This is a genomic window from Hydrogenophaga electricum, assembly GCF_030160815.1.
In the GTDB taxonomy this organism is placed as follows: domain Bacteria; phylum Pseudomonadota; class Gammaproteobacteria; order Burkholderiales; family Burkholderiaceae_C; genus Hydrogenophaga; species Hydrogenophaga electricum.
Genome location: NZ_BSPB01000020.1, coordinates 1 through 54,530, shown reverse-complemented (window position 1 = coordinate 54,530; position 54,530 = coordinate 1). Strand labels below are relative to the sequence as shown.

General features: G+C 67.6%; 58 protein-coding genes (1 of these 58 running past the window's edge). 25 read left to right on the top strand and 33 right to left on the bottom strand.

Features of this window, described 5'->3' with window-relative positions:
* Positions 1–192 carry the 5' portion of a cation:proton antiporter gene (locus QQK43_RS13110; protein WP_234264089.1) on the bottom strand. Its footprint begins 999 nt before the window's first position, so 192 of the gene's 1,191 nt are visible here — the first part of the coding sequence; it begins with the start codon at positions 190–192; the stop codon falls past the left edge of the window.
* A 149-nt stretch (positions 193–341) separates the two neighbouring features.
* Here QQK43_RS13110 and QQK43_RS13105 point away from each other — a divergent pair, with 149 nt between their 5' ends.
* On the top strand, positions 342–989 hold the full coding sequence (locus QQK43_RS13105) for a DUF2059 domain-containing protein (RefSeq protein WP_284308134.1): 648 nt from the start codon (positions 342–344) through the stop codon (positions 987–989).
* A gap of 9 nt (positions 990–998) precedes the next feature.
* Here the strand turns inward: QQK43_RS13105 and QQK43_RS13100 are convergent, their stop codons facing one another.
* On the bottom strand, positions 999–1,874 hold the full coding sequence (locus QQK43_RS13100) for a class I SAM-dependent methyltransferase (RefSeq protein WP_284308133.1): 876 nt from the start codon (positions 1,872–1,874) through the stop codon (positions 999–1,001).
* Positions 1,875–1,928: 54 nt separating this feature from the next.
* Here QQK43_RS13100 and QQK43_RS13095 point away from each other — a divergent pair, with 54 nt between their 5' ends.
* From QQK43_RS13095 to QQK43_RS13080, 4 genes are all read left to right on the top strand, one after another.
* Positions 1,929–2,987, top strand: a complete 1,059-nt coding sequence (locus QQK43_RS13095; protein WP_284308132.1) for a serine/threonine protein kinase — start codon at positions 1,929–1,931, stop codon at positions 2,985–2,987.
* Positions 2,988–3,185: 198 nt separating this feature from the next.
* Positions 3,186–5,630: a methyl-accepting chemotaxis protein gene (locus QQK43_RS13090; protein WP_234264093.1), complete on the top strand. Its 2,445-nt coding sequence runs from the start codon at positions 3,186–3,188 to the stop codon at positions 5,628–5,630.
* Between the two features lie 111 nt (positions 5,631–5,741).
* On the top strand, positions 5,742–6,191 hold the full coding sequence (locus tag QQK43_RS13085) for a MarR family winged helix-turn-helix transcriptional regulator (protein ID WP_234264094.1): 450 nt from the start codon (positions 5,742–5,744) through the stop codon (positions 6,189–6,191).
* A 58-nt stretch (positions 6,192–6,249) separates the two neighbouring features.
* Positions 6,250–6,666, top strand: coding sequence for an organic hydroperoxide resistance protein (locus QQK43_RS13080; protein ID WP_234264095.1), 417 nt, complete (start codon positions 6,250–6,252; stop codon positions 6,664–6,666).
* An 82-nt stretch (positions 6,667–6,748) separates the two neighbouring features.
* Here QQK43_RS13080 and htpG read toward each other — a convergent pair whose 3' ends face one another.
* From htpG to QQK43_RS13060, 4 genes are all read right to left on the bottom strand, one after another.
* Positions 6,749–8,698: a molecular chaperone HtpG gene (gene htpG / locus QQK43_RS13075; protein WP_234264096.1), complete on the bottom strand. Its 1,950-nt coding sequence runs from the start codon at positions 8,696–8,698 to the stop codon at positions 6,749–6,751.
* Positions 8,699–8,832: 134 nt separating this feature from the next.
* On the bottom strand, positions 8,833–9,171 hold the full coding sequence (locus QQK43_RS13070) for an ankyrin repeat domain-containing protein (RefSeq protein ID WP_059400350.1): 339 nt from the start codon (positions 9,169–9,171) through the stop codon (positions 8,833–8,835).
* Between the two features lie 39 nt (positions 9,172–9,210).
* Entirely contained in the window at positions 9,211–10,452 is a 1,242-nt protein-coding gene (locus QQK43_RS23470; RefSeq protein ID WP_370465272.1) for a pseudouridine synthase, read from the bottom strand.
* Between the two features lie 44 nt (positions 10,453–10,496).
* A complete protein-coding gene (locus QQK43_RS13060; protein WP_234264098.1) occupies positions 10,497–11,222 on the bottom strand; it encodes a Crp/Fnr family transcriptional regulator in 726 nt (241 codons plus the stop codon).
* Between the two features lie 190 nt (positions 11,223–11,412).
* Here QQK43_RS13060 and QQK43_RS13055 point away from each other — a divergent pair, with 190 nt between their 5' ends.
* From QQK43_RS13055 to QQK43_RS13020, 8 genes are all read left to right on the top strand, one after another.
* The gene (locus QQK43_RS13055) at positions 11,413–13,359 is read left to right on the top strand and encodes an AMP-dependent synthetase/ligase (RefSeq protein WP_284308131.1); all 1,947 of its coding nucleotides are present in this window, start codon (positions 11,413–11,415) and stop codon (positions 13,357–13,359) included.
* 33 nt (positions 13,360–13,392) lie between these two features.
* A complete protein-coding gene (locus QQK43_RS13050; protein WP_234264100.1) occupies positions 13,393–14,178 on the top strand; it encodes an ABC transporter ATP-binding protein in 786 nt (261 codons plus the stop codon).
* A 183-nt stretch (positions 14,179–14,361) separates the two neighbouring features.
* Positions 14,362–15,291, top strand: a complete 930-nt coding sequence (locus tag QQK43_RS13045) for a branched-chain amino acid ABC transporter permease (RefSeq protein WP_234264101.1) — start codon at positions 14,362–14,364, stop codon at positions 15,289–15,291.
* A 150-nt stretch (positions 15,292–15,441) separates the two neighbouring features.
* Positions 15,442–16,518, top strand: coding sequence for a branched-chain amino acid ABC transporter permease (locus QQK43_RS13040; RefSeq protein ID WP_284308130.1), 1,077 nt, complete (start codon positions 15,442–15,444; stop codon positions 16,516–16,518).
* Positions 16,519–16,561: 43 nt separating this feature from the next.
* Positions 16,562–17,896, top strand: a complete 1,335-nt coding sequence (locus QQK43_RS13035) for an ABC transporter substrate-binding protein (RefSeq protein ID WP_234264103.1) — start codon at positions 16,562–16,564, stop codon at positions 17,894–17,896.
* A 116-nt stretch (positions 17,897–18,012) separates the two neighbouring features.
* The gene (locus QQK43_RS13030) at positions 18,013–18,825 is read left to right on the top strand and encodes an ABC transporter ATP-binding protein (protein WP_234264104.1); all 813 of its coding nucleotides are present in this window, start codon (positions 18,013–18,015) and stop codon (positions 18,823–18,825) included.
* Positions 18,826–18,973: 148 nt separating this feature from the next.
* Positions 18,974–20,227: a phenylacetate--CoA ligase family protein gene (locus QQK43_RS13025; protein ID WP_284308129.1), complete on the top strand. Its 1,254-nt coding sequence runs from the start codon at positions 18,974–18,976 to the stop codon at positions 20,225–20,227.
* Between the two features lie 105 nt (positions 20,228–20,332).
* Positions 20,333–21,316: a tripartite tricarboxylate transporter substrate-binding protein gene (locus QQK43_RS13020; RefSeq protein ID WP_284308128.1), complete on the top strand. Its 984-nt coding sequence runs from the start codon at positions 20,333–20,335 to the stop codon at positions 21,314–21,316.
* 93 nt (positions 21,317–21,409) lie between these two features.
* Here QQK43_RS13020 and QQK43_RS13015 read toward each other — a convergent pair whose 3' ends face one another.
* On the bottom strand, positions 21,410–21,736 hold the full coding sequence (locus QQK43_RS13015) for a DUF1840 domain-containing protein (protein ID WP_284308127.1): 327 nt from the start codon (positions 21,734–21,736) through the stop codon (positions 21,410–21,412).
* 139 nt (positions 21,737–21,875) lie between these two features.
* Between QQK43_RS13015 and QQK43_RS13010 the strand changes: the two genes are divergently transcribed.
* The 6 genes from QQK43_RS13010 to QQK43_RS12985 all read left to right on the top strand — a co-directional run bounded on the left by QQK43_RS13010 (position 21,876) and on the right by QQK43_RS12985 (position 29,158).
* Positions 21,876–24,332, top strand: coding sequence for a bifunctional salicylyl-CoA 5-hydroxylase/oxidoreductase (locus QQK43_RS13010; RefSeq protein ID WP_284308126.1), 2,457 nt, complete (start codon positions 21,876–21,878; stop codon positions 24,330–24,332).
* Positions 24,329–24,814 carry a MarR family winged helix-turn-helix transcriptional regulator gene (locus tag QQK43_RS13005; protein ID WP_284308125.1) on the top strand — a complete coding sequence of 162 codons (486 nt, stop codon included), beginning with the start codon at positions 24,329–24,331 and terminating at the stop codon, positions 24,812–24,814. Before QQK43_RS13010 ends, QQK43_RS13005 begins: the two co-directional genes overlap by 4 nt.
* The gene (locus QQK43_RS13000) at positions 24,811–25,665 is read left to right on the top strand and encodes an enoyl-CoA hydratase family protein (RefSeq protein WP_284308124.1); all 855 of its coding nucleotides are present in this window, start codon (positions 24,811–24,813) and stop codon (positions 25,663–25,665) included. The genes QQK43_RS13005 and QQK43_RS13000 overlap by 4 nt, the downstream gene beginning before the upstream one ends.
* Before the next feature lie 11 nt (positions 25,666–25,676).
* Positions 25,677–26,879, top strand: coding sequence for an acyl-CoA dehydrogenase family protein (locus QQK43_RS12995; protein ID WP_284308123.1), 1,203 nt, complete (start codon positions 25,677–25,679; stop codon positions 26,877–26,879).
* Positions 26,880–27,027: 148 nt separating this feature from the next.
* Positions 27,028–28,761 (top strand): AMP-binding protein, encoded by a 1,734-nt coding sequence (locus QQK43_RS12990; RefSeq protein WP_284308122.1) that lies wholly within the window; start codon positions 27,028–27,030, stop codon positions 28,759–28,761.
* Positions 28,762–28,765: 4 nt separating this feature from the next.
* Positions 28,766–29,158: a RidA family protein gene (locus QQK43_RS12985; RefSeq protein ID WP_234264113.1), complete on the top strand. Its 393-nt coding sequence runs from the start codon at positions 28,766–28,768 to the stop codon at positions 29,156–29,158.
* A gap of 88 nt (positions 29,159–29,246) precedes the next feature.
* Here the strand turns inward: QQK43_RS12985 and pntB are convergent, their stop codons facing one another.
* From pntB to QQK43_RS12970, 3 genes are all read right to left on the bottom strand, one after another.
* On the bottom strand, positions 29,247–30,665 hold the full coding sequence (pntB, locus tag QQK43_RS12980; RefSeq protein WP_284308120.1) for a Re/Si-specific NAD(P)(+) transhydrogenase subunit beta: 1,419 nt from the start codon (positions 30,663–30,665) through the stop codon (positions 29,247–29,249).
* A 36-nt stretch (positions 30,666–30,701) separates the two neighbouring features.
* On the bottom strand, positions 30,702–32,336 hold the full coding sequence (locus QQK43_RS12975) for a Re/Si-specific NAD(P)(+) transhydrogenase subunit alpha (RefSeq protein ID WP_234264115.1): 1,635 nt from the start codon (positions 32,334–32,336) through the stop codon (positions 30,702–30,704).
* A gap of 63 nt (positions 32,337–32,399) precedes the next feature.
* A complete protein-coding gene (locus QQK43_RS12970; RefSeq protein ID WP_284308119.1) occupies positions 32,400–33,158 on the bottom strand; it encodes a hypothetical protein in 759 nt (252 codons plus the stop codon).
* Positions 33,159–33,371: 213 nt separating this feature from the next.
* On the opposite strand from QQK43_RS12970, the gene QQK43_RS12965 reads away from it, so the two are divergent.
* Entirely contained in the window at positions 33,372–33,854 is a 483-nt protein-coding gene (locus QQK43_RS12965) for an NUDIX hydrolase (protein ID WP_234264117.1), read from the top strand.
* Positions 33,855–33,882: 28 nt separating this feature from the next.
* Here the strand turns inward: QQK43_RS12965 and arfB are convergent, their stop codons facing one another.
* From arfB to QQK43_RS12940, 5 genes are all read right to left on the bottom strand, one after another.
* Positions 33,883–34,296, bottom strand: coding sequence for an alternative ribosome rescue aminoacyl-tRNA hydrolase ArfB (arfB, locus tag QQK43_RS12960; RefSeq protein ID WP_284308118.1), 414 nt, complete (start codon positions 34,294–34,296; stop codon positions 33,883–33,885).
* An 18-nt stretch (positions 34,297–34,314) separates the two neighbouring features.
* Complete coding sequence (locus QQK43_RS12955; RefSeq protein WP_284308117.1) at positions 34,315–34,773, bottom strand: hypothetical protein; 459 nt, start codon at positions 34,771–34,773, stop codon at positions 34,315–34,317.
* Positions 34,773–35,426 (bottom strand): esterase, encoded by a 654-nt coding sequence (ypfH, locus tag QQK43_RS12950; RefSeq protein WP_284308116.1) that lies wholly within the window; start codon positions 35,424–35,426, stop codon positions 34,773–34,775. Before ypfH ends, QQK43_RS12955 begins: the two co-directional genes overlap by 1 nt.
* Before the next feature lie 11 nt (positions 35,427–35,437).
* Positions 35,438–36,262: a dioxygenase family protein gene (locus QQK43_RS12945; protein WP_284308115.1), complete on the bottom strand. Its 825-nt coding sequence runs from the start codon at positions 36,260–36,262 to the stop codon at positions 35,438–35,440.
* A gap of 67 nt (positions 36,263–36,329) precedes the next feature.
* The gene (locus QQK43_RS12940; protein ID WP_284308114.1) at positions 36,330–36,962 is read right to left on the bottom strand and encodes an NADPH-dependent F420 reductase; all 633 of its coding nucleotides are present in this window, start codon (positions 36,960–36,962) and stop codon (positions 36,330–36,332) included.
* A gap of 129 nt (positions 36,963–37,091) precedes the next feature.
* Between QQK43_RS12940 and QQK43_RS12935 the strand changes: the two genes are divergently transcribed.
* A complete protein-coding gene (locus tag QQK43_RS12935; RefSeq protein ID WP_284308113.1) occupies positions 37,092–37,991 on the top strand; it encodes a LysR family transcriptional regulator in 900 nt (299 codons plus the stop codon).
* A 43-nt stretch (positions 37,992–38,034) separates the two neighbouring features.
* Here the strand turns inward: QQK43_RS12935 and QQK43_RS12930 are convergent, their stop codons facing one another.
* The 3 genes from QQK43_RS12930 to QQK43_RS12920 form a co-directional block, all read right to left on the bottom strand.
* The gene (locus tag QQK43_RS12930) at positions 38,035–38,580 is read right to left on the bottom strand and encodes a cytochrome b/b6 domain-containing protein (protein WP_284308112.1); all 546 of its coding nucleotides are present in this window, start codon (positions 38,578–38,580) and stop codon (positions 38,035–38,037) included.
* Entirely contained in the window at positions 38,577–38,846 is a 270-nt protein-coding gene (locus QQK43_RS12925) for a PepSY domain-containing protein (protein ID WP_284308111.1), read from the bottom strand. The genes QQK43_RS12930 and QQK43_RS12925 overlap by 4 nt, the downstream gene beginning before the upstream one ends.
* An 88-nt stretch (positions 38,847–38,934) precedes the next feature.
* Positions 38,935–39,429 carry a MarR family winged helix-turn-helix transcriptional regulator gene (locus QQK43_RS12920; protein WP_284308110.1) on the bottom strand — a complete coding sequence of 165 codons (495 nt, stop codon included), beginning with the start codon at positions 39,427–39,429 and terminating at the stop codon, positions 38,935–38,937.
* A gap of 106 nt (positions 39,430–39,535) precedes the next feature.
* Here QQK43_RS12920 and QQK43_RS12915 point away from each other — a divergent pair, with 106 nt between their 5' ends.
* Together QQK43_RS12915 and QQK43_RS12910 are read left to right on the top strand one after the other, a co-directional pair.
* Positions 39,536–40,501 carry a Bug family tripartite tricarboxylate transporter substrate binding protein gene (locus QQK43_RS12915; protein WP_284308109.1) on the top strand — a complete coding sequence of 322 codons (966 nt, stop codon included), beginning with the start codon at positions 39,536–39,538 and terminating at the stop codon, positions 40,499–40,501.
* Position 40,502: 1 nt separating this feature from the next.
* The gene (locus tag QQK43_RS12910) at positions 40,503–41,831 is read left to right on the top strand and encodes a sulfatase family protein (RefSeq protein WP_284308108.1); all 1,329 of its coding nucleotides are present in this window, start codon (positions 40,503–40,505) and stop codon (positions 41,829–41,831) included.
* 12 nt (positions 41,832–41,843) lie between these two features.
* On the opposite strand, the gene QQK43_RS12905 is transcribed toward QQK43_RS12910, so the two are convergent.
* The 15 genes from QQK43_RS12905 to nifH all read right to left on the bottom strand — a co-directional run bounded on the left by QQK43_RS12905 (position 41,844) and on the right by nifH (position 53,027).
* Entirely contained in the window at positions 41,844–42,269 is a 426-nt protein-coding gene (locus tag QQK43_RS12905; protein ID WP_234267503.1) for a nitrogen fixation protein NifQ, read from the bottom strand.
* 11 nt (positions 42,270–42,280) lie between these two features.
* Positions 42,281–42,586, bottom strand: coding sequence for a ferredoxin III, nif-specific (fdxB, locus tag QQK43_RS12900; protein WP_284308106.1), 306 nt, complete (start codon positions 42,584–42,586; stop codon positions 42,281–42,283).
* Entirely contained in the window at positions 42,583–42,789 is a 207-nt protein-coding gene (locus tag QQK43_RS12895; protein WP_284308105.1) for a CCE_0567 family metalloprotein, read from the bottom strand. The genes fdxB and QQK43_RS12895 overlap by 4 nt, the downstream gene beginning before the upstream one ends.
* 25 nt (positions 42,790–42,814) lie before the next feature.
* Positions 42,815–43,303, bottom strand: a complete 489-nt coding sequence (locus QQK43_RS12890) for a NifX-associated nitrogen fixation protein (RefSeq protein WP_234267500.1) — start codon at positions 43,301–43,303, stop codon at positions 42,815–42,817.
* Entirely contained in the window at positions 43,296–43,709 is a 414-nt protein-coding gene (nifX, locus tag QQK43_RS12885) for a nitrogen fixation protein NifX (protein WP_234267499.1), read from the bottom strand. The genes QQK43_RS12890 and nifX overlap by 8 nt, the downstream gene beginning before the upstream one ends.
* A gap of 119 nt (positions 43,710–43,828) precedes the next feature.
* Positions 43,829–45,229 (bottom strand): nitrogenase iron-molybdenum cofactor biosynthesis protein NifN, encoded by a 1,401-nt coding sequence (gene nifN, locus QQK43_RS12880; protein WP_284308104.1) that lies wholly within the window; start codon positions 45,227–45,229, stop codon positions 43,829–43,831.
* Positions 45,230–45,241: 12 nt separating this feature from the next.
* Complete coding sequence (gene nifE / locus QQK43_RS12875; RefSeq protein WP_284308103.1) at positions 45,242–46,735, bottom strand: nitrogenase iron-molybdenum cofactor biosynthesis protein NifE; 1,494 nt, start codon at positions 46,733–46,735, stop codon at positions 45,242–45,244.
* 289 nt (positions 46,736–47,024) lie between these two features.
* The gene (locus QQK43_RS12870) at positions 47,025–47,504 is read right to left on the bottom strand and encodes a ferritin-like domain-containing protein (RefSeq protein ID WP_284308102.1); all 480 of its coding nucleotides are present in this window, start codon (positions 47,502–47,504) and stop codon (positions 47,025–47,027) included.
* Positions 47,505–47,584: 80 nt separating this feature from the next.
* Entirely contained in the window at positions 47,585–47,941 is a 357-nt protein-coding gene (locus tag QQK43_RS12865) for a hypothetical protein (protein WP_234267495.1), read from the bottom strand.
* Between the two features lie 13 nt (positions 47,942–47,954).
* Positions 47,955–48,443: a hypothetical protein gene (locus tag QQK43_RS12860; RefSeq protein WP_284308101.1), complete on the bottom strand. Its 489-nt coding sequence runs from the start codon at positions 48,441–48,443 to the stop codon at positions 47,955–47,957.
* A 25-nt stretch (positions 48,444–48,468) separates the two neighbouring features.
* Positions 48,469–48,786 (bottom strand): hypothetical protein, encoded by a 318-nt coding sequence (locus tag QQK43_RS12855; RefSeq protein ID WP_284308100.1) that lies wholly within the window; start codon positions 48,784–48,786, stop codon positions 48,469–48,471.
* Positions 48,768–48,899: a hypothetical protein gene (locus tag QQK43_RS12850; protein ID WP_267966561.1), complete on the bottom strand. Its 132-nt coding sequence runs from the start codon at positions 48,897–48,899 to the stop codon at positions 48,768–48,770. Before QQK43_RS12850 ends, QQK43_RS12855 begins: the two co-directional genes overlap by 19 nt.
* Before the next feature lie 119 nt (positions 48,900–49,018).
* Positions 49,019–50,578: a nitrogenase molybdenum-iron protein subunit beta gene (gene nifK / locus QQK43_RS12845; protein WP_284308099.1), complete on the bottom strand. Its 1,560-nt coding sequence runs from the start codon at positions 50,576–50,578 to the stop codon at positions 49,019–49,021.
* A 27-nt stretch (positions 50,579–50,605) separates the two neighbouring features.
* Positions 50,606–52,063, bottom strand: a complete 1,458-nt coding sequence (gene nifD, locus QQK43_RS12840) for a nitrogenase molybdenum-iron protein alpha chain (protein WP_234267491.1) — start codon at positions 52,061–52,063, stop codon at positions 50,606–50,608.
* Positions 52,064–52,142: 79 nt separating this feature from the next.
* Positions 52,143–53,027, bottom strand: coding sequence for a nitrogenase iron protein (gene nifH, locus QQK43_RS12835; protein ID WP_284308098.1), 885 nt, complete (start codon positions 53,025–53,027; stop codon positions 52,143–52,145).
* 425 nt (positions 53,028–53,452) lie between these two features.
* On the opposite strand from nifH, the gene QQK43_RS12830 reads away from it, so the two are divergent.
* Positions 53,453–54,061 (top strand): hypothetical protein, encoded by a 609-nt coding sequence (locus QQK43_RS12830; protein WP_284308097.1) that lies wholly within the window; start codon positions 53,453–53,455, stop codon positions 54,059–54,061.
* Between the two features lie 17 nt (positions 54,062–54,078).
* On the top strand, positions 54,079–54,530 hold a 452-nt coding region (locus tag QQK43_RS12825), incomplete at its 3' end, for an NAD(+)--dinitrogen-reductase ADP-D-ribosyltransferase (RefSeq protein ID WP_284308096.1).

The window sequence follows — 54,530 nt, the reverse complement described above, 5'->3', positions numbered from 1 at the left end:
GAACGGCAAGCCCGGCACGGACTCGGTCACCCCGGGCAGGTTGAACAGGCTGGCCACCAGCCCCACCGCCACGTAACTGCTGACCCGGGGAATGCCCGCCGACTCGTTCAGACGTTCCCCCAGGAACCAGGCCACCAGCAACACCAGCGGCCAGGTCACGGCCTGCAACAGAAAGGTCATGTCTTCGGGCATCGGCGCGGGCCTCCTGGGGTTGTGGTCGGTCTGGAGGGCGGATCGTAACCGCGACGGCAGCCCCTGACCATCGGGCCAAGCCGGCAGAAATGCACACCCGGACACCGACCGGTTACAAACCCGACATGGGCTTGTGGTCCACTACGAATATGAAGCTCCAACAAATGTTCCCGCTGGCCCGCCTGCGCCCGCATCTGCCACGCCACGCCCCGGCCGTGTTCCTGCTGTGTGCCTGCGCCACCCTGGCCCACGCCCAGGCGCCCGAGCCCGCCAGCCCCGCCAAAAAGGAGCTGGTGAGCAAACTGGTTCGCCTGCAGCAGCCCGGCATCGAGAACCTGGCCCGCTCCCTGGTCGAGGAACCGGCCGCCATCCTGCTCGAACGGGCGAGCCAGGTGGTCGCTGCCCGCGTGCCGGCCGACAAACAGGACGCCCTGGGCAAAGATGTGCAGGGCGACGTACAGAAATACCTGAACGACACCGTGCCCCAGGTGCGCAGCCGCGCGGTCGCGCTGGCGCCGTCCACCGTCGGCAGCCTGCTGGAGCAGAAGTTCACCGAGGACGAGCTGCGCCAGGTCATCGCCGTGCTCGAATCCCCCGCGTTCGCCAAGTACCAGCAACTCAGCAGCGAGATGCAACAGGCGCTGCAGTCGAAGCTGGTGGCCGAAACCCGCAGCACGGTGGGCCCGCGGGTGCAGGCCCTGGAAAAGTCCATCGGCGACCGCCTCGCGGCCGCCCAGGGCCCCGCCAGCGGCAATGCGCCCGCGACCAAGCCGCCGGCGAAAGCACCCGGCAAATAAACGCCCTGGTCAGGCGCTGAAGCGCCCGGCCAGCGGCTGCAGACCGCATTCGTCCAGCAAGGCCCGCAGGCGTTCGCCCGCGCGGGCCTGCAGAGCAGCCTGCGGAGACGGCCGCCGGCGCGCCACGATCAGCTCGTTCTTCATGGAGTGCTCCCAGCCCACGAGTTCGGTCACCGTGACCTCGTAGCCCTGCGCCTCCAGTTGCAGGCAGCGCAGCACGTTGGTGATCTGGCTGCCGAACTCGCGTGTGTGCAGCGGGTGCCGCCAGAGTTCGGCCAGCGGCGTGCGCGACAGGTTCAGTGCCTTGTGCTGGCGCATCACCGACGCCACTTCGGCCTGGCAGCAAGGCACCAGCACCATGAAACGCGCCTGGCGCGCCAGGCCGAAGGCGATGGCGTCGTCGGTGGCGGTGTCGCAGGCGTGCAGTGCCGTCACCACGTCGATCTGCGGCGGCAGGTCCGGGTGGTCCATGGCCTGCTGCACGGTGGTGGCCAGAAACTTCATGCGCTGAAACCCGAGGCGCTGCGCCAGCGCCACCGATTTCTCGACCAGCTCGCTGCGCGCCTCCACGCCGTACACCCAGCCGGTGGCCTTGGCCTTGAAGAACAGGTCGTAGAGGATGAACCCCAGGTAGGATTTGCCGGCGCCGTGGTCGGCCAGTGTCACGTCGCCACGCTCGTCCAGCACCTGCTGCAGCAGCGGCTCGATGAATTGCACCAGGTGGTAGACCTGCTTGAGTTTGCGCCGCGTATCCTGGTTGAGCTTGCCCTCGCGCGTGAGGATGTGCAGCTCCTGCAGCAGTTCGACGGACTGGCCCTCGCGCAACTCGGGCAGTTGCTGCTGCAGCGTGGGTGCGGCGCGGTGGCGTGAAGACGGTTTCGGCATGGGGCGATCATAAGGACGCGCCGCCACCACTGCCGGCACAGCGACAATCGCCCGATGCCCACGAACGATTCCACCCACGCGCCCCCCACCCCGCCTGCCGGTCACGCTTACGCCCGGCTCACGCCGGACCGGGTGCTCGACGCGCTGGCCAGCGTCGGCCTCTGGGGCGACGGCCGGCTGGACACCCTGGGCAGCTATGAGAACCGGGTCTACCAGGCCGCGCTCGAATCGCCCGTGGACGGGCACAGCCAGGTGGTGGTGAAATTCTACCGACCCGGACGCTGGAGCGACGCCCAGATTCAGGAGGAACACGACTTCGCGGCCGAACTGGTGGCCGCCGAAGTGCCCGTTGTCGCCCCGCTGCCACTGAACGGCCGCACGCTGCACCATTTCGACGGCTTTGCCTTTGCCGTCAGCCCGCGCCGCGGCGGCCGCCGCCCGGAACTGGACGACTTCGACGTGCTGGAGTGGATCGGCCGCTTCCTCGCCCGCCTGCACAGCGTGGGCGCTGCCCGGCCTTTCCAGCACCGGCCGGCGCTGGACAGCCAGACCTTCCTGCACGAGCCGCGCGACTGGCTGCTGGCGCACGAAGCCATCGCGCCCGAAGTGCGCAGCGCCTGGACGCGGCATTGCGAGGAAGCGCTCACACTCATTGAATCCCATTGGCTGCTGCAACCCCAGCCGCTGTCCGCCGACCACCGCAGCCTGCGCCTGCACGGCGATTGCCATCCGGGCAACATCCTCTGGACCCCGGACGGTCAGCCCGGCGCCGGCCCGCACTTCGTCGACCTGGACGATGCCCGCACCGGCCCGGCCGTGCAGGACCTGTGGATGCTGCTCTCGGGCGAGCGCGCCCAGCGCAACCAGCAGCTCGGCGCCCTGCTCGACGGCTACGAACAGGTGCGCGACTTCGACCGGCGCGAACTCGCCCTGATCGAGCCGCTGCGCACATTGCGCCTGATCCACTACAGCGCCTGGATCGCCCGCCGCTGGGACGACCCCACCTTCCCGATCAATTTCCCCTGGTTCGGCAGCCGCGATTACTGGCAAGGCCAGGTGGACATGCTGGTCGAACAGATCGAAGACATGCAGGCGCCGCCGCTGGTGGCCTGAGCCGGGCGCCATCAGCGCTGGCCGGCGCGCCCGGCAGGCAAAGGGCATAGCCGTTTTCCCACGCCTGGCAACGCCACGGTTCAAAAGCCCCTGACCGCCACAGGTGCATGTTCAAGAACGCGCTCGCCCCGACGATGACTTCAGGACGCGCTGCGCGCAAAACCGCCGCGCCCTTCGATCTTCGTCAGTCAGGACCCCATGACCGCCTACTCCCGCCTTGAGACCCGCTTCGCTGCCGAAACCGACCACCTGGCGCAGCAAGCCATGCTGGAGACCATCGATCAGGCCCACGCCATTGCCGAGTACGCGGCCGACGGCACCCTGCTTCGCGCCAACGAGCGCTTCGTCCAGATGCTCGGCTACACCACGGAGTCCCTCGTTGGCCGGCACTATCTGGAACTGTGCCTGCCGGGCGACGAGGCGCACGAAATTGCCTGGGAACACCTGGCGCAGGGCCAGGGCGTGACCGGTGAATTCCAGAACCTCGCGCGCGACGGCCGCCACCTCTGGCTCCTCTCGCACTTCCATCCGACGGTCGACAGCGAAGGCGTGGTCCTGCGGGTGCTGCACCTGGCCAGCGACCTCACCGACAGCAAGGATTTCCACGCCGACGTGGCCGCGCGCCTGGCCGCGATCGACCGGGTCCAGGCCGTCATCGAGTTCGACCTCGGCGGCCATGTCCTGCACGCGAACGACATCTTTCTGGACCTGATGGGCTACCGCCTCGAAGACATCCAGGGCCAACACCACCGCATGTTCTGCACCCCGGGCCACAGCCAGACTGCCGAATACACCGCGTTCTGGGACCACCTTGCTTCCGGCCAGGTCCACAGCGGGGAGTTCAAGCGGCTGGGCAAGGACGGGCGCGAAGTCTGGATCCAGGCCAGCTACAACCCGGTGCTGGACTCGGAGGGGCAACCCGTCCGCGTGATCAAGTTCGCCACCGACATCACCGAACGCAAACAGCAGGGCGCCGAGGTGCAGGCCCTGATCGACGCGATCGACCGTGTGCAGGCGGTCATCGAGTTCGACCTCAGCGGGCACGTGCTGCACGCCAACGACAACTTCCTGCGGCTCATGGGCTATTCCCTGAGCGAGATCCGGGGCCAGCACCACCGCCTGTTCTGCGAACCCGCCTACGCGCAGAGCCGCGCCTACGATGCTTTCTGGGACCAGCTCGCCTCTGGCCGGGTGCACAGCGGCGAGTTCCGGCGTCTGCGCAGCGACGGCCAGCCGGTCTGGATCCAGGCCAGCTACAACCCGGTGTTCGACCCCGAAGGCTACCCGGTGAAGGTGGTCAAGTTCGCCACCGACATCACCGACATCAAGCGCCGCACCGCCGACAACGAAAGCCTGACCCGCGCCATCGACCGCGTCCAGGGCGTGGTCGAATTCGATCTGAGCGGGCACGTGCTGCACGCCAACGACAACTTCCTCGAAACGCTGGGCTACACACTTGACGAAGTCGTGGGCCAGCATCACCGCATGTTCTGCACCGAAGACCGCGCGCGCTCCCCCGAATACCAGGAGCGCTGGGCCCAGCTGGCCCGCGGCGAGCTGCTCGCCGGCGTATTCCACCGGGTCGACAAACAGGGCAACGATGTCTGGGTGCGCGCCAGCTACAACCCGGTTTTCGACACCGCGGGCCGGGTCCTCAAGGTGGTGGAGTTCAGCACCGACATCACCGAGGCCAAGCGCCTCGCCGCCGAAGCCACCAGCAAGATCGACGCGCTCTCGCGCTCGCAGGCGGTGGTCGAATTCGACCTCGAAGGCCGTGTGCTCTCGGCCAACGCCAACTTCCTGCGGGCACTGGGCTACGCCGAGCACGAAGTGCTGGGGCAGCACCACAGTCTCTTCTGCCCGCCCGATGTGCTGGCGTCGCCCACGTACCGGCACTTCTGGGCCGACCTGGCACAGGGCCGTTTTCAGAGTGGCCGTTTCTGCCGCCTGAGCAAACAGGGCACCGAGGTCTGGATCCAGGCCACCTACAACCCCGTCCTCGACCACCAGGGCAGGCCCTGGAAAATCGTCAAGTTCGCCATGGACGTGACCGAGCAGGTACAGCGCGAACAGCGGTTCGGCCGCCAGATCGATGCCCTGTCGGAGACGCTCAACGCGATGCAGGGTGGCCTCGGACACCTGGACGACCAGGTCCGCCAGTCGCGCCGCCTGGGCAACGACACCCAGCATCAGGCGGAAGAGAGCGGCCGCTGCCTGACCCGCATCCAGGCCACTGCGGACGCACTCTGCCAGACCAGCGACAGCGTGCACCAGGTTCTCGGGCTGATCGGCGAGATCGCCGGACAGTCTCACCAGACGGCCCTGAACGGGGCGGTCGAGGCCGCGCGCGCCGGTGAACAGGGCCTCGTGGTCGTCACCGAGGAGATGCGCCGGCTGGCCGACCGCTCTTCCGAAGCCACCCGGGAACTCGCCCGGCACCTGAGCCAGACCGGGCGCCAGGCCGAAGAAGGCCGGCGTCTGTCCGGCGACACCGAAACCTGCCTGCGTCACCTGCTCCACGCCCTGAACCAGACCCGGCAGGCGCTGGACGAGATCCAGGCCGCCACCCAGCAGCAGGCCCTCCACACCCAGCGCGCCTCGCAACTGCTCGCCGAACTCCAGCAGGTGACCACGGCCCGGTAAGGGCCACGGACCCGAAGCCCCCACCCGTTCCGGGCCTTATCCTGGGTCGACACTAGGGTCTTTCGAACAATTACATTGCACACAATTTAATTGTTCGAAATAATACGACCCATGGCCTCCCCGATGACCGACAACGACCCGTCCCTGCTGCTGGACAACCAACTGTGCTTCGCGCTGTATTCCGCATCGCTGGCCATGACCAAGCTCTACAAACCGATGCTGGACGAACTCGGGCTGACCTATCCGCAGTACCTGGCTTTGCTGGCGCTGTGGGAGCGCGATGGCCTGACCGTCTCCGAACTCGGCGAGCGCCTGTTCCTCGATTCGGGCACGCTGACCCCGCTGCTCAAGCGCCTCGAAGCCGCCGGCCATGTGAGCCGTTTGCGCGACACCGCGGACGAGCGCCGCGTGCTGGTGCGCCTGACCCCCAGCGGCCGGCAACTGAAGGCGCGCGCCCTGCGCATTCCGGCCTGCATCCGGCAGGCCACGCAGTGCGAGCTGGACGAGATCCGCGCCATGACCCGGCAGTTGCAGGGGCTGCGGTCCCGCCTCCACACCTGATCCCTTTTTCCGTTCACCACCCCGCTTGCCCCGCAAGCCCACTTCAAGGAAGACCACCATGGCATCGCTCGATAAAGTCCTCTACACCGCCCACGCCCACACCACCGGTGGCCGCGACGGCGCCTCGCGCACCGACGACGGCCGCCTGGACGTGAAGCTCTCGCCGCCCGGCACGTCGGGCACCGGCACCAACCCCGAACAGCTGTTCGCCGCCGGCTACTCCGCCTGCTTCATCGGCGCCATCAAGGCCGTGGCCGCCAAGCAGAAGATCAGCGTGCCGGCCGATGTGGCCATCGATGCCGAGGTGGACCTGGGCCCGGTCGGCCAGGCCTACGGCATCGCCGCACGCCTGACGGTGCACCTGCCCGGCATGGACCGCGCGGCCGCGCAAGCCCTGGTCGACACCGCCCACCAGGTCTGCCCCTACTCCAACGCCACGCGCGGCAACATCGACGTCACCATCACCCTGGCCTGAGTGCCGGGCGGCCGGGGCCAACGCCCCGCGCTGCAGAAAAAAAGGGCGCCCTGGGGCGCCCTTTTTCGCGAGGTTGGCAGGCTCAGGCCAACAGCGCGTTCACACGCCGCACGTAGGCCGCAGGATCGTCCGGCAGACCGCCTTCGGCCAGCAGCGCCTGGTCGAACAGGATGTGCGCCAGATCGTCAAAGTGGCTGGAGCCGTCAAGTTTCTTCACCAGCGGGTGTTCCGCGTTGACTTCGAGGATGGGCTGCACCTCGGGCGCCTTCTGGCCGGCCGACTTGAGCAGCCGTGCCAGCTGGGTGGAATAGTCGCCGTCTTCCACCACCAGGCAGGCCGGGGAATCGACCAGGCGCGTGGTCACGCGCACGTCCTTGGCCTTGTCCTTGAGCGACGCCTTGAGCTTCTCCAGCACCGGCTTGAAGCTCTCGGCCGCCTGCTCGGCCGCCTTCTTCTCGTCCTCGTCCTGCAGTTCGCCCAGATCGACCGCGCCTTTGGCCACGCTCTGCAGCGGCGTGCCGTCGAACTCCGGCAGGAACGACAGCGCCCACTCATCGACGCGGTCGGTCATCAGCAGCACCTCGATGCCCTTCTTGCGGAAGAGTTCGAGCTGCGGGCTGTTCTTGGCCGCCGCCAGCGTGTCGGCGGTGATGTAGTAAATGGCTTTCTGGCCATCCTTCATGCGCGCCTTGTAGTCGGCGAAGGACACGCTCACCGCATCGCTCTGCGTGGAGGCGAAACGCAGCAGCTTGGCCAGCTTCTCGCGGTTGGCGAAATCCTCGCCCAGGCCTTCCTTGAGCGCGGCGCCGAACTCGGCGTAGAAGGCGGTGTACTTGCCCGCGTCCTGGGCCTGTTCGGCCTTGTCTTCTTCGCTGACCACGTCGGTCACGCCGTCCTGGCCCTCGGCGGTCTCGGGCGCCTTGTCCTTCCGGGCCAGGTCTTCCAGCATGGCCAGCACGCGGCGGGTGTTGCCTTCGCGGATGGCCTTCACATCGCGGCTTTCCTGCAGCAGTTCGCGGCTCACGTTGAGCGGCAGGTCGGCCGAGTCGACCACGCCCTTGACCCAGCGCAGGTAGGCCGGCATCAGCGCGTCGGCCTCGTCCATGATGAACACGCGCTTGACGTACAGCTTGATGCCGGCCTTGCGGTCGCGGTTCCAGAGATCGGCCGGCGCCTTGGCCGGGATGTACAGCAGTTGCGTGTATTCGGTGCTGCCTTCGACGCGGTTGTGGCTCCAGGCCAGCGGGGCTTCCTGGTCGTAGCTGATGACCTTGTAGAACTCGACGTACTGCTCGCCGCTGATGTCCTTCTTGGGCCGGGTCCACAGGGCCGACGCCGAGTTGACGGCTTCCCATTCGTCCTGGGTGACGTACTCGCTCTTCTCGGCGTCCCAGGTCTCCTTCTGCATCAGGATGGGCAGGCTGATGTGGTCGGAGTACTTGCCGATGATCTGCTGGAGCTTCCAGTGGCTCAGGTACTCGGTGGCGTCCTCGCGCAGGTGCAGGATCACGCTGGTGCCGCGGGCCGCGCGCTCGATGGTCTCGACCTCGAAGTCGCCCGTGCCGGCGCTGACCCAGCGCACGCCTTCGGCAGCAGGCAGGCCGGCACGGCGGCTTTCCACCGTGATGCGGTCGGCCACGATGAAGCCCGAATAGAAGCCGACGCCGAACTGGCCGATGAGCTGCGCGTCCTTCTTCTGGTCGCCGCTGAGGCGTCCCATGAAGTCCTTGGTGCCGCTCTTGGCGATGGTGCCCAGGTGCTCCACCGCCTCGGCCTGGCTCATGCCGATGCCGTTGTCGGTGATGGTGAGCGTGCGGGCGTCCTTGTCGAAGGCCACGCGCACTTCGAGGTTCGGGGCGTCCTCGTACAGCGAGGCCTGGTCCAGCGCCTCGAAACGCAGCTTGTCGCAGGCGTCCGACGCGTTGGAAATCAGTTCGCGCAGGAAGATTTCCTTGTTGGAGTACAGCGAGTGGGTGACGAGGTGCAGCAGCTGGGCCACTTCGGCCTGGAAGTTCAGGGTCTGTTTGCTCATGCTCGGATCAAAAAGAGTGACAAAGGAAACCGCTGCCCGTGCCCCGGGCTGGCGACAGCCGGCGGGCAGGCAGCACGCGCAAGGGCGAAATTATGGGCGCAGGGCAGGGTTTCAAGCCCTGCCGGGACCGGCGATCACACCGGCAGCCAGCGCCACCAGAACGGCTTGGGCCGGCGCGGCTCAGCGCCCAGCGCCTTCAGGCGCTTGACGAAGGGCGCCCGCCCATGGCGGGTCGCGGCCTCCAGGGGCGTGAGGTCGTCGAAGTCGGAGCGGAGGTTGGGGTCGGCACCGTGTTCGAGCAGCAGTTGGGCCACGGCGTCGTGCCCGTGGACCAGGCTCGCCACCAGCGGCGTGCACATCACCTCCGGGTGCTGGTAGTTGGGGTCCACCCCGGCACTGAGGTGGTAGCGCGCCAGCGCCTCGTCCCCGGTGCAGGCCGCGTCGTACAGTTCTTTCCAGTCACCACCAGACATGGGCTTCCTCGCTTCGGGTGGGGCCGTCCAGGCCCCGGTTCAGAAACGCTCGTCCGGCCGCAGGTAGCGCCACTGGCCCACCGGCAGTTGGCCCAGCACGATGCGGCCCATGCGGATGCGCTTGAGCCCCACCACGTGCAAACCGACCTGTTCGCACATGCGGCGAATCTGGCGCTTCTTGCCTTCGGTGAGCACAAAGCGCAGCTGCTCGGGGTTCTGCCAGTCGACCTGTGCCGGCTTGAGCGGCTGGTCATCCAGGCTGAGGCCGTGGCGCAGCAAGGCCAGACTTTCGGCGGGAAACACAGCCTGCACATCCTGCGTGACCACGTCCGCACCCTTGGGTCCGTTGGGCGCCCAGTGCACCCGCACCAGGTATTCCTTCTCGATGCCGGAATCCTCGCCGATCAGGGTGCGGGCGACGCGGCCGTCCTGCGTGAGCACCAGCAGGCCGGTGGAGTCGATGTCGAGCCGGCCGGCCGGCGCCAGGCCGCGCGCGTGCTGCGGCTGCCAGCTCGGCCCGCGCCGGATGAGCGGGTCGCTGCGCCACTGGTTGCGGGGCTGCACCAGTACGGCGGCGCTTTCGTGGCCGTCTTCGGCCTGCGCACTCACGTAGCCCACGGGCTTGTGCAGCAGGATGGTCACGCGGCTGTCCTGCCGGTGCTGGGCGGCGGGCAGCACGTCGATGCGGTCGGCCTCGGTCACGGCCTGGCCCATCTGCGCCGTCTGGCCGTTGACTTCCACCCAGCCGCGCTCGATCCATTCGTCGGCCTCGCGCCGCGAACACAGGCCCAGATCGGCCAGCCGCTTGTTGAGGCGGATACTGTCGCCCGGCGAGCGCTCCGCAGCCAGCGGGCGCGGTGCTCGGGCCGCCGGATTGGTTCGCCCCGGTGGCCGCTCACCACGCTCGGTGCGTTCGTTTCGGGGGCCGCGATCACCACGATCACCACGATCACCACGATCACCACGATCACCACGATCACCACGATCACCACGATCACCACGATCACCACGATCACCACGATCACCGCGTTCACCGCGCTCGCTGCCCTGGCGCCCAGCCGGTGCCCCCCCCGGGCGCGCCGGCCCCCGGGGGGCGCTGCGTTCGCCCGGCGGGTTCCACGCTTCGCGGGCCGCTTCGTAGGCCGCCCGCTCGGCCTGAACCTCCGACAGCGGACGGGCACGCGCCGGTCCCCGGGGCCGCACAGGCGGCCGCGGGGCGGTGGGTTTGCCGGTGGCCGCCTGGGGTTTGAGTTGCAGCGTCTTGGTGGTTTTTTCGGTCATGTGCGAATCATCCCACGGTCCTGCCCCGCCGTGACGGTCGGCGCCTACAGCTCGCCCGTGCGCAAGGCCTGCAGGTCGAGCATGCGCAGGCCGCCGTATTCAACCCGGATCCAGCCTTTGGCCGACAGGGCGGCGAGGGCCTCGTTCACCCGCTGGCGCGACAGCCCCACCAGGTAGGCCAGTTCCTGCTGGGTGATGCGCAGCACGCCGCCCACGTTGGGCGAAAGCAGCGGATGGAACAACGCCGCCAGGTTGCGCGCCACGCGCAGGTCGGGGTTGTTGATGCGGTCGATCTCGCGCGCGGCGATGAACTGCCCCAGGCGCTCGTTCAGTTGGTTCATCACGAAGCGGTTGAACCCGATCGAGTGGTCGAGCAGCCAGTGGAAGGTGTCGACCGGCAAACCGGCCACGCGGCTGCGCCGCAGGGCCAGCACGTTGTAGCGATAGGCCTCGCGCTTGAGCGCCGTGCCCTCCCCGAACCAGCCCCCTGGGGCAATCCCGGTGAAAGTGATGAGAAAACCCTGCGAGTCGTCGTTGCTCATCTTGAGCAGACCATCGAGCAGGCCGAACCAGTAGGTCACGGTGCGGCCGTACCGGCAGATGGTGTCGCCGGCCTGGATCTCGCCCACGATCAGCGCCTCCTCCGCGCGCAGCCGCTCTTCGCCGGAAAGGGCCCGCACCCAGGGAATTTCGTCCAGCTCGGCGCGTTGGGGAGGACGGGCGGTCTCGCGCAGGACCGAACCAGGGCGGGAGGGGCGAAAGGCACTCATGCGGCAAGTCCGGGACACATTGGCTAGGGAAAGTCCTAGGAGGGTTGACCCTTCGATTGTCGTCGTACCGACAACACGACGTCAAACATCGTGCCTACCATGCAGGCCAGTTGGTACGGATCGGTGGCCGGTGGTCGCCCATCCGCTCCACCCCGCCGCCCCGATTGCGCGGCACAAGGAGACAAGCACCATGCAAACGACCTTCCCCCAGCTGCTGCTGGAACACGCCAGGCAACGGCCCGAAGCGCCGGCCATGCGCGAGAAGGAATACGGGATCTGGCAGACCACCTCGTGGGGCGAGATGGCCAAGCTGGTCGAAAGCATCGCCTGTGGGCTGCACCAGGCCGGCCTGCAGCGCGGCGAGCACCTCATCGTCGTCGGCGCCAACCGTCCGCGCCTTTACGCCGCCATGATGGCCGCCCAGGCGCTGGGCGCCATTCCCGTGCCGTTGTACCAGGACGCGGTGGCTGCCGAATGCGTGTTCCCGATCAACAACGCCGAGGTGCGCTTCGCGGTGGTGGAAGACCAGGAGCAGGTCGACAAGATGCTGGAGATCCAGCCGCAGTGCCCGCAGCTGCAGCACCTGTACTACGACGATCCGCGCGGCCTGCGCAACTACGACCAGCCCGGCCTGGCGGGCCTGGACGAACTGATCGGCGCCGGCCAGGCCCACGCCAAGGCCCACCCCGACCTGTTCCGCGAGGAGATCGCCAAGGCCCGGCCTGAGGACGTGGCCGCCATGTTCTTCACCTCGGGCACCACCGGCAACCCCAAGGGCGTGGTGCACACCCACCGCACCCTGATCGACCGCGCCACCGTCGGCAGCAAGTTCGACCGGCTGACCCCCCAGGACGAGGTGCTGGCCTACCTGCCGCCGGCCTGGATCGGGCAGAACATCTTCAGCTACGCGCAATGGCTGGTCACCGGCTACGTGGTGAACTGCCCCGAGTCGGGTGCCACGGTCAGCATCGATCTGAAGGAGGTGGGCCCGACCTACTACTTCGCCCCGCCGCGCGTGTTCGAAGGCCTGCTCACCAGCGTGATGATCCGCATGGAAGACGCGGGCGCGCTCAAGCGCAAGATGTTCCACACCTTCATGGACGTGGCCCGCCGTGTCGGCCCCGACCGGATGGACGGCAAGCCGGTCGGCTTCCTGGACGGTCTGAAGTACGCCCTGGGCAACCTGCTGGTCTACGGCCCGCTGCGCAACAACCTGGGGCTGTCGCGGGTGCGCGTGGCCTACACCGCGGGCGAAGCCATCGGCCCCGACCTGTTCAGCTTCTACCGCAGCATCGGCATCAACCTCAAGCAGCTCTACGGCTCCACCGAAACCGCCGTGTTCGTGTGCCTGCAGCCCGACCACGAGGCGCGCGCCGACACCGTGGGCGTGCCCTGCGAAGGCGTGGAAATCAAGCTGTCGGACACCGGGGAAATCCTGGTCCGATCGCCGGGCCTGCTCAAGGAGTACTACAAGAATCCCAAGGCCACCGAAGAGGTGCTCGGCGCCGACGGCTGGTACCACACCAGCGACGCGGGCTTCATCGACAAGGACGGCCACCTGAAGATCATCGACCGCGTCAAGGACGTCGGCCGGCTGCTCGGCGGCGCGCACGACGGCGCCATGTTCGCGCCCAAGTACGTGGAGAACAAGCTCAAGTTCTTCTCGCACATCAAGGAAGCGGTGGCCTTCGGCGACGGGCGCGAGAAGGTCTGCGTGATGATCAACATCGACTTCGAGGCCGTGGGCAACTGGGCCGAGCGGCGCAACCTGCCGTACGCGGGCTACACCGACCTGGCCGCCAAGCCCGAGGTGTACGAACTCATCAAGGACTGTGTGGAAAAGGTCAACGCCGACCTCAGCCGCGACGAGCTGCTGGCCGGCAGCCAGATCAGCCGCTTCCTGGTGCTGCACAAGGAACTGGATGCCGACGACGGCGAGCTGACCCGCACCAACAAGGTCCGGCGCGGCTTCATCGGCGACAAGTACGGCGTGCTGGTCGACGCGCTCTACGGCGGCAAGGCCGAGCAGTACATCGAAACCCAGGTCAAGTTCGAGGACGGGCGCAGCGGCAGCGTGAGTGCCACGCTGCGCATCTCGGACGCCAAGACCTTCCAGCCGGTCAAGGCCGCGGCCTGAGGCCGCAGCGCGCACCCCGAGGGAAACACCCGCATGAGCACCAAGAAGATCGGCGACGTCATCCTCGACGTCCAGAACATCAGCCTGCGATTTGGCGGCGTCAAGGCGCTGACCGACATCTCCTTCAATGTGAAGGAGCACGAGATCCGCGCCATCATCGGCCCCAACGGCGCCGGCAAGAGCTCCATGCTCAATTGCATCAACGGCGTGTACCAGCCGCAGGAAGGCGCCATCACCTTCCGCGGCCGCACCTTCAAGGGCATGAACAGCCGGCAGGTGGCCGAGATGGGCATCGGCCGCACCTTCCAGAACCTGGCGCTGTTCAAGGGCATGAGCGTGATCGACAACATCATGACCGGCCGCAACCTGCGCATGAAGAGCCACATCCTGCTGCAGGCGCTGCGCATCGGGCCGGCGCAGAAAGAAGAAGAGCAGCACCGCGAGTTCGTCGAACACATCATCGACTTTCTCGAAATCCAGGCCTACCGCAAGACGCCCGTGGGCACCCTGCCCTACGGCCTGCAGAAACGCGTGGACCTGGGCCGTGCGCTGGCCATGGAGCCCAAGGTGCTGCTGCTGGACGAACCGATGGCGGGCATGAACGTCGAGGAGAAGCAGGACATGTGCCGCTTCATCCTGGACGTGAACGACGAGTTCGGCACCACCATCGTGCTGATCGAACACGACATGGGCGTGGTGATGGACATCTCCGACCGCGTGGTGGTGCTGGACTACGGCAAAAAGATCGGCGACGGCACCCCGGACGAGGTGCGCAACAACGAAGAAGTCATCAGCGCCTACCTCGGCACGAGTCATTGAGATGCACCCCCTGCGCCGCTTCGCGTCTTCCCCCTCTCTCGCCTGTGGCGGGAGGGGCACGCACCCTGCGGCCCGGCAAAGCCGGTTCCACGGGTGCCCTGGGCTGGGTTCCCCTTCGTTGGTCTGCTGCATTGGCGCTCACGTTTTCGCCGCTGCGTGTTGGTGAATCACTGAGGATTTGAAATGGGATTTTTTCTTGAAACACTGATCGGCGGCCTGATGGCGGGCATGCTGTATTCGCTGGTCGCCCTGGGCTTCGTACTGATCTTCAAGGCCTCGGGCGTCTTCAACTTCGCCCAGGGCGCGATGGTGCTGTTCGCGGCGCTGGCGATGGCGCGCTTTTCTGAATGGATTCCGCAGTGGCTGGGGCTGGAGAGCAAGCTGCTGGCCAACCTGATCGCCTTCGCCATCGCCACCGCCTGCATGTTCGCGCTGGCTTGGCTGATCGAACGCCTGGTGCTGCGCTACCTGGTCAACCAGGAAGGTGCCACGCTGCTGATGGCCACGCTGGGCATCTCGTACTTTCTGGACGGCCTGGGCCAGTCGCTGTTCGGCTCCAACGTCTACCAGATCGACATCGGCATGCCCAAGGACCCGCTGTTCCTGTTCGAAAGCATGTTCGAAGGCGGTGTGCTGATCAACCAGGAAGACATCGTCGCGGCCATCATCGCGGCCTGTCTGGTGGCCCTGCTCAGCCTGTTCTTCCAGAAGACCAGCACCGGGCGCGCGCTGCGTGCCGTGGCCGACGACCACCAGGCGGCGCAGTCCATTGGCATCCCGCTCAACCGCATCTGGGTCATCGTCTGGTGCGTGGCCGGCATCACCGCGCTGGTGGCCGGGATCATCTGGGGCTCCAAGCTGGGCGTGCAGTTCTCGCTGACCACGGTGGCGCTGCGCGCGCTGCCGGTGGTGATCCTGGGCGGGCTGACTTCGGTACCCGGCGCCATCATCGGCGGCCTGATCATCGGCGTGGGCGAAAAGCTCTCGGAGATCTACATCGGTCCACTGGTCGGCGGCGGCATCGAAATCTGGTTCGCCTATGTGCTGGCGCTGGTGTTCCTGCTGTTTCGGCCGCAAGGGCTGTTCGGCGAAAAAATCATCGACCGGGTATGACATGAAACACCCCCTGCGCCGCTTCGCGTCTTCCCCCTCTCTCGCCTTCGGCGGGAGGGGGACGCTCCCTGAGGCCCGGCAAAGCCGGTTCCTCGGGAGCGCTGGGTCAGGCATTTCTCACCGAAGAGGCTGAGACAAAAGGAAAAGAACATGTTCTACAGAGAAAACGGCCAGTTCAAGACTTCCTACCGCGCCGACCAGCAGATCTTCCCGATCGCGCAGGACCGCTGGGCCATCCTGGCGCTGCTGGCCCTGGCCTTCGTCGCGGTGCCGATGCTGGCCAGCGACTACCTGATGCGGGCCATCCTGATCCCGTTCCTGATCTTCTCGCTCGCCGCCGTGGGCGTGAACATCCTGGTCGGCTATTGCGGCCAGATCTCGCTGGGCTCGGGCGCCTTCATGGCGGTGGGCGCCTACGGGGCCTACAACTTCTTCGTGCGCGTGCCGGGCATGCCGCTGATCCCGGCGCTGATCCTGGGGGGTGTCTGCGCGATGCTGTTCGGCATCCTGTTCGGCCTGCCCAGCCTGCGCGTGCGCGGTCTGTACCTGGCGGTGGCCACGCTGGCAGCGCAGTTCTTTGCCGACTGGATGTTCCTGCGCATCAAGTGGTTCACGCTGGACACGCCCTCGGGTTCGGTGGCTGTGTCGAACCTGCAGGTGTTCGGCCTGCACCTGGAAAGCGCGGTCAGCAAGTACCTGTTCTGCCTGAGCATCCTGGCGATCATCGCGCTGCTGGCCAAGAACCTGGTGCGTTCGGCCATCGGCCGCGAGTGGATGGCCATCCGCGACATGGACGTGGCCGCCGCGGTGATCGGCATCCGCCCGATGTACGCCAAGCTCAGCGCGTTTGCGGTCAGCAGTTTCATCATCGGCGTGGCCGGTGCGCTGTGGGCCTTCGTCTACCTGGGTGCCTGGGAGCCCTCGGCCTTCTCGGTCGACTACTCCTTCCGCCTGCTGTTCATGGTGATCATCGGCGGCCTGGGCTCCATCATGGGCAGCATGTTCGGCGCCGCCTTCATCACGGTGCTGCCCATTGCGCTGAACCAGTTGCTGCCCTTCGTGGCCGGCCTGTTCGGCATGACCGTTTCCACCACCGCCGTCGCCCACGCCGAATTCATGATCTTCGGCGGGCTGATCGTGTGGTTCCTCATCGTCGAGCCACACGGGCTGGCACGGCTGTGGTCCATCGGCAAGCAGAAGCTGCGCCTCTGGCCTTTCCCCCACTGAGTTTTTTCCCGCTCGCTTTCACCACCCACCCCAGGAGACATCCATGAAGCTTCGCAAGATCGTTCTCGCAGCCGCCCTCACCGCCGCCGGCGCCGGTGCGCTGCTCACGGCCCCTGCCGCCATGGCGCAGGAACAGTACCTGCCCGTGCTCTCCTACCGCACCGGCCCGTACGCGCCCAACGGCACGCCCACGGCCAACGGCATCGTCGACTACTACAAGCTGGTCAACGAGCGCGGCGGCATCAACGGGGTGAAGATCCTGGTCGAAGAATGCGAAACCGGCTACGACACCGCGCGCTCGGTGGAGTGCTACGAACGCCTCAAGGGCAAGAACGGCGGCGCGGCCCTGATCCATCCATGGTCCACCGGCGCCACCTTCGCGCTGACCGAAAAGGCCCCCGTCGACAAGATTCCGCTGATCACCACCGGCTATGGCCGCAGCGAAAGTGCCGATGGCATGGTCTTCAAATGGAACTTCCCGCTGCTGGGCACCTACTGGGTGGCCGCCGACGTGATCGTGCAGGCCATCGGCAAGAAGGAAGGCGGCCTGGACAAGCTCAAGGGCAAGAAGATTGCGCTGGTCTACCACGACAGCCCGTTCGGCAAAGAACCGATTCCCCTGCTGCAGGAGCGCGCCAAGATGCACGGCTTCGATCTGCAACTGCTGCCCGTGACCGCGCCGGGCGTGGAGCAGAAAGCCACCTGGCTGCAAGTGCGCCAGAGCCGCCCCGACTACGTGCTGCTGTGGGGCTGGGGCGTGATGAATTCCACCGCGCTCAAGGAAGCCCAGGCCACCGGCTACCCGCGCGACAAGATGTACGGCGTGTGGTGGGCGGGTGCCGAACCCGACGTGCGCGACGTCGGCCAGGGTGCCAAGGGCTACAACGCCGTGACCCTGCAGCACGGCACCGACCGCAACGCCCCCATCGTCAAGGAAATCCTGGACAAGCTGCACGCCAAGGGCAAGGGCACCGGGCCGAAGGAAGAAGTGGGTGAGACCCTGTACCTGCGCGGCGTGGTCAGCGCGGCCATGGGCGTGGAAGGCATCCGCGCGGCCCAGGAGCGGTTTGGCAAGGGCAAGGTCATGACCGGCGAGCAAGTGCGCTGGGGCCTGGAAAACCTGAACCTGACGCAAGCCAAGCTGGACGCGCTGGGCTTCAAGGGCGTGCTGCGCGGCCCGATCAGCACCTCGTGCACCGACCACGTGGGTTCGGGCGCCGCCCGCATCCACACCTGGGACGGCAGCAAGTGGGCCTTCAGCACCGACTGGTTCGATGCCGACTCGCAGATCATCAAGCCGATGGTCAAGAGCACGGCCGCCAAGTACGGCGCCGAGAAGAAGCTCGAAGCCCGCCCGGCCGCCGACTGCAGCTCCTGATGACAAGCCCCCGCCGCTGCGCGCAGCGGTGGGGCGCTTTGGAGGCTGTTCGCACAGCCGCCATCCGCAAGACCGGCCTGCCGGGTCTTGCGAATGGTCCACGAGGAATCACCACCATGAGCACATCCCCCCCTATCGTCCTGAACGTCAACGGCATCGAGGTCATCTACAACCACGTGATCCTGGTGCTCAAGGGCGTGTCGCTGAACGTCCCCGAAGGCCAGATCGCGGCCATCCTCGGCGGCAATGGCGCGGGCAAAACCACCACGTTGCGCGCCATCTCCAACCTGCTCAAGGGCGAGCGTGGCGAGGTCACCAAAGGCAGCATCGAGTTGCGCGGCGAGCGCATCGAGAACCTCAGCCCCGCCGACCTGGTGCAGCGCGGTGTGGTGCAGGTGATGGAAGGGCGCCACTGCTTCGCGCACCTGACCATCGAAGAAAACCTCATGACCGGCTCCTACACGCGCACCGACAAGGCCGAGGTCGCGCGCAACCTGGAGAAGGTCTACACCTACTTCCCGCGCCTGAAGACGCGCCGCACCTCGCAAGCCGCCTACACCTCCGGCGGTGAACAGCAGATGTGCGCCATCGGCCGAGCGCTCATGGCCAACCCGAGCGTGGTGTTGCTCGACGAACCGTCCATGGGCCTGGCGCCTCAGATCGTGGAAGAGGTGTTCGAGATCGTGAAAGACCTGAACACCAAGGAGAAGGTGACCTTCCTGATCGCCGAGCAGAACACCAACATGGCGCTGCGCTACGCCGACTACGGCTACATCATGGAAAGCGGCCGCATCGTGATGGACGGCGCGGCCGACGACCTGCGCAACAACGAAGACGTCAAGGAGTTCTACCTGGGCGTCGGCGGTGGCGAGCGCAAGAGCTTCAAGGACGTGAAAAGTTACAAGCGCAGAAAAAGGTGGCTTGCCTGAGCCAGCCCCGCTTCTACGCGCAAGCGGCCCACCCCCGCGCCGCCTGCGGCATCACCCCCTCAAGGGGGCAACGCGAGTGGCCCGGCGAAGCCGGTTCCACCGCGTTCTGGATAAAAGACACTTCACCCGTACCTTTGTGGTTTTCGCTATGACCGAACATTTCGACGCCCTGGAAACCCGATCAGCCGCCGAGCGCGAGGCGGCCCAGATGGCAGCGCTGTCGGCGCAGGTGGCCCACGCGAAATCGGCCACCGCGGCCTTCGCCGAGCTGCTCGCCGACGTGGACCCGGCCACCGTGTCCAGCCGCGACGCACTGGCCCGGCTGCCCGTCATCCGCAAGCACGCGTTGCTGGAACGGCAGAAGGCCAGCCGTGCCACGGGTGGCGACCCCTTCGGCGGCTTCAGCGCGACGGTGCGCGGCCCGCAGATGCAACGGGTCTACGCCTCACCCGGCCCGATCTACGAGCCCGAGGGCACGGCGCGCGACTACTGGCGCGCCGGGCGCGCGCTGTACGCCGCCGGCTTCCGTGCCGGCGACCTGGTGCACAACAGTTTCAGCTACCACATGACGCCGGGCGCCTTCATCCTCGAATCGGGCGCGCTGGCCGTCGGCTGCACGGTGTTCCCTGCCGGCACGGGCCAGACCGAGCAGCAACTGCAGGCACTCACCGAGCTGCGGCCCGACGCCTATACGGGCACGCCCAGCTTTCTGCGCATCCTGCTCGAAAAGGCCCAGGAGGCCGGCGTCGACACACGCTGCCTGCGCAAGGCCTCGGTGGGCGGCGAGGCCTGCCCGCCCAGTTTGACGGCATGGTTCCAGGAACAGGGCGTGGCGGTCTACCAGACCTATGCCACGGCCGACCTGGGCCTGGTCGCCTACGAAACCCCGGCCCGCGAAGGCCTGGTGCTGGACGAGGGCGTCATCGTCGAAATCGTGCGCCCCGGCACGGGCGATCCCGTGCCGGAGGGCGAGGTCGGTGAACTGGTCGTCACCACGCTCAACCCGGTCTACCCGCTCATCCGCTTCGGCACGGGCGACCTCTCGGCGATCCTGCCGGGCACCTGCCCCACCGGCCGCACGGCGCCGCGCATCAAGGGCTGGATGGGGCGCGCCGACCAGACCACCAAGATCAAGGGCATGTTCGTGCACCCGGCCCAGGTCGCCGACATCGTGCGGCGCTTCCCCGAGGTCCTGAAGGCGCGGCTGGTGGTGCGCGGCGAAATGGCCAACGACCAGATGTGCCTGCAGGTCGAAGCCCGCGAAGCGTCCGAGGGCCTGGCCGGCCGGATCGAGCTGGCCGTGCGCGAAGTCACCAAGCTGCGTGGCGACGTGCAGGTCTGCGCCCCTGGCAGCCTGCCCAACGACGGCAAGGTGATCGAAGACGCACGCAGCTACCAGTGACGGCCCCGCGGGTTTTCCCGCAAACAGTGCTACGTACTTTCCGCGATTCCGTTCTGCGGCACGCGGCTTAACATCCTTAAGCCTCATTCCAAGGAGTAAATCGACATGAAACGCCTTCTGACACTGGCCCTCTCGGCCGCCGCAGTTTCGGGCGCCTTCGCCCAAGGCTTCCCCAGCAAGCCCATCACGCTCGTGGTGCCCTTCGCTGCAGGCGGCCCCACCGACCTGGTGGCCCGCCATCTCGCCGAAGCCATGCGCAAGCCCATGGGCGGTGCCAGCATCGTGGTGGAAAACGCGGCCGGAGCCGGGGGCACGATCGGTGCCACCAAGGTGGCCCGCGCCACGGCCGACGGCCACACCCTGCTGGTCTGGCACATCGGCATGGCCGCCACCACCAGCCTGTACCGCAAGCAGCAGTTCAAGCCCCTGGAAGACTTCGAGTACCTGGGCATCATCAACGACGTGCCCATGACCCTGCTGGGTTCGCCCAAGCTGCCGGCCAACACCTACCGCGACTTCGAGAACTACATCCGCGCCAACGGCGGCAAGCTCAACCTGGCCCATGCCGGCCTGGGCTCGGCATCGCACATCTGCGGCCTGATGTGGCAATCCGCCGTGAAGCTGGACAAGTCGATGACCACCATCGCCTACCGCGGCACGGGTCCGGCCATGAACGACCTGATCGGCGGCCAGATCGACGTGATGTGCGACCAGACCACCAACACCACCAGCCAGATCGAAGCCGGTCGCGTGAAGGCCTTCGCCGTCACCACGGCCAGGCCCCTGAGCAACAACAAGGTGCTCAAGGACTACCCGACGCTGCAGGAAATGGGGCTGAAGGACTTCAACCTCACCATCTGGCACGGCCTGTACGCCCCCAAGGGCACCCCGCCCGACGTGCTCAAGAAGATCAACGACGCCCTGGTGGCCGCGCTGAAGGATCCGGAGTTCGTCAAGCGCCAGAACGACCTGGGCGCCCTCGTCGCCACCGACAAGCGCGTGACCCCGGCCGGCCACAAGGAATTCGTGGCGGCCGAAATCGCCAAGCTCAAGACGGCCATCGAAGCCGCGGGCCAGTTCGCCGACTGAACGCGCCTGACACGGCGCCGCTTGGTGCCGTTCTCTCAGCGACCAGCCACCTTCGGGTGGCTGCGTCGTTTCTAGGGCCGCTGCGGCCCCACCTCACACGCCCCAGACCACTTCCACGCGCGCCTTGGCACAGCGCTCCAGCATGTCGATGAAGGGGGTCGTGCGCAAGCGCAGCGACACCGGATCGAACTGGGGGGAGGGTTCGCCACGGGCTTCGGCCTCTTCGCGCTGCTGGCGCTGGTGGGCTTCTTCCTCGGCCACCGCGGCGCGCAGCGCGGCGATGGCACCGGGCATCTGGTCGGGCACGATGATGCCCGGCTGGTCCGGGTCTTTGCCCAGGATTTCGAGCACACGCCGGCCGTGGGGCTCCAGCATCACCAGGTCGGCGGTTTCACGGGACTTGAATCGGTACAGAGACATGCTCGCTTCCTCGTCTGAGCAGGATGGCGGAAGCGAATCATTCTGTCACCAAATCGCCGCCGCACGGTCGCGCGCGGGATCCGGCCGCTCCGGGTAAACCCCCTAGCCATCAAATACTTCATGTCTAAACTAATCAGGCATGAACACTCCACACCCCGCGCTGCAGCGCATCCTGTGCATCGGAGGCGGCCCGGCGGGCCTCTATTTCGGCCTGCTCATGAAGCAGCGATTTCCGGCACTGGCGGTGACGGTGGTCGAGCGCAACCGGCCCTACGACACCTTCGGCTGGGGTGTGGTGTTCTCCGACCAGACCCTGGTCAACCTGCGCCGCGCCGATCCGGAAACCGCGCAGGCCATGCAGGACGCCTTCAACCACTGGGACGACATCGAGGTGTTCTACAAGGGCGCCAGCGTGCGCTCCGGCGGCCATGGCTTCATCGGCATCGGCCGCAAGCGCCTGCTCAACATCCTGCAGGAACGCTGCCAGGCGCTGGGTGTGGACCTCGTGTTCGAGACCGACGTGACCGATGACCAGGCGCTCGCGCAGCAGTACGGCGCCGACCTGGTGATCGCGTCGGACGGCCTCAACAGCCGCATCCGCACGCGCTACGCAAGCAGCTTCCAGCCCGACATCGACACCCGGCTGTGCCGCTTTGTCTGGCTGGGCACGAAGAAGACCTTCGACGCTTTCACCTTCGCGTTCGAACAGACCGAACACGGCTGGTTCCAGGCCCACGCCTACCAGTTCGACGACGACACCTCCACCTTCATCGTTGAAACGCCCGAGCACGTGTGGAAGGCCCACGGCATCGAGGACATGAGCCAGGAAGACGGCGTGGCTTTCTGCGAGCGGCTGTTCGCGAAGTACCTCGACGGCAATCCCCTGATCAGCAACGCCAAGCACCTGCGCGGCTCGGCCAACTGGATCCGCTTCCCGCGCGTGATCTGCCACACCTGGGTCCACCATCAAGACATTGCCGGCAAACGCACGCCCATCGTGCTGATGGGCGACGCGGCCCACACCGCCCACTTCTCCATCGGCAGCGGCACCAAGCTGGCGCTGGAAGACGCGATCGACCTGGCCGACGAATTCAGCCGCGCCGCCGGCACCGACGAGACCATGGAGCAGGTGCTGCAAGGCTACGAAGCGCGGCGCAGCGTCGAGGTGCTCAAGATCCAGAACGCCGCGCGCAATTCCACCGAGTGGTTCGAACACGTGGACCGCTACACCGGCATGGAGATCCCGCAGTTCGCCTACTCGCTGCTCACGCGCAGCCAGCGCATCAGCCACGAGAACCTGCGCCTGCGCGACGCCAAGTGGCTGGAAGGTTACGAGTCGTGGCTGCAAGAACGTTTTGCCCCCCACGCTCCACCGCTGCGCGGGTCGCTGCCCCCCGAGGGGGCTGATTCGGCTCGGGGCGGCCCGGCGCCGGATCGCGCGGCGCGGCGTCCCACCCCGCCCATGCTGCTGCCGCTGAAGGTGCGCAGCGTTGAACTCAAGAACCGCATCGTCGTCTCGCCCATGGCGCAATACCAGGCACAGGACGGCGTGGTCGGCGACTGGCACCTGATGCACCTGGGCGCGCGCGCCGTCGGCGGCGCCAGTCTGGTGATGGTGGAGATGACCAGCCCCACGCCCGAGGGCCGCATCACGCCCGGTTGCCCCGGTCTGTGGAACGACGCGCAGCAGGCCGCGCTCGCGCGCATCGTCGACTTCGCTCACCAGAATGGCGGCGCCAAGATGGGCTTGCAGCTCGGCCACAGCGGCCCCAAGGGGTCGACCCAGCTCGGTTGGGAGGCGATGGACGAGCCGCTCGGGAGCGGCAACTGGCCGCTGCTCTCGGCCAGCGCCCTCCCCTACGGCGAACAGAACCAGATCCCGAAAGCGATGACGCGCGCCGACATGGACGCGATGACCGCCGCCTTTGTCGATGCAACGAACCGCGCCGCTACTGCCGGCTTCGACTGGCTGGAGCTGCACTGCGCCCACGGCTACCTGCTTTCGGCCTTCATCTGCCCGCTGACCAACCAGCGCACGGATGAGTACGGCGGTTCGCTGGACAACCGCTGCCGCTATCCCCTGGAGGTGTTCGCCGCCATGCGCGCCGCCTGGCCCGCCGACCGGCCCATGAGCGTGCGCATCTCGGCGCACGACTGGGCACCTGGCGGCAACACGCCCGACGATGCGGTCGCCATCGCGCGCCTGTTCAAGGCCGCGGGCTGCGACGTGATCGACGTGTCCTCCGGCCAGACCACACGGCAAGCCAAACCGGTATACGGCCGCATGTACCAGACGCCGTTCGCCGACCGCGTCCGCAACGAGGTCGACATCCTGACCATGGCCGTCGGCGCGATCAGCGAGGCCGACCACGCCAACAGCATCATCGGCGCCGGCCGGGCCGACCTCTGCGCCGTGGCCCGCCCGCACCTGGCCGACCCGGCCTGGACGCTGCACGAAGCGGCCAAGCTGCAGACCCGCGCCATCGACTGGCCCCTGCCCTACCTCAGCGGCCGCGACCAGCTCTACCGCGAGATCGCCCGCCAGCAAGCGCTGCAAGGCAGCGTGATCGCACCAGACCCGGCCGAAACCGCATGAACACCCCGCTCGACACCCTCGACCTCGAAGCCCGCGCGCACAGCGAACACGCGCAGGAGCTGCGCCTGTGGCTGCGGCTGCTGGCCTGCTCGCAACTGATCGAGAAGCGCGTGCGCACGGGCCTGCGCGAGCAGTTCGACACCACCCTGCCGCGCTTCGACCTGATGGCCCAGCTCGAACGCCACCCTGAGGGCCTGAAGATGAAGGAGCTGTCGCAGCGGCTCATGGTCACCGGTGGCAACGTCACCGGCATCACCGACCAGCTCGTCGCCGAAGGGCTGGTCGAGCGGATGGGCGTCGAGGGCGACCGCCGCGCCTTCCTCGTGCGCCTCACCCCCGCCGGACGCAGCGCCTTCGAACGCATGGCCGTGCAGCACGAGCAATGGATCGTGCAGGCCTTTGAAGGCCTCGGCCCCAGAGACCTGGACCACCTGCACAAGCTGCTCGGCAAGGTGAAGCAACACCAACTGGACCTCGAATGAAACACCCCATCCCCGACCACAACCCCATGCGCGGGCAGTACCGCGCCGTCGCCGCGCAGGCACCGAGCCACTTCGCGCTCAGCGTGGCCGACGGCGTGGCCACGGTCACGCTCAACCGGCCCGAACGCAAGAACCCGCTGACCTTCGACTCCTACGCCGAGCTGCGCGACTGGTTCCTGGGCCTGCAGCGCGCCACCGACATCAAGGCCGTGGTGGTCACCGGCGCGGGTGGCAACTTCTGCTCCGGCGGTGACGTGCACGAGATCATCGGCCCGCTGACGAAGATGACCATGCCCGAGCTGCTGGCCTTCACCCGCATGACCGGCGCGCTGGTCAGCGCCATGCGCGCCTGCCCGCAGCCCGTCGTGGCCGCGCTCGATGGCGTGTGCGCCGGAGCGGGCGCCATGATGGCGCTGGCCTCGGATCTGCGCCTGGGCACGCCCGCAGCCACGGTCGCCTTCTTGTTCACCCGCGTCGGCCTGGCCGGCGCCGACATGGGCGCCTGCGCCCTGCTGCCGCGCATGATCGGCCAGGGCCGCGCCAGCGAACTGCTGTTCACCGGCCGCGCCATGAGTGCGCAGGAAGGCCACGCCTGGGGATTCTTCAACGCCCTGCACGACAGCGACGCCCTGCTGCCCGCCGCGCACAAGCTGGCGTCGCAACTGGCCCAGGGCCCGACCTTCGCGCACGGCATGACCAAGACCATGCTGCACCAGGAATGGGCCATGACGCTGGACCAGGCCATCGAAGCCGAGGCGCAGGCCCAGGCCATCTGCATGCAGACGCAGGACTTCCGCCGCGCCTACGAAGCGTTTTCCGCGAAACAGCGCCCTCAGTTCGAAGGCGATTGAAGGAGCACGCCATGGCCGGTTTCGAACACCCCCACTCACACGGCATGCTGGTGCCCACCGCGCACCTGGAACTGCCCTTCTTCGACGATGCGCACCGCGCGCTGGCCAACGGCCTGGCGGCCTGGACACACGCGCAGCACGTTGACGAGACCGACGACCGCGTGGCTTGCCGGGACTGGGTGCAGCGCCTGGGCGCCGCCGGCTGGCTGCGCTACTGCGTGCCCGCCGCGCACGGCGGTGCCCTGCCTGCGCTGGATTCGCGCGCGCTGGTCATCCTGCGCGAAACCCTGGCCTTCCACTCGCCGCTGGCCGACTTCGCCTTCGCCATGCAGGGCCTGGGCAGCGGCGCCATCACGCTGGCCGGCACCCCCGCGCAGCAGGCCGCCTACCTGCCCGCCGTGGCCCGTGGCGAGAAGATCGCCGCCTTCGCGCTGAGCGAGCCCGAGGCCGGCTCCGACGTGGCCGGCATGCGCCTGCGCGCCCTGCCCACCGCTGGAGGCTGGCAGCTCGACGGCCAGAAAACCTGGATCAGCAACGGCGGCCTGGCCGACTTCTACGTCACCTTCGCCAAGACCGATCCCGACGCCGGCGCGCGCGGCATCAGCGCCTTCATCGTCGACGGCGATGCCGCCGGCCTGGACAGCAGCGCCCACATCCAGGTGATGGCGCCGCACCCGCTGGCCACCCTGACCTTCAGCGCCTGCGCGCTCGCGCAGGACGCGCTGGTGGGCAGCGTGAACGGCGGCTTCAAGCTCGCCATGCAGACGCTGGACATCTTCCGCGCCTCGGTGGCCGCGGCCGCGCTCGGCATGGCGCGCCGCGCCTTCGCTGAAGCCGTGGCGCATGCCAAAGGGCGCCAGATGTTCGGCCAGACCTTGGCCGACTTCCAGCTCACGCAGGCGCGGCTCGGTGAGATGAGTGCCCTGATTGAAGCCGCCGCGCTGCTCACCTACCGCGCCGCCTGGCTGCGCGACCGCAGCCCCTCCAGCGGCGCCGGCACGCCGGCCTACACGGCCGCGGCCGCGGCCGCCAAGCTCACCGCCACCGAAAACGCGCAGAAGGTCATCGACATGGCGCTGCAACTGTTCGGCGGCCGGGGCGTGCAGGTCGGCAACGTGGTCGAACACCTGTACCGGGACATCCGCTCGCTGCGCATCTACGAAGGGGCGAGCGAAGTGCAGTTGCTCATCCTGGGCAGGCAGGCGCTGAGGTGAAGCACCGCCCTGCGCCGCTGACGCGGCGTTCCCCCGATCTGGCGCGCTTTCAGCGTTGGGAAGGGGCGCGCACCCAACGGCCCGGCGAAGCCGGTTCCGCGGGTGCCTGGGGTTGAAGCACCTGGCTCGCAGAATGAAGGAGACCCCCATGCCATCCGCGCAAACCGACACCTTCGTGCACGACCGCCTGCCACCGCGCGAGCAATGGCCCGATCTGCGCGACGACCAGCCTGAACGGCGATCGCTGCCGGCCCAGATCAACGCCGTGCAGGCGCTGTTCGACCGCGCCTTCGCCGCCGGCCATGCTCACCGCCCGCTGTTCCGCAGCGACGAACGCACCCTGAGCTACGCGCAGGCCCGTGCCGAAGTGAACCGCATCGCCAACGTGCTGGCCGGCCTCGGTCTGCAACCCGGCAACCGGGTGCTGCTGCGCGGCGGCAATTCGGTGGCGATGGCGATGGCCTGGTTGGCCGTGGTGCAGAGCGGGCTGATCGCGGTGGCCACCATGCCGCTGCTGCGCGCCACCGAGCTCAAGGCCATCATCGACAAGGCCCGGCCCTCGGCCGCGCTCTGCGACGAGAAGCTGCAGGACGAACTCCGGGCCGCGCTGGCGCAGAGCCCGGACACCTCCGACCTGCCGCTGCGCCTGTTCAACACCGGCGACGCCGCGGTGGCCTTGTCCGATGGTCCGCAGGGCCGTCCCCAGGACGCTCGCTCGCCGTCGGCCGGCCTGTCTTCACCCGCTTCAGGGGCACACACGCTGTCACTGGAAGTGCTGGCCCGGCACGCCAGCGACCACGCAGTGCCCTGCCCCACCCACGGCGACGACATCGCGCTGCTGGCCTTCACCTCGGGCACCACCGGCAGCCCCAAGGCGGCCGTGCACACGCACCGCGACGTGCTGGCCGCCTGCGAAACCTGGCCGCGCCACGTGCTGCGCGCCACGCCCGACGACATCGTCATGGGCTCGCCGCCGCTGGCCTTCACCTTCGGCCTCGGTGGCCTGCTGATCTTCCCGATGTGGGCCGGCGCTTCGGTCTATTTCCCCAGCATTCCCTACACGCCCGAAGCGATGGTCAAGCTGATCGGCCAGGTCGGCGCCACCATCTGCTACACCGCGCCCACCTTCTACCGCCAGATGGCGCCGTTCGCGCAGCGCCTCGGCGTCGGCCGGCTGCGCCTGAGCGTGAGCGCGGGCGAAGGCCTACCCGATGCCACGCGCCAATTGTGGAAGGCCGCCACGCGGCTGGAAATGCTCGACGGCATCGGCGCCACCGAGATGTTCCACATCTTCATCTCGGCCGCGCCCGCCGACGTGAAACCGGGCGCCATCGGCCGCGTGGTGCCGGGTTACGAAGCGAAGATCGTCGACGACCAGGGCCACGAGCTGCCGCGCGGTCAGGTCGGCCGCCTCGCGGTCAGAGGGCCGACCGGCTGCCGCTACCTCGACGACCCGCGCCAGACGGTCTACGTGCAGGACGGCTGGAACTACCCCGGCGACGCCTTCCTGCAGGACGACGACGGCTACTTCGTCTACCAGGCGCGCACCGACGACATGATCATCACCGCCGGCTACAACGTCGCCGGCCCCGAGGTCGAGGCCGCGCTGCTGCAGCACCCGGCGGTGGCCGAATGCGGCGTGGTCGGCAAGGCCGACGATGAGCGCGGCATGATCATCCTGGCCTACGTGGTGCTGCGCGCCGGGCATGCTGCCGACGCGGCCCAGGTCAAGGCGCTGCAGGACCACGTCAAGCACACACTGGCCCCCTACAAATACCCGCGCGAGGTGCGCTTCGTCGACAGCCTGCCTCGCACCGAAACCGGCAAACTGCAGCGCTTTGCGCTGCGCAAGCTGGCCACCGCCGCCCCTTCCGGAAGCTGACCCCATGACCCTCCTGCAACCGCCCGGCTGGGCACAACCCCGGGGCTACGCCAACGGCGTCGCCGCCAAAGGCACCCTCGTCTTCGTCGGCGGCCAGATCGGCTGGAATGGCGACCAGCAGTTCGAGAGCGACGACTTCATCGCCCAGACGAAACAGGCGCTGCTGAACGTGCGCGCGGTGCTCGCCTGCGCGGGCGCTGGCCCCGAGCACATGGTGCGCATGACCTGGTACATCGTCGACCGCGACGAATACAACGCGCGCCTGGCCGAACTCGGTCCGGTCTACCGCGAAGTGCTCGGCCGGCATTTCCCGGCCATGACCTGCGTGGAAGTCAGCCGCCTGGTGGAAACGCGTGCCCAGGTCGAGATCGAGGTCACGGCCGTGCTGCCGGACTGACAGGCGCCAGTCATCCGGTCAAAAAAAGAGGGGCCGCAAGGCCCCTCCTGGCTGGGCAGAGCGCGCTGCCCCCGCGGCCGCCGGCCGATCAGGCCTTCAAGGCCACCAGCACCTCGTCCAGCATCTTCTTGGCGTCGCCGAACAGCATGCGGTTGTTCTCTTTGTAGAACAGCGGGTTGTCCACACCGGCGTAGCCGCTGGCCATGGAGCGCTTCATGACGATGCTGGTTTTGGCCTTCCAGACCTCCAGCACCGGCATGCCGGCGATCGGGCTGGTGGGGTCGTCCTGCGCCGCCGGGTTCACGATGTCGTTGGCGCCGATGACCATGGCGACGTCGGTGTCGGGGAAGTCGTCGTTGATCTCGTCCATCTCCAGCACGATGTCGTAGGGCACCTTGGCCTCGGCCAGCAGCACGTTCATGTGGCCCGGCATGCGGCCGGCCACCGGGTGGATACCGAAGCGCACGCTCACGCCCCTGTCGCGCAGGGTTTTGGTGATTTCCTGCACCGTGTGCTGGGCCTGCGCCACGGCCATGCCGTAACCCGGCACGATGATCACGCTCTTGGCATCGCGCAGCAGCTCGGCGGTTTCGCTGGCCACCACCGGCACCACTTCGCCCTGTGGCTCGGCGGCCGCGCCATCGGCCTTGGCGGCTGGCTTGCCCGCACCACTGCCGAAGCCGCCGGCGATCACGCTGATGAAGTTGCGGTTCATCGCGTTGCACATGATGTAGCTCAGGATCGCACCCGACGAACCCACCAGCGCACCGGTGACGATCAGCAGGTCGTTGCTGAGCATGAAACCGGTGGCCGCTGCGGCCCAGCCGGAATAGCTGTTGAGCATGGAGACGACCACGGGCATGTCGGCGCCGCCGATGGCCATGACCATGTGGATGCCGAACAGCAGGGCGATCACGGTCATGATGATCAGCGGCGTCATGCCGGCCTGCACGTCGGGCGCGTTCAGGAAGGCGCGGCCGAACCAGATCACCACCAGCAGGCCGGCCAGGTTGAGCCAGTGGCGTGCCGGCAGCAGCAGCGGCTTGCCGCCGATCTTGCCGTTGAGCTTGCCAAAGGCGATGAGCGAGCCCGAGAAGGTGACCGCCCCGATCAGGATGCCGATGTAGATCTCGATTTCGTGGATCGCCTTTTCGGCGCCCTCGAACTGCAGCGAGGTGTCGACGTAGCTGGCGAAGCCCACCAGGCAGGCGGCCAGGCCCACCAGGCTGTGCATCAGCGCCACGAGTTCGGGCATCTGGGTCATCTTGACCGTGCGCGCGGCGTACAGGCCGATGCTGCCGCCGATCACCAGCGCACCGACGATCCACGGCAGCGCGGCCGGCGACACGCGCGGGCCGAACACCGTGGCCAGCACGGCCAGCGTCATGCCGATGATGCCGTAGAGGTTGCCGCGCCGCGACGATTCCGGGTTGGACAGGCCACCCAGGCTGAGGATGAAAAGAATGGCGGCGCCGAGATAGGCGACCGTGGCCAGGCTTTGGGACATATCGTTGTGCCTTTGGTGTTCTTGTTATCGGGTGATTTATTTGCGGAACATGGCCAGCATGCGGCGCGTGACGGCGAAGCCGCCGAACATGTTCACCGCAGTCAGCACGATGCCGGCGAAGGCCAGCCACTGGATCAGCGCGTCGGGCCGGCCGTTGCTGCCGGCCTCGGGCGGCAGGATCTGCACCAGTGCGCCGATGACGATGATGCTGGAGATGGCGTTGGTCACGCTCATCAGCGGCGTGTGCAGCGCGGGCGTGACGTTCCACACCACCATGTAGCCGATGAAGCAGGCCAGCACGAACACCGTGAAGTGGCCCAGGAAGGCCGCTGGCGCGTAGGCACCAATGGCCCAGAAGGCCAGCGCGCCCAGGCCGAAGATGACCGCGAGCGTCTTGGCCGGCAACGGGCCACTGCTGCCATGGCCGTGACCGCCCTTCTTCTCGGCCACCGGAGCGGCCGGCTTCGGCGCCGGCTTCGGCGCGGCCGCGATCGGCGGCGCGGGCCAGGTGATCTCGCCGTCCTTGATGACCGTCAGGCCGCGGATCGCGTCGTCCTGCATGTTGACGTGGATCACCCCGTCCTTGGTCTTGCACAGCTCCTCGGTCAGGCGGAACAGGTTGGTGCCGTACAGCGTGGACGACTGGAACGCCATGCGCGAGGCGAGATCGGTGTAGCCGACGATGGTCACGCCGTGGCGCACCACCGCTTCACCGGGCACGGTCAGCTCGCAGTTGCCCCCCTGCTCGGCCGCCATGTCGACGATCACGCTGCCGGGCTTCATGCTCTGCACCATCTCGGCCGTGATCAGGCGCGGCGCGGGTTTGCCCGGAATCAGCGCGGTGGTGATGATGATGTCGCACTCTTTGGCTTGCTGCGCGTACATGGCGCGCTGCGCGGCCTGGAAGCCTTCGCTCATGACCTTGGCGTAGCCGCCGCCGCCCGAGCCTTCTTCCTCGTAGTCCACCTTGACGAACTCGCCGCCCAGCGAAACCACCTGGTCGGCCACCTCGGCGCGCGTGTCGTTGGCGCGCACGATGGCGCCCAGGCTGGCGGCCGCACCGATGGCGGCCAGACCGGCCACGCCGGCGCCGGCGATGAAGACCTTGGCCGGCGGCACCTTGCCCGCGGCCGTGATCTGGCCGTTGAAGAAGCGACCAAAGGCGTTGGCGGCCTCGACCACGGCGCGGTAGCCGCTGACGCCGGCCATGGAGGTCAATGCGTCCATCTTTTGCGCGCGGCTGAGCGTGCGCGGCAGCGCGTCGATGGCCAGCACCGTGACCTTGCGGGCCGCCAGTTGTTGCATCAACTCCGGGTTCTGCGCCGGCCAGACGAACCCGATCAGGGTCTGGCCCGCGCGCATCAGCACCACCTCTTCGGGGGTGGGCGGGCGCACCTTGAAGACGATGTCGGCGCTGGCCCAGAGTTCGGCCGCCGATGCGGCGATGCTGGCGCCCGCTTCGCGGTAGGCGCCGTCGGACAGGTCGGCCCGCTCGCCCGCGCCGGTTTCCACCACCACGCCAAAACCCAGCTTGACCAGCTTGCCCACCACGTCGGGCACGGTGGCCACGCGTTTTTCACCGGGAAAGGTTTCGCGGGGAACGCCGATGCGCTGCGGTGTGGGAGCGGCTGCGCTGGCCGGCGAAGGGGCGGTGATTGCGCCAGAAGTCATGGCAAGGTCCTCGATACAGAAAGAAAAACGAAAAACGAAATCGGGCGGCCGGCACCACCGGGGTCAGCCCACCGGGGGCCGGGCCGCGTCCACGGGCGGGGGTGACGGCGGCACCAGCGGCTGCGGCACCGGCAGCGCGGGCATCACCAGGCGACCGGAGAGCGAATAGACGCTGCTTTTGACCGCGTCCCTGAGCTGCCGGCCCCACACCACATGTTCAGGGGGCACACGGGGCGGCAGGCGCTCCGAAACGGCCGCACCTTCCCCACCGATGCGCTCCCAGACGAACACACGCACGTCGACGAACGAGCCGGTGGAAATCGCGTGGCGGCTCCACACGGTGTAGACCGGCGCCGACGACCATTGGGGCAAGGGAAGCTCGACACCGGCCTCGAGCAATGGCGGCGCCAGTTGCTTGAAGACGCTCGCAGCGTTGTAGCGCGGCGTCACCGTCAGGCATTGGGCGAAGCTGAGGTTGATGCCCTCGTTCCCTTCGCGGTAGATGTTTTCATCCGGCTGGCAGTCGGGCGAATACCGCATGTACCCGGCGCGGCCGCCCCCCATACCGGTCGAACTGGTGCTGGTGGGCAGGCGATAGAACACCGCCGACTGCACCGCCAGCGCCCCGCTCCGGTCGCCGCCGTAGGCCTGGGACCGATCGGGCAAGGCCATGACCTCCCAGCCGGGTTCGGCAAAACCGATGTCCACCCGCCCGACGGAAAACCCGTCGGCGTGCGCGGCGAACGCGCCCATCCATACCCAGGCGCCCCCCAGCGCCCAGCCGCATCGGCACCCTGCCGCACGGTGTGTGGTTCTGCTCATGTCCTCTGGTGCCTCCTCACCATCTGCCCAACAGGCAACGTGCCAGCTTAACCGACAGTCTCCGCCATGCCGCTCCGCGCAAACCCATGTGCCACAAGGGTTTGCGGCGCGTCGGGCACCGATGGGTCCGCCGCGCCATTTTCAGCATTTCATGATGCGGCAACACCTACCGCGTCGAGGAACATTTCGCCAGGCGGGCCGGATAATCCGCGCATGAGCACCCGTTGGAAACCCAGTGTCACCGTGGCCGCGATCATCGAACGCGAAGGCCGCTACCTGCTGATCGAGGAAGAAACGCCCGAGGGCCTGCGCCTGAACAACCCGGCCGGCCACCTCGACCCGGGCGAAAGTCCGGAACAGGGCGTGGTCCGCGAAACGCTGGAAGAGACCGCCCACGCGTTCACACCCACGGCCCTGGTGGGGCTGTACCTGTCGCGCTTCCAGCGCCCGGCCACCGGCGAAGACATCACCTATCTGCGCATGGCCTACACCGGCGAGCTGGGTGCCTGCGACCCGCAACGCCCGCTCGACACGGGCATCGTGCGCACGCTGTGGATGACGCCCGAGGAGGTGCGCGCGAGCGCCGCACGCCACCGCAGTCCGCTGGTGCTGCGCTGCATCGAGGACCACCTGGCCGGCCAGCGCCTGCCGCTGACCGCGATCCACACCGATCCGACCGTGCACGGCGCCGGCTGAGGCCTGCGCGCCGTTTCACCCCGGGGGTTCAGTCCAGGCCGCCGACCCGGCCGCGCCCCTGCTTGATCTGCGACCGGCTGGCCTTGCCGGCCAGGCGACGTTGCTGCGAAGCGAGCGTGGGCCGGGTGGCCTTGCGCACCTTGGGCACGTGCGCGGCGGCGTCCACCAGCGCCTGCAACCGCGCCAGGGCTTCGGTCTTGTTGAGTTCCAGGCTGCGGTGGCTCTGCGCCTTGATGACGATCACCCCGCCCTCGCTGATGCGCTGGTCGGCCTGGGCCAGCAGGCGCGCCTTGACCGCGTCGGGCAATGACGACGCGGCCACGTCAAAACGCAGGTGCACGGCGTTGGACACCTTGTTCACGTTCTGCCCGCCCGCGCCCTGGGCGCGGATGGCGGTGAAACTGACGTCGGCGGGATCGAGACGGACCAGGGAGCGGCGCATGGTGCCAGTATCGCCCGATCAGGCCGCCGCCGCCGCAACCAGCCCCACCAGGCCGCCGTGGTGCAGGCACTCGCGCAGGATGAGCACGGTCGCGTCCTGGGCCGGGTCGCTGCCCGCAGCCCCACCGCCGCGGGTGGCGCGCAGCGCCAGCCGCTGGTAGGCCTGTTCCACCGCATCGGTGTGCCAGACCCCCTCGCGGTCGGGCCCCGCCCCCGCATCGGCCAGCCGCTGCAGCGTGGCGGCATCCACCGCCAGCAGGCCACCCGGGTGCGGACGCTGGCGCGACCAGGGGGCGATCGCGTCTTCGACGTGCTGGATCGCGTCTTCCATCCCCGCCGCGGTGAACGGGCCGGCCACGTCACGCCCGCCGATGCGGGCGTGGCCGAGCGCCAGATCGAAACGCGGCCCCTCGGGCAGCCAGCCCAAGGTGCTGTGGACAGGGCCCAGTTGCAGGAAAGCGGTGTTCGTCGGGGCCATCATGAGGGTTCCGGGTTCGGGGACGGCGCCAGACGTTCCAGCACCTGCCGGGCCATGCGCGCATCCACACCATGCCCGAGACCGGGCACGAGGTCCAGCATCACCGCCGCCCCCAGCGCCCGCAGCTGGGCCACGCCCTGCCCGGCCCAGGCGGCGGGAATGACGCCGTCCTGTTCCCCGTGCAGCCAGTGCACCGCCGCCCCGGGCGCGGTTTGCGGCGGTTCGGCAAAGCGGCCGGCCAGAGCCACCACCCGGCTGGCCAAGCCCGGCACGCGCTGCGTGGCTTCCAGCGCCATGATCGCGCCCTGCGAGAAGCCGAGCAGCGTGGTCGCATCGGGCGCCACACCGGTGCGCGCCTGCCAGTCGCGCACCGTCTGCGCGAAGGCGGGCATGGCCGCGTCGACGCGGGCCGGGCGGTTGGCCTCGTCCACGCCGCGCACCGAAAACCACTGGTAGCCGCCCCCCAGGTCCGACGGCGCTGGCGAGCGCACGCTGACCACGGCCGCACCGGGCAGCGCGTCGGCGATCAGTTCGCCCAGCGGCACCAGGCCTTCGGGCGTGGCACCCACGCCGTGAAACAGCAGCACCAGGGCGCTGGCCTTGCCAGCGGGCTGGCGCACCACGATATCTCTTTCGCTCGTTCGTTCGCTCATTCGTTCGCTCCTCAAACGGTGGCCGCCTCGGCATCGGCCGATGCGGTGGCCGCTGCCACCGCGCCGAACACATACCCGTCCATCGCCAGCACGCCGTGCTCGATGCCCCCTTCGATCACGCGGGTGGGCACGTCGGCCCCGGCCGCGCCGGCAGCCACCACCAGCGGCCAGTAATGTTCGGGCGTGGGGTGGGCGCGGTGGCCGCTCGGCGCTTCGTCGATGGCGTTGCGCAGCGCGGCATGGCGGCCGTGCAGCACGGCGTCGCGGATCCAGTCCGAAAACTCGCGGGCGTAGGCGGCGGTGGTGGTTTCGTGCCAGGCCACCTCGTACAAATTGTGCGTGAGGCTGCCGGAGCCGACGATCAGCACGCCCTCGTCGGCCAGCGGTGCCAGCGCCTGGCCCAGCGCGTAGGCGCTCTCGCCCGTCAGCCGCACGGGCAGCGAGACCTGGAACACCGGCACATCGGCCTGCGTGTACAGGTGCAGCATCGGCACCCAGGCGCCGTGGTCCAGACCGCGGCCCGGGTGCACGCGCGCCGGCCAGCCGGCCGCTTCGAGCAGGGCCGCGGTGCGCTCGGCCAGGGCCGGCGCACCCGCCGCCGGATACCGCAGGCGGTACAAGGCCGGATCAAAACCGCCGAAGTCGTGAATGGTTTCGGGCGCGGGGCTGGCCGACACCACGGGCCCGGTGGTCATCCAGTGCGGCGACACCACCAGCACGGCCTTCGGTCGCGGCAGTTCGGTGCCCAGTGCCGTGAGCGCGGGACCGGCGATGCCGGGTTCCAGCGCGAAGGTGGGCGCGCCGTGGGAGATGAAAAGCGTGGGCAGGCGGTTCATGGTGTTTCCTTGCTGGGCCGGCCGATGCCAGCCCGGAATGGGGCGGTAGGGACGCGGTGCCGGCAGTTCAGGCCCGGTGGATCCAGGTCGGTGCGATGGCGGTGCCCAACCCGGCACCGTAGCCCAGGTAGATGTTCAGGCCGGCCAGCGGCTCCAGGTAGCGGGCGTTCTTCAGGCCACCCGCGTCCACCGTGGCAAAGCCCAGGCTTTGGGCCAGGGTGGTCACGGTGCTCTTGGCCGACGCATCATCGGCCGCCACGAACACGCTGGCCTGCCGGCCCTGGCCGAAATCGGCTCCCGCGGCCAGCACCTGCGCAAACAGGGTGTTGAAGGCTTTCACGACGTGCGCCTGCGGAACCGCCCGGGCGATTTCTTCGGCGGCCGAGGTGTTGAAGCCCAGCGTCAGACCCATGTAGTCGACCGTCAGCGGGTTGGTGATGTCGATGACCACCTTGCCGTCGAGCCCGCCGACGCCGCGCAGGGCGGCCACGGCATCGGGGTAGGCCGTGGCGACGATCACCACGTCCACCCCGTCGGCCGCACCGTCCGGGGCCACGGCGCTCACGCCCGGGTACTGCGCGGCGAGCTCGGCGGCCTTGTCGGCCTGGCGGGCCGTGACGCGCACGGCGTGGCCGGCGGCGTGCAGTTGCTTGGCGAACGCCGAGCCCATGTTGCCGGCACCGATGACGAGGGTTTTCATGTTCAGACTCCTGTGTGTTGGCGGGAGCCCCGCGGTGTTGCAGGGCATGGGTCGAACTTTATTGAAACCCTAGTAAAGAATAAATTCACTTAGAATTTATTGACTGTTCCGAAAAATGAAATAGTCAGCATGGACAAGTTTCTCGAAATGCGCACCTTCGCCGCCGTCGTCGAGGCGGGCAGCTTCGTCGCCGCCGCCGAGGCCATGGGGCTGTCCAAACCGGCGGTTTCGCGCCACGTGAGCGAGCTGGAAACCCGGCTAGGCACCCGGCTGCTGCACCGCACCACGCGGCGCCTTTCGCTCACGCCCGAAGGCACGCTGTTCCTGTCACGCTGCCAGACGCTGCTGGCCGATCTGGCCGACGCCGAAGCCGAAGTCAGCGCGCGCAACGCGCAGGCCGTGGGCACGGTGCGCGTCAACGCCCCGCTCACGTTCGGCAACCTGCACCTGGCGCCGTTGTGGGCCGACTTTGAGTTGCGCCACCCCCAGGTGCGGCTGGAGGTCACGCTCTCGGACCGCGTGGTCGACCTCGTGGACGAGGGCTACGACCTGGCGATCCGCATCGCGCGGCTGGACGCCTCGTCGCTGGTCAGCCGGCCGCTTTCATCCACCCGCATGGTTTTGTGCGCGGCGCCCGCGTACGTGGCCCGGCACGGCGCGCCGGCGCACCCGGCAGAACTGGCGGCGCACACGGTGTGGGCGTACAGCGGTTTTTCGATGGGCGATGAATGGCCGTTCGAAGGGCCGCAAGGCCACGTCACCGCGTCGGTGCGGCCCACGCTGCGCAGCAACAGCGGCGACACCTGCCGCATCGGCGCGCTGCAGGGCCACGCCATCGTGTTGCAGCCGAGCTTCCTGGTCGGGCCCGACATCGCCGACGGCACGCTGGTCGAGCTGCTGCCCGCGTACCGCTCGCTGCGGCTGGGCATCCACGCGGTCTACCCCTCGCGCAAGCACCTGCCGTCCAAGGTGCGGCTGCTGGTGGACCATCTGGCGGCGGCGTTCCACACGCCACGCTGGCCCGACTGAGCCAGCGGCCGGCCAGCGGGCCGGGGCCATGCGATGCATCGCGTCAATAGCGCTCTTTCACGCCCGTGACCATGGCCTTGATCAGGCGCGTGCGTTCAAGGCGTCCCATCACCAGGGCCGCCGCGGCGTGCACACCGGCCGCGATCAGCAGGCCGTCACCCAGGGCTTCGTGCAGTTCCTGCATCCAGTCCACGCCCCAGAAGGCATCGGTGGTCTGCAGCCAGCCCGTCAGGCCCAGCGACAGCACCAGCGCCATGAGCAGCAGCATCATCAGCGCGCCCAGCGGGTTGTGCCCCCAGTGCATCTCGGTCTGCCCGCCGAGCAGACCACGCACATGCCGGACCACGCGCGACGGGGTGGGGAAAAAATCGGCAAACCGCGCGTGGCGCGAACCGACGAAACCCCAGGCAATGCGCGCCAGCACCAGGCCGGTGGCCAGATAACCCAGCCACTGGTGCAGCGTCTCGCCATCGTCGACGACGAAGCCGTTGAGCAGCACGCAGACCACCAGCGTCCAGTGGAAGACCCGCACCAGCGGGTCCCACACGCGGCGCTGTTCGGGCGCCAGCGGGCTGGCGCCGGCGCTCACTTGCTCTCCAGCGGCGCAGCGGTGGCGGGGTCGAAATAGATCTCGACCTTCTTGCCCGCCTTGTCATGGCCGTAGATTTCGTAGCAGTTGCCCTTGGTGACCTTGAAGGTCTTGATCTGGTAACCCTGGGTTTCCAGGTCTTTCTTGAACTGGGCTTCGGGCACCCACTTGTCCTTGGGCGCGTTGCAGGCCGGGCCGGCGATGGCGGCGCCGGAGACGGCGACCAGCAGGGCGGACAGGGCGGTGAGGCGGGCGATCGATTTCATGTGTGGGCTTTCGATGACACCGGCACATGCCGGCCTGTGCATTGAAAGCCGCGCACATTAGCGCTGCATTAAGGGCTGCGCACGCCGTTCAATCGTCCAGTGGCGGCAGCGGTTCGTCCCCCGGGTTGAGCCGCGACGCGCTGTCCTGCAAGCGTTCGAGCAGTGCGCTGAACTGCTGCCGCTCCGCGTCGCTGAACGGGGCCAGCAGCTCGCGCTGGAGGGCCACGATGCGCGGGAACACCTCGCCATGCAGCGCGCGCCCGCGCTCGGTCAAGAAAACGTGCACCTCGCGCCGGTCCGAAGGTTTGGGCTCGCGCCGCAGCAGGCCCTTGTCAACCAGGCTGGTGATGGCGCGCGAGGTGCGGGCCCGGTCCAGCATGACACGCTGAGCCAGCTCGGACGACTGCACGCCTTCGACCGCGGCGAGGCAGGAGAGCACCCGCCATTCGCGCCGGGTGATGCCATAGTCGCGCTCGCACATGCGCACCACCAGCGGCGAGGCCGTGGCGTGGATGCGGTAGAGCCGGTAGAGAAACAGGTCGTTCTGCTGCAGCGGTGTGTCGATGGAAGCGTGGCGGGTCATGAGGCCTCGGGAAAACACCCAAAACGATTGATTTCTGCAATTGATTGTCTCTCCCTACCATGCAGGGCTTCAGCGGGGAAACACCCGCCCACCCTGGAGACAAGCCATGCACAAACGCACCCTGCTGGCCGGCGCCGCCGCGCTCGCGGCCCTGACCGCCCTGCCCCTGCCCGCGCTCGCGCAGGACAAGCCCCCGCTCAAGATCGTGGTGGGCTTTCCGCCCGGCGGCTCGGCCGACCTGCTGGCGCGCCTGCTGGCCGAGGGCCTGAAGAACGACTTCGCCTCGGTCATTGTGGAAAACAAGCCCGGTGCCGGTGGCCGCATCGCGCTGGGCCACGTCAAACGCGCGGCACCCGACGGCCACACCGTCATCGTGCTGCCCAGCGGACCGATGGTGCTGTTTCCGCACGTCTACAAGAAGCTCGACTACGACGCGGTGACCGACTTCACGCCGATCTCCCTGCTCGCCCACTTCCAGTTCAGCGTGGTGGCCGGCCCGGCCTCCGGCGTCAAGAGCGTGGCCGACATGCTGGTCAAGGCCAAGGCCGCGCCGGGCAAAAGCACCTACGGCACGCCGGGTTCGGGCACGCTGCCCCACTTCATGGGCGTGATGTTCGGCCAGAAAGCCGGTGCCGAGTTGACGCACGTGCCCTTCCAGGGCGGCGGCCCGGCCAACACGGCGCTGCTGGGGGGCCACATCGACTACAAGTTCGACGTCGTGACCGAAACCGCCGAACTGCACCGCGCCGGCAAGGTGCGCATCATCGGCGTGACCGGCCCGCAGCGGGACCCGCAGGTGCCCGAGGTGCCGACGCTGAAGGAACAAGGGGTGGACATGGTCGCCACCGCGTGGTTCGCCATGTACGGCCCGGCCGGGCTCAAACCCGAAGTGCGCGACATGATCAGCAGCGCCGTGGCCAAGGCCGTCCGCAACCCCGCGCTGCGCAACCGCCTGATCGAGCAGGGCTACGAACCGGTGGGCTCCACGCCGGCCGAACTCGCCACCGCCCAGGCCACCGACCTCCAGCGCTGGGAAGGCCCGATCAAGGCCACCGGCGTGCAACTGGACTGACATGCCCCAACGCCCCAACATCATCTACATCGTCAGCGACGACCTCGGCTACGCCGACCTGGGCTGCTACGGCGGCCGCGAAGCCGGCTTCGGCGCCGTGTCGCCGAACATCGACGCGCTTGCTGCCGGCGGCCTGCGCCTGACCGAGGGCTACAGCAACTCGCCCGTGTGCTCGCCCACGCGCTTTGCCATGGCCACCATGCGCTGGCAGTACCGCCTGCGCGGCGCGCTGGAAGAACCCATCAACAGCCGCAGCAAAGGCAGCGCCACGCTGGGCCTGCCGCCCGAGATCCCGACCCTGCCCTCGCTGCTGAAAGAAGCGGGCTACCGCACCGCCCTGATCGGCAAATGGCACCTGGGCTACCCACCGCACTTCGGTCCGCTGCGCTCGGGCTACGAAGAGTTCTTCGGCATCCTGGCCGGCGGCGTGGACTACTTCACCCACTGTTCGTCCAGCGGCGATCACGACCTCTACCTCAACGACGAGAGCCACCAGGAGGTCGGCTACCTGACCGACGTGTTCTCGAACAAGGCGGTGGAGCATGTGAAGGCGCGCGCCGCCGAAGCGCGCAGCGGCACGCCGTTTTTCCTCAGCCTGCACTACACGGCGCCACACTGGCCCTGGGAAACGCGCGACGATGCGCATGTGGCACCGGAGGTGGCGAAGAACCTGTTCCACCTGCACGGCGGCAACGTGGAAAGCTACCGCCGCATGATCCACCACATGGACGAAGGCATCGGCTGGCTGGTGGCGGCGCTGCGCGAAGAGGGCCTGCTGGACGACACGCTGATCGTCTTCACCAGCGACAACGGCGGCGAGCGTTTTTCCGACAACTGGCCGCTGGTGGGCGGCAAGATGGACCTGACCGAAGGCGGCATCCGCGTGCCCTGGATCGCGCACTGGCCGGCCGTGATTCCGGCCGGCGCGGTCAGCGGTCAGCACGCCCTGACCATGGACTGGTCGGCCACCCTGCTCGACGTCGGCGGTGGCCAGCCGCACCCCGACTACCCGCTGGACGGCGTGTCGCTGGCAGCGCTGCTGCGCGATCCGGCGCACCGCTTCGATCGGCCCATGGCCTGGCGCATGAACCACCGCGGCCAGCGCGCGCTGCGCGAAGGCGACTGGAAGTACCTGATGGTGGACGGCCACGAGTACCTGTTCAACATCGCGGCCGATCCGCGCGAGCGCGCCAACCGCGCGCCGCTGGAGCCGCAGCGCCTGGCCGCCATGCGCACCCGCTGGGAAGCCTGGGACGCGAGCCTGCCGCCGATCCCGGCCGACGCCACCGTGAGCCTGGGCTACGGTGCGAAGGACATGCCACAGCGCTGAGCGCCGCGCCGCTCAGTGGACCGCGGCGTCCTCCGGGCCGAAGCACTGCGCGTGGTCCCCGCAGTCGGCACAGCTGGGCGACTTGCAGATCAGCACCTGCTCGCGGAGGCACAGCTGCCGGTAGAGGAACTTCTTCCACTTCATGTCGCTGGCGTTCAACGCCTTGAGCGAGGGGAACCAGTGCGCGATCAGTGCCGAGAGCGCGTCGCGCGAAGGCAGGCCCATGTCCTGCCAGAGGTGGCGGTCGCCCAGGCAGGCGCAGGCCAGCAACCAGGCCACGTGGTAAACGTCGGCCTTGCGGCCGGCGCCCCAGTCGGCATGCGTCAGCAGCAGCGCGACCACGTCGTCGATCTCGTCCTGGCGCGACCGCATGCGGCTTTCCAGGAAGCCCCAGTTCAGGCTGGGCCAGGCCGACGCGGTGCGGGTGGTGAGGCTCATGGTGCGCCCTCTCAGGCCTGGGCCGGTGCGTGCGTGTAGCACTTCTTCGGGCAGATGCGCGAGCACGCGGTACAGCCGATGCACAGTGCCTGGTGGGCGATGGTCATGACCTTGCGCTCGTACTCGTCGTCATCGTCGTCGTCCTCATCAATCCCGATGCGCTCGCCGTCTTCGGTCAGGCCCACGAGTTCGAGCACACCGCGCGGGCAGACCTTGAAGCAGCGGCCGCAGCCGATGCACTTGGTTTCGTCGAGTGCGGCCACGAAGGTCGGCGTCCAGGTGGCGCCGCTGGGCAAGGTGACGGAAAAGGCGTTCATGAGACAGACTCCTTGGCGGCGGCTGCCTGGCGGGCGGCCATCAGCGCCGCGTGGGCGTCGTGGCAGCGCTGCGCCACCGCCAGGATGTTTTCCCAGCCCGTCGGCAGCTCTTCGGACAGGTCGTGCAGGTCCATCTTGGCCTGCGTCGCCTGGGCGTTGAGCTTCTTCAGGCGTTGCTTGATTTCGTCGGCGGTTTCGCTCATGGGGTTCTCCGTTGGGGCGCCGCGATCAGGCCCCGTATTGCGCGACGTCGGGGTAGGTACGGATCATCGCAACCGCCTCGTCGAGGAACTTGCCCCCCGCCTCGGCCAGCTTGGCCAGCGACGGAAAGCCGAAGCGGTGCACGTCGCGCAACTGCTTGTTCACCACCACCAGCCGACCGGCCAGCAGCACCATGCGGCCAAAGCCCTCGTGGTGCATCTTCATCATGGGCGAGACCATCTGCCCGGTCTCGCGCTCGATCGCCACGGCGATGGCGTTGTAGAAGATTTCCAGGTGCCACAGCGTTTCGGGGTCGGGGTCGCCCAGCAGGGGAATCGCGCGCCGCTCCTCGGGTGTGAGGATGAAGGGCTTGAGCAGTTGCAGATCGCTCTTGCCGTCCCAGTGGCCGTGGCTGTCCTGGGCGCGCATCTGCTTGATCAGTTGCTGCACGAACGGCGTGGCCAGCCAGACCGCGTCGCTGTCGGCCTCGGGCGGGGTTTCCAGGGTTTCAGCCATGGCTCAGTTCCTCGTCTTCAAAATCGTGGGCCGGTGCGGCATCGCGCATCAGCGCCTTGCGCAGCCAGGGCGGTGGGGTGCCTTGCAGCACCCCCTGGAGCTTGTCCAGGATCTCGGCAATGGGTTCGGGCTGTGCCACCTTGATGGGGTGGATCTTGCTGGCGACCACGCGCGCCGCAGCCGAGCCGCCGATGGCCGCCACGTAGACGATGGCGCAGTCGTGGATGGCGGCCAGCTTGGGCGCGAGCTTGTCCTCGTCACCGTCTTCCTGCAGCGTGTCGCCGAAGTCGAAACGTTCGACGAACCGGTGCTGGCCCCCGGTCATGTCGTAGACCAGGATGTGCTTGGCCCAGCCGAAGTGCGCGTCCACGCGCTCCTGGTCCTGGGTGGCGAAGGCGATCTTCATGGGGTTCTCCTTGGTGAGTCAGGGTCACGGGCAGGGTCCAGGGCTGCAACGGAGCCGGCTTCGCCGGACCACCCGATGCGGCCCCATGACGCGGAGCGGCGCAAGGGCTGGTCCATGTGCTAGGCACTGGCCTCGGCCAGCGGGCTGGGGGGCATGGACTGGGGCGCGGCCGTGCGGGCCAGGGCAGCGCGGCGCGCCTCGGGCGTGAGCGGCCAGTCGTCCGCGTGGTGGTGCGGGATCTGTTCGATCATCAGGTTGGCGATCTCGAAGATCAGGGCCATGGTGCCGCGGTAGCCCACCTGCACACGGTGCGCATTGCCCACGCGGTCGAACACCGGGAAGCCCATGCGCAGCAGCGGCTTGTTCAATCGCTGCGCGGCCTGGCGCCCGTGCGCGTGGGTGACGATCAGGTCGCAGTCCTTCGCGCCCTGTTCCAGGTCTTCCAGATCGCCCAGCAGCACGGTCTCGGCTGGCAACAGCGCGTGCGACGCCGACTGCGTGGTGCTGATACAGCAGCGCAGTTCGGCGCCCATCTCGTGCAGCAGCGCGCCGATGGCCAGCAGCAGGTCGGGCTCGGCGCCGATGGCCACCGTCATGCCCCCGGTGTAGAAGTGGCCGTCGAGCATGGCGTCCAGCAACTGGCTGCGCTGGCGGCGGTATTTGGCCGGCACCGGACGGCCGCTGTGTTGCGACAGGCGCATCAGAAAACGGTCGTTGGCCTCGATGCCGGTCAGGCGCTCGAAGATCTGAAACGGCGCGCCGCTGATGGCCTGCAGCGCCTCGGCGCCTTCGCGGGTCTGTTCACCGACACCGATGGTCCAGGACGAGGCGCCGGCCGCGCGGATGTCGTCCAGCGAGGTGCCACCCAGCGTGGTGCCGCGCCAGTCGGGCGGGATGTGGCCATCCAACGAACCCGACAGGTCGGGCAGCACGATGGCCTTGAGACCGAAGGCTTCGATGATCTCGCGCAGTTCGTCGATGTCGCCCGGCGACAGGTGGCTACCCGGTAGCAGCGTGACCTGATCCTGCACCAGCGGCAGTGGCTTCACCAGCGACTTCACGACACCGGTGATGGCGTGTTTGAAACCATCCTCGAACGCGCCCACGTAGTCGGGCGTCGACACGTAAATGATTTCGGTATCGGCCAGCTCCGGGTGCTTCTGCCGTGCCAGCGCCAGGAAGCCGTTCACGTCGTCGCCCTTGGTCTCGGTCAGGCCGGTGGAGCAGATCGCGATCAGCTTGGGCGCCGCGCGCTTGCGGATGTTGAGCAGCGCGGCCTCGATGTTCTCGTAACCGCCGAGGATGGTGGTCACCTCGTTCATGGCCGTGGTCTGCAGCGGGATGGCTTCCTTGAAGTGCCGCACCAGCAGCACCAGACCGAAGGACGTGCAGCCCTGCGAGCCGTGCATGACCGGCATGCAGGCATCCAGCCCGAGGAAGGCCATGCTCGCACCCAGCGGCTGGCTCATCTTGAGCGGGTTGACCGTGCAGGCTTTCTTGGATTCGACGACGTGTGCCATGGCGCGCTCCGTTCAGACCGGGACTTCTTCGGGTTCGAGACCCATGGCTTTGGCTGCCACGGACGCCAGGTGCGCCGTCGATGCGGTCGGCGCCACGGCCCCCAGGGTCTCACCGTCGTCGCCCCAGGGCGCGGCGATGCGCACGCGCTGCCAGACCGGGTTGGCCAGCGTGCGATCGATCTGGTGCACCAGCTCGACCATGCCCTCGTAGCCGGCGTAGGCGTAATAACGCTCCTGGTTGATGTCCAGCCAGGGCATGCGCGCCTTGAGCGCGACGAACTGCGAGCGGCCGCCGCTGAGCATGATGTCGGCGCGTGCGTCCTTGAGCATGGCGTACATCTCGCGCGGCGTCATGTCGTCGATCATGTGGGCGTCGGCGCCTTCGCCCATGATCTCCTTGAGCTTTTCCTTGTCTTCCTTGGTGCTCTTCTTGACGCTGGTGCCAACGATCTCCATGCCACCTTCCTGCAGCGCCGCCACCACCGACCAGGACTTCACGCCGCCGGTGATCAGCAGCACGCGCTTGCCGGCCAGGCGCGCCTTGTATTCGGCGATGCGCTTGTAAGCCCGCGCCTCTTCCACCTCGATCAGGCGTTCGGTGCGGTCCAGCAGTTCGGCGTCGGCCCCCTGCTGCACCAGCAGCTTCGCGATCTGGCGCAGCGTCTCGCTCATGTCGCTGATGCCGTAGAACGAACCCTCGAAATACGGGATGCCGTAGCGCTGCTGCATCTTGGTCGCGATGTTGATCATCGACTTGCTGCAGACCATCATGTTCACCCTGGCGCGGTGGGCCGAAGCGATCTCGTTGTACTTGCCGTCGCCGCTGATGCACGAGAGGATGCGGATGCCCAGCGCATCCAGCAGCGGCTTGACCTGCCAGAGCTCGCCGACCAGGTTGTACTCGCCGATGATGTTGATGTCGTACGGCGTCGTGAACGCGGGTTCGCGGGTGCCGATGACGTGGTCGAGGATGGCCTCGGCGCCCAGCTTGTTGCCCAGGTTCTTGGGGCCGGCGAAGCCCGGCGCGTTGACCGGTATCACCGGCTTACCGAACTTCTCGGCCGCGCGCTTGCACACTGCCTCGATGTCGTCGCCGGTCAGCGCGGTCACACAGGTCTGGTAGACAAAAACCGCCGGCGGGTCGTATTTCTCGATGATTTCGCGGATCGACTTGAACAACCGCTTCTCGCCGCCGTAGATCACGTCGAGCTCGTTGATGTCGGTGGTGAAGCCGGTGCGGTAGATCTGCGAATGCGAGGACGCGCTGTGGCGGTTGTCCCAGCTGTTGCCCTCGCAGGCAATCGGCCCGTGCACCAGGTGGGCCACGTCGGCCACCGGCTGCAGCGCGATCTTGGCGCCGTCAAACGCACACCCGCCCGCGGCCGCGCCGGGCGAAAGCTGCTTGGTGCAGCCCTTCTTGCGTTCCTTCTCGCTCTTGCCCTGGTTGATGTCGCACCCAGGCTCCTCGAACACTTCAGCGATTTTGGCTTTGAGGGAAACCGACATGGCGCGCTCCTGTCAACGTGGGTTGAGGGGCTCTTTGCAGGTTTGATGCCAGGTTCATTGGGCAGTTTTCAGGCTGTTTGGCGGTGGTTCTGTGAAGGTTTTGAAGCAATCCCGACGGATGGTTTGCGACAAGGCGAAAGGACCCGGCGTCGGCCCCCAGCCGGTTCAGCCGCTCGACCAGCGATCTGCGCCACCGCCAACGGTGGACGCCCGCTTTCGCGGGCGTGACGGGGTGAAATGCGCAGCGTGCGCGGCGTGCGCGGCGTGTTCAGCGCTTTGGCGCTTGTTGCTAAACATCCGTGGGCAGAGGTTGGCCCGCCTGGTGCAGGGCAATCCAGCGCTGGAGTTCGGCCACGTGCCCCGCCTCTTCGTCGGCGAACTCCTGGGCCAGCGCCCGCAGCTCGAGGTCGACGGTCTGCTGCATGACATCGCTGTAGTAATCCAGCCCACTCTGTTCGGCGGCCAGTGCCACCTGCAGCGCCTGCTCGCGCCCCAGCATCGGGTCGGCCGCCCAGATCGCTGCGGCCTCGGGGCTCTCGATGTCGGGCCAGGTGTAGTCCTCGGGACGCAGCGGCGGCAGTTCGCGGTAACCGGCACGCTCGCGCGCGTCGGCCAGGTGCAGCAAGGAATAGTTCGCCAGTTGCCGGAACAGGCGTCCCACCTCGCGGTTGCCCTGGGTGGTCATGGCATCGGCCAATTGGCCGAAGCGCAGCGCCGCCTCCTGTTCGATGCGGATGGCGTGCGCCAGAAAGGCTTCAACGGATTCCATGAGGTTCCTCGTGGAGAAGAAAAAATGCCAACCCCGCGGGCCCGCATCGGCCCGCCGACACGGTCCACGGCGGGGCACCTTCAGACATGCAGGCCGAACCAGCCCGGCTCGCGCCGCCGCAGGTCGGCCACCAGCGCCAGCGTGGCGGGCACCAGGGCACGCACGCCGTACCAGACGGCTTCCTGCCGGGTGGGGTCGTCGCTTTCCAGCAGCCGCTGCAAACGCCCCCAGCCCTGCCAGTCGATGCGGTCCAGGCGCAACACCAGCGGCGGCGCCAGGTGCGCCAGGGTCTGCGCCATCACCAGCAGGTGGGCTTCAACCGCGTTGAGCGTGGCCGTGCTGTCGAACAGTTCGTGCTCGGCCTGCATCGGCTGCAGCAGCGTCTCGATGGCCTGGCCGCTGTGGATCAGGATGTCGCTTTGCAGGCGGTGAAGCATGGGCGCCGTCCCGTCACAGGTTGTCGGCCAGCACGTCCAGCGCCAGCAGTTGCTGGTGCAGCGCATGCCGGGCGCGCCAGTGCGCGGGGGCACACAGCCAGGGGTCGGCCCCTTCAAACGCGCCCACCGCTTCGGTGTCCGTCCCGTAGAGGCGGTGCGTGCCCGGCCGGGCCTGCAGCGCCGCTTCGAACGCGGAGCGCACGCTGACCGGTTCCTCGCTGAGCACGCCCCGGCCCAGCAGGTGGTCGGCGCGGTACAGCGGGTGTTCCCAGCCGTAGCGCGCACCCAGTGCGCACAGGGCCGGACAGGCGGCCTGCGCGGCGGCGTCCACCGTGTCGTGCCCCTGATCGGCCAGCAGCTCGGCCACCGTCGCGACATCGTGGATTTCCCACGCGGCCAGCGGGTCGGTGGCGGCCACCTTGCGCGCAAAGTCGGCGTCGTCGTAGGCGAACCAGGCCGTGGCGTGGTCTTGCGCCGGCCCGATGGACACGACATGGATCACGGCGCCCGCTCCAGACCGCGCCCGTTCATTCCACCCCCTCGGCAGCTACCTTGTCCCACAGCGCCTGGCGCAGGCGCTGGGCGATGCCCGCCGGGCTGGCGTCGAAGGCCGCTTGCGCGGCCATCAGCGCCGCCCGCGCCACCGACGCCTCGGCAGAGGTCAGCGGCAGGCGGCCCGCCATGTGCGTGGCGTCCGGCACCGCCGCCAGGATCGCCTGCCGGTTGGGGTGCTCGGTCACCGGCACCAGCCGGTCGGCCTCGGGCGCACCGGCCAGACAGATCCAGCCGCCGGTCACCTCGACCGCGCGACCGTCCCGCGTGTGTTTCACCAGGGTGGTGTCCATGTGTCGAACTCCCAGTTGATCTCATCACGCCCGTTGCACATCCAGCGCCACAGCCGCACGTACCAAGGCATGGCTGTCGAGATCGGATCCTCTGCTTCGTGAGCGACGTCCATGACCATCTCCAGGCAACAAGGCATTGACAAGGCAAGGATGCGGGGGAACCGGATCCGCCGGGCCACACGCATCGCCCCCTGGGGGGGTGACGCGCGCAGCGCGGCGCGGGGGGACACATTCAACGAATGATGTCGTACGAGTAGTCGGTCTTGCCCGTGACGATGGTGTTCGCGTCCAGGGTTTCGAAGAACTCGTCGAGCAGGTTGACCAGCAGGCGCATGCCGCCTTCGTAGCCCCAGGTCGGGAAGCGGTGGTAGTGGTGGCGGTCGAAGATCGGGAACACCAGGCGCACCAGCGGCGTGCCGGTATCGCGCTCCAGGTACTTGCCGTAGGTGTTGCCGATCAGGAAGTCCACCGGTTCCGTGAACAGCAGCGACCGCAGGTGCCACAGGTCGCGCTTGGGGTAAACCTTGCAGCCGGCACCGTAGGGCGAGCTGTCGAACACCGCCTGCACCTTGGCAGCCCAGGCGTCGTTGCCATTGGTGGCCAGCACGTGGGCCGGCTCGGCGCCCAGCTCCAGCAGGAACTGCGTGTAGCCCAGCATCTGGTCCGGATCGCCGTACAGGGCGTAGCGCTTGCCGTGCAGGTGGGCCTGGCTGTCGGCCATGGCGTCCACCAGCAGACCGCGCTCGCGCTCCAGTTCGGCCGGCACCGGCTTGCCGGTCAGGCGGCTGATGGCCATCACGAACGCATCGGTGCCGGCCACGCCCACCGGGGCATTGAGCGCCACCACTTCCTGGCCTTTTTCAACCAGGTACTTGCTGGTCTTCTCGCAGCAGTATTCCTGGAACACGATGGTCGCCTTGGCGTGCAGGCCAGCGATCACCTCTTCCTTGGTCGTGCCGCCTTCGTACATGCGGAACTCACCGTCGGTGGGCGTGCTCCACGAGCCCGACGGGTCGCACAGCACGTTCACCTTGACGCCGAACAGGTCGAAGATGCGGCGGATTTCCTTCATGTTGCCGACGACAAAACCATCGAAGCCGGCGATGAAGTTGATGCTGTCGTCGGGCACGCGGGTCAGCGCCTCGGTGGTGCCGGCCTTGCCGTCCCAGAAATGCTGCAGCACGCCCACCAGCGCGTTGTCGTAGCCGGTGATGTGGCTGCCGACGAAAGCCGGGGTGTGGGCGAACGGCACGTCGAACTCGGCGGGGACCGAGCCCTTTTCCTTGGACGTCTTGATGAAGGCGTTCAGGTCGTCACCGATCACCTCGGCCATGCAGGTGGTGCTGACCGCGATCATGTCGGGCTTGTACAGGTTGTAGGCGTTGGCCAGGCCGTCGACCATGTTGTTCAAGCCGCCGAACACGGCTGCGTCTTCCGTCATGGACGAGGACACGCAGGACGTCGGCTCCTTGAAGTGGCGCGAGAAGTGCGAGCGGTAGTAGGCCACGCAACCCTGCGAACCGTGCACGAAGCTCAGGGTCTTGTGGAAGCCGTTGGCGACGTAGACGGCGCCCAGCGGCTGGCAGGCCTTGGCCGGGTTGACGGTCAGCGCTTCGCGGGCGAAGTTCTTGGCCTTGTAGTCCTCGGTCTTGGTCCATTCGATGACCTGACCGACCTTTTCGTCGCTGTGGTTGTATTCGAACTGCTCCTTCTTGTTCTTGAACAGTTCCTGGTACTCGGGCTCACGGAACAGCAGTTCGTGGTCGAGGATCTTGTCGGCGGATTGGGGCATGACGCTCTCCTTGAAAACGGTGGGGTGTCAGTTCTTCCAGGGCGCCTTGGTCAGGCTCCAGATCGGCGAGCTGATCGCCATGTCCATGTCACGGGCGAAGATGGCGAAGCCGTCGTAGCCGTGGTAGGGGCCGCTGTAGTCCCAGCTGTGCATCTGGCGGAAGGGCACGCCCATCTTCTGGAACACGTACTTTTCCTTGATGCCCGAGCCGATCAGGTCGGGCTTGACCTTGTCGACGAAGTGCTCGAACTCGTAGCCGGTCACGTCGTCGTAGATCAGCGTCGAGTCCTTGATGTAGTGCGTGGTGCGCTGGTAGTCGTCGTTGTGACCGAACTCGTAGCCGGTGCCGACCACTTCCATGCCCAGGTCTTCGTAGGCGCCGATCACGTGGCGCGGACGAAGGCCGCCCACGTACAGCATCACCTTCTTGCCTTGCAGGCGGGGCTTGTACTTGTCGATGACGGCCTGCATCAGCGGCTTGTACTTGGCGATCACGGCTTCGGTCTTGGCCTTGATGGCGTCGTCGAAATGGCTGGCGATTTCGCGCAGGCTCTTCTCGATCTGGGTCGGGCCGAAGAAGTTGTACTCGCACCAGGGAATGCCGTACTTCTCTTCCATGTGCCGGCTGATGTAGTTCATCGAGCGGTAGCAGTGCAGCACGTTGAGCTTGGCCTTGGGCGTGTTCTCCAGCTCGGCGATGGTGCCGTCGCCGGACCATTGCGCGATCACGCGCAGGCCCATTTCTTCGAGCAGGATGCGGCTGGACCAGGCGTCGCCGCCGATGTTGTAGTCGCCGATGATGGCCACGTCGTACGGGGTGGAAACGAAGTCGGGGCGCTTGTTCGGGTCGGTCTTGTCGAACACCCAGTCGCGGATCGCGTCGTTGGCCAGGTGGTGGCCCAGCGACTGGCTGACGCCGCGGAAGCCTTCGCAGCGCACGGGCACGATGGTCTTGCCTTCGTACTCCTTGCTCTTCTTCTTCGACACCGCTTCGATGTCGTCGCCGATCAGGCCGATCGGGCACTCCGACTGGATCGAGATGCCCTTGTTCAGCGGGAACAGTTCCTGGATCTCGTCGATGATCTTGTCCAGCTTCTTGTCGCCGCCGAAGACGATGTCTTTTTCCTGGAAGTCGGAGGTGAACTGCATCGTCACGAAGGAGTCCACCCCGGTCTGGCCGATGTAGTAATTGCGGCGCGCCGCCCAGCTGTACTGGCCGCAGCCCACCGGGCCGTGCGAGATGTGCACCATGTCCTTGATCGGGCCCCAGACCACGCCCTTGGAGCCGGCGTAGGCGCAGCCGCGGATGGTCATCACGCCGGGCAGCGACTTGATGTTGGACTTCACGCCGCAATCGGGCTTGCCCTCTTCGTAGAGGTTCAGGTGCTTGGCTCGGCGCTTGGCCATCTTCTCGGGATAGGCCTTGAGCACTTCTTCGATCAGGGCCTTGTTGGCGGCCTTGCGCTCTTCAACGGTGGCGGTCATGGGTCACTCCATTGGATGGTGGGGTCTGGGGCCGCGCCGCACCGGCCTGTGGGTTCGGCGGGCGCGGCGCTCGGAAAACTCAGGCAGCGGCCAGTTCGGCGGCGGTCTTGCCGACCTGCGACTCGTCGATGGTCTTCATGATCCCGTGCTCCATCAGCAGGTCTTCCAGCTGGTCCATGGTGATGGGGGTGGGGATGGTGCCGTTGCCGGCGTTGCCGTGGACCTTCTGGGCCAGGGTGCGGTACTCCTGGGCCTGCTTGGATTCCGGCGCGTACTCCAGAACGGTCATGCGGCGCAGTTCGGCGTGCTGCACGATGTTGTCGCGCGGCACGAAGTGGATCAGGCGGCTGCCCAGCATGCCGGCCAGGGAATCGGCCAGTTCGTATTCCTTGTCGGTCTGGCGCTCGTTGCAGACCAGGCCGCCCAGACGCACGCCACCGCTGTTGGCGTACTTCAGGATGCCCTTGGAGATGTTGTTGGCGGCGTACATGGCCATCATCTCGCCGGACATCACGATGTAGATTTCCTGCGCCTTGTTTTCGCGGATGGGCATGGCGAAGCCGCCGCACACCACGTCACCCAGCACGTCGTAGGACACGTAGTCCACGCCTTCGTAGGCGCCGTTTTCTTCCAGGAAATTGATCGAGGTGATCACGCCGCGGCCGGCGCAGCCCACGCCCGGTTCCGGGCCACCGGATTCCACGCAACGGATGTCGCGGTAGCCGATCTTCATCACGTCTTCCAGCTCCAGATCCTCTACCGAACCGGCTTCAGCGGCCAGCGAGAGGATGGTGTCCTGCGCCTTGGCGTGCAGGATCAGGCGGGTCGAGTCGGCTTTGGGGTCGCAGCCGACGATGAGGATCTTCTGGCCCATTTCGGCGAGGGCGGCCAGGGTGTTTTGCGAGGTGGTGGATTTGCCGATGCCACCTTTGCCGTAGAAGGCGATTTGACGAAGCTTAGCCATGTCAGTACTCCAAGAAAGGAAGGGTTGAAACCAAGGTTGCGAAACTCCGCGACCAGGTCAGCCTGACGTGCCTATAGGTCTTCTTATCGGATCACGCATCGGCCGGACTTGTGTCCGCGCAGCCCGTCCATCGCAGCTTCCGTGCCATGCTTTTCGCCCACGTCCGCGGCCCTTCTTCACAGGGCCATTCCTGCCGATTTCCCAGTGAAATCAAGGCTCTCCGCACTGCAGGGCCAGCCACACGCGGGCTTTGTTCCGAATCCGACAAAGCCCGCGCCCTGCGTCGCAAACGGCACGGGGCCGGCGCCGTTTGTGTCGGGTTTGCAGCCCCTGCGGGCGCAGCGGGCGGGTGGTACGTTCATTGCAGACAGGCGCTTCCAGGACACCGGCCATCCGGCCGCCCTCAACCCCGCTCAGGAACCGCCATGACCGACTCGACCGTGCTCAATGAGATCGATGAAACCGCTTTCGCCCGCCTCGAAGCCGAAGGCCGTCTGCTCAACCCCGTGCTCAAGGCCCCGACCCACGTGGCCGGCCGCTTCGGCTTCCGGGGCGAACTCGCGCTGCGCTTTGCCGCCAAGCTCGCCGACGAGGCCCGCCCGCCCGAACTCACCTGCGACCAGGTGATGGCCATCGCCACGCGCGGCGACGACAAGCTCCCGTTCTTCTGCGGCTGGCTGCTGTCCTTCGAATCGCTCAAGGACGTGGCCGAAGCCCTGGGCGACACGCTCAGCGCCGGCGGCAAATACTTCCTCTACTGCGACAACATCGACCTGAGCAAGAAGTACCAGGTGCCCTACAAGGGCGCGATGTTCTACGTGCTGCCCATCCTGGAAAACACGGTCTACAACGAGATGCTGGAACTGCTCTACCTGGAAAAGGCCGAGCTCAAGAAGAAGGACACTGCCGGCAAGCTCGACGCCGTTGCCAACGCCGCGCTGAAGTTCGACGTCACCTTCGACACCATCACCTACGAAGAGGGCCTGCAGCTCATGGGCCCAGTGCGCAACCCGAACGAGAACCGCCCCGTCTGAGTGACCCGCCGGTGGTCATGGACGCGGAACAGGCCCAGCCCCACCGCTGGTACACCACCAACCTGGTGGGCGTGCCGGCGCCGGTGCTGGCCAGCGCCGCGTTCAACGCGCACCCCGTGGCCCTGGCCATCGCCGGGGTGCGCGAAACCCACCCCGGCCTGTTCCAGCTGATGGAGCGTTCACCCGACCTGCCCGCCGCCGCCGAGGTTTTCGTGCACTACCTGGACATCGCCTTCGGCCTGCGTGCCCCGGCCCCCGCCGAGGCCGCCACGCTCGGCGCGGCCGAACGCCGCCGCTGGCGCAGCAGCTGGCGCCGGCTGCTGCAGGGCTGGGGCATCGACACCGGCAGCCAGGCCGGCGCCGTGCTCAAGGGCTGGGTCGAAAGCCGCTTCGGCCTGGTGCCCACCCACCACCGCGTGCCGCTGGCGCGCTTCCCGTCGCCGAGCTGGATCGCCTACCTCGAAGACAA

Bases quoted from the DNA above. Each gene is read 5' to 3' on its own strand.
- QQK43_RS13030 (WP_234264104.1), top strand. From the start codon at position 18,013: ATGAGCACATCCCCCCCTATCGTCCTGAACGTCAACGGCATCGAGGTC.
- htpG (WP_234264096.1), bottom strand. From the start codon at position 8,698: ATGAGCAAACAGACCCTGAACTTCCAGGCCGAAGTGGCCCAGCTGCTG.
- QQK43_RS12915 (WP_284308109.1), top strand. From the start codon at position 39,536: ATGCACAAACGCACCCTGCTGGCCGGCGCCGCCGCGCTCGCGGCCCTG.
- QQK43_RS12855 (WP_284308100.1), bottom strand. From the start codon at position 48,786: ATGGACACCACCCTGGTGAAACACACGCGGGACGGTCGCGCGGTCGAG.
- ypfH (WP_284308116.1), bottom strand. From the start codon at position 35,426: ATGAGCGAACGAACGAGCGAAAGAGATATCGTGGTGCGCCAGCCCGCT.
- QQK43_RS12940 (WP_284308114.1), bottom strand. From the start codon at position 36,962: ATGAAAACCCTCGTCATCGGTGCCGGCAACATGGGCTCGGCGTTCGCC.
- QQK43_RS12905 (WP_234267503.1), bottom strand. From the start codon at position 42,269: ATGAGCCTCACCACCCGCACCGCGTCGGCCTGGCCCAGCCTGAACTGG.
- QQK43_RS12920 (WP_284308110.1), bottom strand. From the start codon at position 39,429: ATGACCCGCCACGCTTCCATCGACACACCGCTGCAGCAGAACGACCTG.
- fdxB (WP_284308106.1), bottom strand. From the start codon at position 42,586: ATGAACGCCTTTTCCGTCACCTTGCCCAGCGGCGCCACCTGGACGCCG.
- QQK43_RS12830 (WP_284308097.1), top strand. From the start codon at position 53,453: ATGACCGACTCGACCGTGCTCAATGAGATCGATGAAACCGCTTTCGCC.
- QQK43_RS13090 (WP_234264093.1), top strand. From the start codon at position 3,186: ATGACCGCCTACTCCCGCCTTGAGACCCGCTTCGCTGCCGAAACCGAC.
- QQK43_RS12995 (WP_284308123.1), top strand. From the start codon at position 25,677: ATGGCCGGTTTCGAACACCCCCACTCACACGGCATGCTGGTGCCCACC.
- QQK43_RS12925 (WP_284308111.1), bottom strand. From the start codon at position 38,846: ATGAAATCGATCGCCCGCCTCACCGCCCTGTCCGCCCTGCTGGTCGCC.
- nifH (WP_284308098.1), bottom strand. From the start codon at position 53,027: ATGGCTAAGCTTCGTCAAATCGCCTTCTACGGCAAAGGTGGCATCGGC.
- QQK43_RS12910 (WP_284308108.1), top strand. From the start codon at position 40,503: ATGCCCCAACGCCCCAACATCATCTACATCGTCAGCGACGACCTCGGC.
- QQK43_RS12985 (WP_234264113.1), top strand. From the start codon at position 28,766: ATGACCCTCCTGCAACCGCCCGGCTGGGCACAACCCCGGGGCTACGCC.
- QQK43_RS12945 (WP_284308115.1), bottom strand. From the start codon at position 36,262: ATGAACCGCCTGCCCACGCTTTTCATCTCCCACGGCGCGCCCACCTTC.
- QQK43_RS13020 (WP_284308128.1), top strand. From the start codon at position 20,333: ATGAAACGCCTTCTGACACTGGCCCTCTCGGCCGCCGCAGTTTCGGGC.
- QQK43_RS13070 (WP_059400350.1), bottom strand. From the start codon at position 9,171: ATGTCTGGTGGTGACTGGAAAGAACTGTACGACGCGGCCTGCACCGGG.
- QQK43_RS13095 (WP_284308132.1), top strand. From the start codon at position 1,929: ATGCCCACGAACGATTCCACCCACGCGCCCCCCACCCCGCCTGCCGGT.
- QQK43_RS13100 (WP_284308133.1), bottom strand. From the start codon at position 1,874: ATGCCGAAACCGTCTTCACGCCACCGCGCCGCACCCACGCTGCAGCAG.
- QQK43_RS13040 (WP_284308130.1), top strand. From the start codon at position 15,442: ATGTTCTACAGAGAAAACGGCCAGTTCAAGACTTCCTACCGCGCCGAC.
- nifN (WP_284308104.1), bottom strand. From the start codon at position 45,229: ATGGCACACGTCGTCGAATCCAAGAAAGCCTGCACGGTCAACCCGCTC.
- QQK43_RS12970 (WP_284308119.1), bottom strand. From the start codon at position 33,158: ATGAGCAGAACCACACACCGTGCGGCAGGGTGCCGATGCGGCTGGGCG.
- QQK43_RS23470 (WP_370465272.1), bottom strand. From the start codon at position 10,452: ATGACCGAAAAAACCACCAAGACGCTGCAACTCAAACCCCAGGCGGCC.
- QQK43_RS12965 (WP_234264117.1), top strand. From the start codon at position 33,372: ATGAGCACCCGTTGGAAACCCAGTGTCACCGTGGCCGCGATCATCGAA.
- QQK43_RS12865 (WP_234267495.1), bottom strand. From the start codon at position 47,941: ATGCTTCACCGCCTGCAAAGCGACATCCTGATCCACAGCGGCCAGGCC.
- QQK43_RS12955 (WP_284308117.1), bottom strand. From the start codon at position 34,773: ATGGCCCCGACGAACACCGCTTTCCTGCAACTGGGCCCTGTCCACAGC.
- QQK43_RS13080 (WP_234264095.1), top strand. From the start codon at position 6,250: ATGGCATCGCTCGATAAAGTCCTCTACACCGCCCACGCCCACACCACC.
- QQK43_RS12890 (WP_234267500.1), bottom strand. From the start codon at position 43,303: ATGGCTGAAACCCTGGAAACCCCGCCCGAGGCCGACAGCGACGCGGTC.
- QQK43_RS13005 (WP_284308125.1), top strand. From the start codon at position 24,329: ATGAACACCCCGCTCGACACCCTCGACCTCGAAGCCCGCGCGCACAGC.
- QQK43_RS13010 (WP_284308126.1), top strand. From the start codon at position 21,876: ATGAACACTCCACACCCCGCGCTGCAGCGCATCCTGTGCATCGGAGGC.
- QQK43_RS13060 (WP_234264098.1), bottom strand. From the start codon at position 11,222: ATGAGTGCCTTTCGCCCCTCCCGCCCTGGTTCGGTCCTGCGCGAGACC.
- QQK43_RS12850 (WP_267966561.1), bottom strand. From the start codon at position 48,899: ATGGACGTCGCTCACGAAGCAGAGGATCCGATCTCGACAGCCATGCCT.
- QQK43_RS13035 (WP_234264103.1), top strand. From the start codon at position 16,562: ATGAAGCTTCGCAAGATCGTTCTCGCAGCCGCCCTCACCGCCGCCGGC.
- nifK (WP_284308099.1), bottom strand. From the start codon at position 50,578: ATGCCCCAATCCGCCGACAAGATCCTCGACCACGAACTGCTGTTCCGT.
- nifE (WP_284308103.1), bottom strand. From the start codon at position 46,735: ATGTCGGTTTCCCTCAAAGCCAAAATCGCTGAAGTGTTCGAGGAGCCT.
- arfB (WP_284308118.1), bottom strand. From the start codon at position 34,296: ATGCGCCGCTCCCTGGTCCGTCTCGATCCCGCCGACGTCAGTTTCACC.
- QQK43_RS13015 (WP_284308127.1), bottom strand. From the start codon at position 21,736: ATGTCTCTGTACCGATTCAAGTCCCGTGAAACCGCCGACCTGGTGATG.
- QQK43_RS13000 (WP_284308124.1), top strand. From the start codon at position 24,811: ATGAAACACCCCATCCCCGACCACAACCCCATGCGCGGGCAGTACCGC.
- QQK43_RS13105 (WP_284308134.1), top strand. From the start codon at position 342: ATGAAGCTCCAACAAATGTTCCCGCTGGCCCGCCTGCGCCCGCATCTG.
- QQK43_RS13025 (WP_284308129.1), top strand. From the start codon at position 18,974: ATGACCGAACATTTCGACGCCCTGGAAACCCGATCAGCCGCCGAGCGC.
- QQK43_RS12990 (WP_284308122.1), top strand. From the start codon at position 27,028: ATGCCATCCGCGCAAACCGACACCTTCGTGCACGACCGCCTGCCACCG.
- nifX (WP_234267499.1), bottom strand. From the start codon at position 43,709: ATGAAGATCGCCTTCGCCACCCAGGACCAGGAGCGCGTGGACGCGCAC.
- pntB (WP_284308120.1), bottom strand. From the start codon at position 30,665: ATGTCCCAAAGCCTGGCCACGGTCGCCTATCTCGGCGCCGCCATTCTT.
- QQK43_RS12870 (WP_284308102.1), bottom strand. From the start codon at position 47,504: ATGGAATCCGTTGAAGCCTTTCTGGCGCACGCCATCCGCATCGAACAG.
- QQK43_RS12975 (WP_234264115.1), bottom strand. From the start codon at position 32,336: ATGACTTCTGGCGCAATCACCGCCCCTTCGCCGGCCAGCGCAGCCGCT.
- QQK43_RS12895 (WP_284308105.1), bottom strand. From the start codon at position 42,789: ATGAGCGAAACCGCCGACGAAATCAAGCAACGCCTGAAGAAGCTCAAC.
- nifD (WP_234267491.1), bottom strand. From the start codon at position 52,063: ATGACCGCCACCGTTGAAGAGCGCAAGGCCGCCAACAAGGCCCTGATC.
- QQK43_RS13050 (WP_234264100.1), top strand. From the start codon at position 13,393: ATGAGCACCAAGAAGATCGGCGACGTCATCCTCGACGTCCAGAACATC.
- QQK43_RS13055 (WP_284308131.1), top strand. From the start codon at position 11,413: ATGCAAACGACCTTCCCCCAGCTGCTGCTGGAACACGCCAGGCAACGG.
- QQK43_RS12935 (WP_284308113.1), top strand. From the start codon at position 37,092: ATGGACAAGTTTCTCGAAATGCGCACCTTCGCCGCCGTCGTCGAGGCG.
- QQK43_RS13085 (WP_234264094.1), top strand. From the start codon at position 5,742: ATGGCCTCCCCGATGACCGACAACGACCCGTCCCTGCTGCTGGACAAC.
- QQK43_RS13045 (WP_234264101.1), top strand. From the start codon at position 14,362: ATGGGATTTTTTCTTGAAACACTGATCGGCGGCCTGATGGCGGGCATG.